This is a genomic window from Streptomyces malaysiensis subsp. malaysiensis, from assembly GCF_040653035.1.
Lineage (GTDB): Bacteria > Actinomycetota > Actinomycetes > Streptomycetales > Streptomycetaceae > Streptomyces > Streptomyces malaysiensis.
In genome coordinates, this window is sequence record NZ_JBEZNG010000047.1 from 1 (window position 1) to 53,429 (window position 53,429).

43 protein-coding genes and 2 pseudogenes are annotated in these 53,429 nt (G+C 71.1%); 26 read left to right on the forward strand and 19 right to left on the reverse strand.

Annotation, left to right across the window (positions count from 1 at the left end):
- Positions 1-266 (reverse strand): response regulator (locus tag AB0E24_RS43795; RefSeq protein ID WP_359385469.1); only part of this gene is annotated, 266 nt, incomplete at its 3' end.
- A gap of 167 nt (positions 267-433) precedes the next feature.
- Between AB0E24_RS43795 and AB0E24_RS43800 the strand changes: the two genes are divergently transcribed.
- The 3 genes and pseudogenes from AB0E24_RS43800 to AB0E24_RS43810 form a co-directional block, all read left to right on the forward strand.
- Positions 434-1,741 carry a sensor histidine kinase gene (locus AB0E24_RS43800; protein WP_250850821.1) on the forward strand — a complete coding sequence of 436 codons (1,308 nt, stop codon included), beginning with the start codon at positions 434-436 and terminating at the stop codon, positions 1,739-1,741.
- A 345-nt stretch (positions 1,742-2,086) separates the two neighbouring features.
- The gene (locus AB0E24_RS43805; RefSeq protein ID WP_359385472.1) at positions 2,087-3,451 is read left to right on the forward strand and encodes an aspartate aminotransferase family protein; all 1,365 of its coding nucleotides are present in this window, start codon (positions 2,087-2,089) and stop codon (positions 3,449-3,451) included.
- Positions 3,452-3,464: 13 nt separating this feature from the next.
- A pseudogene (locus AB0E24_RS43810) lies at positions 3,465-4,202 on the forward strand (aspartate kinase); the annotation flags it as partial.
- A gap of 110 nt (positions 4,203-4,312) precedes the next feature.
- Here AB0E24_RS43810 and AB0E24_RS43815 read toward each other — a convergent pair.
- Positions 4,313-5,017, reverse strand: a complete 705-nt coding sequence (locus AB0E24_RS43815) for a TetR/AcrR family transcriptional regulator (RefSeq protein ID WP_173963143.1) — start codon at positions 5,015-5,017, stop codon at positions 4,313-4,315.
- A gap of 88 nt (positions 5,018-5,105) precedes the next feature.
- Between AB0E24_RS43815 and AB0E24_RS43820 the strand changes: the two genes are divergently transcribed.
- From AB0E24_RS43820 to AB0E24_RS43835, 4 genes are all read left to right on the forward strand, one after another.
- On the forward strand, positions 5,106-6,602 hold the full coding sequence (locus tag AB0E24_RS43820) for an FAD-dependent monooxygenase (protein WP_359385474.1): 1,497 nt from the start codon (positions 5,106-5,108) through the stop codon (positions 6,600-6,602).
- A gap of 157 nt (positions 6,603-6,759) precedes the next feature.
- Positions 6,760-7,140, forward strand: coding sequence for a hydroxyphenylacetyl-CoA thioesterase PaaI (gene paaI / locus AB0E24_RS43825; protein WP_069871766.1), 381 nt, complete (start codon positions 6,760-6,762; stop codon positions 7,138-7,140).
- Positions 7,141-7,329: 189 nt separating this feature from the next.
- Positions 7,330-8,745 carry an amidase gene (locus AB0E24_RS43830; protein ID WP_359385476.1) on the forward strand — a complete coding sequence of 472 codons (1,416 nt, stop codon included), beginning with the start codon at positions 7,330-7,332 and terminating at the stop codon, positions 8,743-8,745.
- A gap of 136 nt (positions 8,746-8,881) precedes the next feature.
- Positions 8,882-9,367, forward strand: coding sequence for an aminotransferase class I/II-fold pyridoxal phosphate-dependent enzyme (locus AB0E24_RS43835; protein WP_359385527.1), 486 nt, complete (start codon positions 8,882-8,884; stop codon positions 9,365-9,367).
- 90 nt (positions 9,368-9,457) lie between these two features.
- Here the strand turns inward: AB0E24_RS43835 and AB0E24_RS43840 are convergent.
- Both AB0E24_RS43840 and AB0E24_RS43845 read right to left on the reverse strand, forming a co-directional pair.
- Positions 9,458-9,604: pseudogene (locus AB0E24_RS43840) on the reverse strand (CGNR zinc finger domain-containing protein); the annotation flags it as partial.
- A gap of 168 nt (positions 9,605-9,772) precedes the next feature.
- Positions 9,773-10,918: a Glu/Leu/Phe/Val family dehydrogenase gene (locus AB0E24_RS43845; RefSeq protein WP_351382192.1), complete on the reverse strand. Its 1,146-nt coding sequence runs from the start codon at positions 10,916-10,918 to the stop codon at positions 9,773-9,775.
- A 236-nt stretch (positions 10,919-11,154) separates the two neighbouring features.
- Here AB0E24_RS43845 and AB0E24_RS43850 point away from each other — a divergent pair, with 236 nt between their 5' ends.
- On the forward strand, positions 11,155-12,078 hold the full coding sequence (locus tag AB0E24_RS43850) for a LysR family transcriptional regulator (protein ID WP_359385479.1): 924 nt from the start codon (positions 11,155-11,157) through the stop codon (positions 12,076-12,078).
- A 92-nt stretch (positions 12,079-12,170) separates the two neighbouring features.
- Here AB0E24_RS43850 and AB0E24_RS43855 read toward each other — a convergent pair whose 3' ends face one another.
- Entirely contained in the window at positions 12,171-13,580 is a 1,410-nt protein-coding gene (locus AB0E24_RS43855; RefSeq protein ID WP_359385529.1) for an amino acid permease, read from the reverse strand.
- 263 nt (positions 13,581-13,843) lie between these two features.
- Entirely contained in the window at positions 13,844-14,851 is a 1,008-nt protein-coding gene (locus tag AB0E24_RS43860; protein WP_359385481.1) for a LysR family transcriptional regulator, read from the reverse strand.
- A 173-nt stretch (positions 14,852-15,024) separates the two neighbouring features.
- On the opposite strand from AB0E24_RS43860, the gene AB0E24_RS43865 reads away from it, so the two are divergent.
- From AB0E24_RS43865 to amaB, 3 genes are read left to right on the forward strand one after another with little or no spacing between them, the layout of a single operon-like run.
- Positions 15,025-16,197, forward strand: a complete 1,173-nt coding sequence (locus tag AB0E24_RS43865; protein ID WP_359385483.1) for an NAD(P)/FAD-dependent oxidoreductase — start codon at positions 15,025-15,027, stop codon at positions 16,195-16,197.
- Between the two features lie 29 nt (positions 16,198-16,226).
- Complete coding sequence (gene hglS / locus AB0E24_RS43870; protein ID WP_359385485.1) at positions 16,227-17,624, forward strand: 2-oxoadipate dioxygenase/decarboxylase; 1,398 nt, start codon at positions 16,227-16,229, stop codon at positions 17,622-17,624.
- A gap of 30 nt (positions 17,625-17,654) precedes the next feature.
- On the forward strand, positions 17,655-19,184 hold the full coding sequence (gene amaB, locus AB0E24_RS43875) for an L-piperidine-6-carboxylate dehydrogenase (RefSeq protein WP_359385487.1): 1,530 nt from the start codon (positions 17,655-17,657) through the stop codon (positions 19,182-19,184).
- A 178-nt stretch (positions 19,185-19,362) separates the two neighbouring features.
- On the opposite strand, the gene AB0E24_RS43880 is transcribed toward amaB, so the two are convergent.
- Positions 19,363-19,800 (reverse strand): hypothetical protein, encoded by a 438-nt coding sequence (locus AB0E24_RS43880; protein WP_141729475.1) that lies wholly within the window; start codon positions 19,798-19,800, stop codon positions 19,363-19,365.
- Positions 19,801-20,203: 403 nt separating this feature from the next.
- Here AB0E24_RS43880 and AB0E24_RS43885 point away from each other — a divergent pair, with 403 nt between their 5' ends.
- The 4 genes from AB0E24_RS43885 (at position 20,204) to AB0E24_RS43900 (ending at position 23,301) form a co-directional block, all read left to right on the forward strand.
- Positions 20,204-20,911, forward strand: coding sequence for a peptidoglycan-binding protein (locus tag AB0E24_RS43885; protein WP_435865392.1), 708 nt, complete (start codon positions 20,204-20,206; stop codon positions 20,909-20,911).
- The gene (locus AB0E24_RS43890; protein ID WP_359385489.1) at positions 20,908-21,813 is read left to right on the forward strand and encodes a helix-turn-helix domain-containing protein; all 906 of its coding nucleotides are present in this window, start codon (positions 20,908-20,910) and stop codon (positions 21,811-21,813) included. Before AB0E24_RS43885 ends, AB0E24_RS43890 begins: the two co-directional genes overlap by 4 nt.
- A gap of 333 nt (positions 21,814-22,146) precedes the next feature.
- Positions 22,147-22,764: an MPN domain-containing protein gene (locus AB0E24_RS43895; RefSeq protein ID WP_069871738.1), complete on the forward strand. Its 618-nt coding sequence runs from the start codon at positions 22,147-22,149 to the stop codon at positions 22,762-22,764.
- Positions 22,765-22,890: 126 nt separating this feature from the next.
- Positions 22,891-23,301: a VOC family protein gene (locus AB0E24_RS43900; RefSeq protein ID WP_232564926.1), complete on the forward strand. Its 411-nt coding sequence runs from the start codon at positions 22,891-22,893 to the stop codon at positions 23,299-23,301.
- 89 nt (positions 23,302-23,390) lie between these two features.
- On the opposite strand, the gene AB0E24_RS43905 is transcribed toward AB0E24_RS43900, so the two are convergent.
- A complete protein-coding gene (locus AB0E24_RS43905; protein ID WP_359385492.1) occupies positions 23,391-26,135 on the reverse strand; it encodes an ABC transporter substrate-binding protein in 2,745 nt (914 codons plus the stop codon).
- Positions 26,136-26,516: 381 nt separating this feature from the next.
- Here AB0E24_RS43905 and AB0E24_RS43910 point away from each other — a divergent pair, with 381 nt between their 5' ends.
- Positions 26,517-28,058, forward strand: a complete 1,542-nt coding sequence (locus AB0E24_RS43910; protein ID WP_359385494.1) for an FAD-binding oxidoreductase — start codon at positions 26,517-26,519, stop codon at positions 28,056-28,058.
- A 20-nt stretch (positions 28,059-28,078) separates the two neighbouring features.
- Positions 28,079-28,459, forward strand: coding sequence for a hypothetical protein (locus AB0E24_RS43915; RefSeq protein ID WP_359385496.1), 381 nt, complete (start codon positions 28,079-28,081; stop codon positions 28,457-28,459).
- A 27-nt stretch (positions 28,460-28,486) separates the two neighbouring features.
- Here the strand turns inward: AB0E24_RS43915 and AB0E24_RS43920 are convergent, their stop codons facing one another.
- A complete protein-coding gene (locus AB0E24_RS43920; RefSeq protein ID WP_100805083.1) occupies positions 28,487-29,413 on the reverse strand; it encodes a VOC family protein in 927 nt (308 codons plus the stop codon).
- A gap of 27 nt (positions 29,414-29,440) precedes the next feature.
- A complete protein-coding gene (locus AB0E24_RS43925; RefSeq protein WP_359385499.1) occupies positions 29,441-30,283 on the reverse strand; it encodes a fumarylacetoacetate hydrolase family protein in 843 nt (280 codons plus the stop codon).
- Between the two features lie 236 nt (positions 30,284-30,519).
- Here AB0E24_RS43925 and AB0E24_RS43930 point away from each other — a divergent pair, with 236 nt between their 5' ends.
- The gene (locus AB0E24_RS43930; RefSeq protein WP_359385501.1) at positions 30,520-31,374 is read left to right on the forward strand and encodes a FadR/GntR family transcriptional regulator; all 855 of its coding nucleotides are present in this window, start codon (positions 30,520-30,522) and stop codon (positions 31,372-31,374) included.
- A 47-nt stretch (positions 31,375-31,421) separates the two neighbouring features.
- Here AB0E24_RS43930 and AB0E24_RS43935 read toward each other — a convergent pair whose 3' ends face one another.
- From AB0E24_RS43935 to AB0E24_RS43945, 3 genes are read right to left on the reverse strand one after another with little or no spacing between them, the layout of a single operon-like run.
- Positions 31,422-32,291, reverse strand: coding sequence for an ABC transporter permease (locus AB0E24_RS43935; RefSeq protein WP_359385503.1), 870 nt, complete (start codon positions 32,289-32,291; stop codon positions 31,422-31,424).
- Positions 32,251-33,105, reverse strand: coding sequence for an ABC transporter ATP-binding protein (locus tag AB0E24_RS43940; protein ID WP_359385505.1), 855 nt, complete (start codon positions 33,103-33,105; stop codon positions 32,251-32,253). Before AB0E24_RS43940 ends, AB0E24_RS43935 begins: the two co-directional genes overlap by 41 nt.
- Positions 33,102-33,557 (reverse strand): MarR family winged helix-turn-helix transcriptional regulator, encoded by a 456-nt coding sequence (locus AB0E24_RS43945; protein ID WP_283881804.1) that lies wholly within the window; start codon positions 33,555-33,557, stop codon positions 33,102-33,104. Before AB0E24_RS43945 ends, AB0E24_RS43940 begins: the two co-directional genes overlap by 4 nt.
- 225 nt (positions 33,558-33,782) lie before the next feature.
- Here AB0E24_RS43945 and AB0E24_RS43950 point away from each other — a divergent pair, with 225 nt between their 5' ends.
- The 6 genes from AB0E24_RS43950 (at position 33,783) to AB0E24_RS43975 (ending at position 39,922) form a co-directional block, all read left to right on the forward strand.
- A complete protein-coding gene (locus AB0E24_RS43950) occupies positions 33,783-34,514 on the forward strand; it encodes a GntR family transcriptional regulator (RefSeq protein WP_069871718.1) in 732 nt (243 codons plus the stop codon).
- Between the two features lie 166 nt (positions 34,515-34,680).
- Positions 34,681-35,763, forward strand: a complete 1,083-nt coding sequence (locus AB0E24_RS43955; RefSeq protein WP_359385508.1) for an ABC transporter substrate-binding protein — start codon at positions 34,681-34,683, stop codon at positions 35,761-35,763.
- Entirely contained in the window at positions 35,760-36,974 is a 1,215-nt protein-coding gene (locus AB0E24_RS43960; protein ID WP_359385510.1) for an ABC transporter ATP-binding protein, read from the forward strand. The genes AB0E24_RS43955 and AB0E24_RS43960 overlap by 4 nt, the downstream gene beginning before the upstream one ends.
- Positions 36,935-37,858 carry an ABC transporter permease gene (locus AB0E24_RS43965; RefSeq protein WP_359385512.1) on the forward strand — a complete coding sequence of 308 codons (924 nt, stop codon included), beginning with the start codon at positions 36,935-36,937 and terminating at the stop codon, positions 37,856-37,858. The genes AB0E24_RS43960 and AB0E24_RS43965 overlap by 40 nt, the downstream gene beginning before the upstream one ends.
- Positions 37,855-38,742 (forward strand): ABC transporter permease, encoded by an 888-nt coding sequence (locus AB0E24_RS43970; RefSeq protein WP_359385514.1) that lies wholly within the window; start codon positions 37,855-37,857, stop codon positions 38,740-38,742. Before AB0E24_RS43965 ends, AB0E24_RS43970 begins: the two co-directional genes overlap by 4 nt.
- 22 nt (positions 38,743-38,764) lie before the next feature.
- Positions 38,765-39,922, forward strand: coding sequence for an NAD(P)/FAD-dependent oxidoreductase (locus AB0E24_RS43975; protein WP_359385516.1), 1,158 nt, complete (start codon positions 38,765-38,767; stop codon positions 39,920-39,922).
- Positions 39,923-40,164: 242 nt separating this feature from the next.
- On the opposite strand, the gene AB0E24_RS43980 is transcribed toward AB0E24_RS43975, so the two are convergent.
- The 4 genes from AB0E24_RS43980 to AB0E24_RS43995 form a co-directional block, all read right to left on the reverse strand.
- The gene (locus AB0E24_RS43980) at positions 40,165-41,379 is read right to left on the reverse strand and encodes an SGNH/GDSL hydrolase family protein (protein ID WP_100805087.1); all 1,215 of its coding nucleotides are present in this window, start codon (positions 41,377-41,379) and stop codon (positions 40,165-40,167) included.
- Positions 41,376-43,823, reverse strand: coding sequence for a glycosyl hydrolase family 95 catalytic domain-containing protein (locus AB0E24_RS43985; RefSeq protein WP_359385518.1), 2,448 nt, complete (start codon positions 43,821-43,823; stop codon positions 41,376-41,378). Before AB0E24_RS43985 ends, AB0E24_RS43980 begins: the two co-directional genes overlap by 4 nt.
- Before the next feature lie 59 nt (positions 43,824-43,882).
- Entirely contained in the window at positions 43,883-45,703 is a 1,821-nt protein-coding gene (locus AB0E24_RS43990) for an alpha-galactosidase D (RefSeq protein WP_359385519.1), read from the reverse strand.
- Positions 45,704-46,022: 319 nt separating this feature from the next.
- Complete coding sequence (locus AB0E24_RS43995; RefSeq protein WP_100805089.1) at positions 46,023-47,234, reverse strand: ROK family transcriptional regulator; 1,212 nt, start codon at positions 47,232-47,234, stop codon at positions 46,023-46,025.
- Between the two features lie 269 nt (positions 47,235-47,503).
- Between AB0E24_RS43995 and AB0E24_RS44000 the strand changes: the two genes are divergently transcribed.
- Positions 47,504-49,639 carry an alpha-galactosidase gene (locus tag AB0E24_RS44000; RefSeq protein ID WP_359385522.1) on the forward strand — a complete coding sequence of 712 codons (2,136 nt, stop codon included), beginning with the start codon at positions 47,504-47,506 and terminating at the stop codon, positions 49,637-49,639.
- 54 nt (positions 49,640-49,693) lie between these two features.
- Here AB0E24_RS44000 and AB0E24_RS44005 read toward each other — a convergent pair whose 3' ends face one another.
- Entirely contained in the window at positions 49,694-50,560 is an 867-nt protein-coding gene (locus AB0E24_RS44005; RefSeq protein WP_232636964.1) for a LysR family transcriptional regulator, read from the reverse strand.
- 257 nt (positions 50,561-50,817) lie between these two features.
- Between AB0E24_RS44005 and menE the strand changes: the two genes are divergently transcribed.
- Positions 50,818-51,975: an o-succinylbenzoate--CoA ligase gene (menE, locus tag AB0E24_RS44010; RefSeq protein WP_232636963.1), complete on the forward strand. Its 1,158-nt coding sequence runs from the start codon at positions 50,818-50,820 to the stop codon at positions 51,973-51,975.
- Positions 51,976-52,164: 189 nt separating this feature from the next.
- Here menE and menC read toward each other — a convergent pair whose 3' ends face one another.
- Positions 52,165-53,277: an o-succinylbenzoate synthase gene (gene menC / locus AB0E24_RS44015; RefSeq protein ID WP_359385525.1), complete on the reverse strand. Its 1,113-nt coding sequence runs from the start codon at positions 53,275-53,277 to the stop codon at positions 52,165-52,167.
- Positions 53,278-53,429: the final 152 nt, after the last annotated feature.

The window sequence follows — 53,429 nt, forward strand, 5'->3', positions numbered from 1 at the left end:
GCGGTCAGGATCAGGATGAGGACGTCGGGATACTCATCACGCAGCTGCCGCGCCACATCGATACCGTCCACATCGGGAAGACCCAGATCCAGCAGGACGACGTCGATGGGGAGCCGGGCCGCCTCGGCCAGACCGGAACCGCCGGTGCGGGTCCAGGCCACGGCGTAGCCATGCGACCGCAGCCCCGCCTCCACATGCCGCCCGATCACCTCGTCGTCCTCGATGAACAGAACGGACACCACGTCCTTGGCCCCTGTCACCCGCATGCTCCGAAGCGTAGAGCGGGGCCCGCCCGGTGGCGCGCGGACGGGCCGCCGTCGGAGTCGGCCGTGCCTCCGTCAGCGGGACGGCGAGCCCGACGGCGCCCCGGAACGGCGGCGAGGGCGCGCGCCGGAGCCGGACGCCGGGACGTGCCCGTGTTCATGATGGGCGTATGAGACAGCGCGTGATGCGGGTGGCCGTGGTGGCGGTGCTGGTGGCACTCGTCCTGCTGGCCACGCCGCTGGCGCTCGGGATCCAGACGTCCTTCTTCGCGGACGAGCGGGATGAGCTGGAGCGCACGGCTCTGGCGGCCGCGGTCCACGTACCCCCGTTCGTGGTGGGCGGCCATGTGGAACTGCCCCCTCATGAGCGGGGCATCGACGTCGGGGTGTACGACCTGTCGGGTCGGCTGCGCAACGGCAGCGGCCCCAGGACGGCGGACGCGGTCGCCCGGGCGGCCCGGAAGGGGCTCGTCGTCCGGGGACGCGGCGACCACCGGCTCGTGGTCGCCGTGCCCCTGTCCACCAGGGAGCAGGTGATCGGCACGGTCCGTGCCTCGTCCAGCACCGCGGAGGTGTGGCGCCGTATCGTCCTGGCCTGGCTGGGTCTGGCCGGTATCGCCCTGGTGGCGCTGACCACGGCCGTCGCGGTGGCACGCCGCCAGGCGCGCACGCTCAGCGCGCCCCTGGAGGCGCTGTCGGCGAAGGCCGGAGCGGTGGCGGACGGGGATCTGACCGCGCGTGCCGAGGGCAGTGCGATCGCGGAGATCGACCGGGTGGCGCGCACCCAGAACACCATGGTCGAGCATCTGACCAGATGGCTCGAGCACGAGCGCCACTTCAGCTCCAACGCCTCCCATCAGTTGCGCACCGCGCTGGCCGGTCTTCAGCTGGGTCTGGAGGCGGCCGCCACCGGCCCCGACGCGGAGCAGCGAGCGGCCGTGACGGAGGCCCTGGATCAGGTCAGGCATCTTCAGCGGACCGTGGACGAGGTGCTCCGGCTCGCCAGGGCGACGCCACGCCCCGGTGTGCCCACGACCGCCCGGCCCGTCACCGAGGTGGTCGAGGGCGTGGAGCGCCGCTGGCACGGCACGTTCGCCACCGGGGGCCGGCGTCTGGGCGTGGCCGTGGAGCCCGGCGCCCGGGGGCTGTCCATCCCCGACCGGGCCGCCGAGCAGATCCTGGACGTGCTGCTGGACAACGCCCTGCGGCACGGCCGCGGCACGGTGCGGGTCACGGTGCGCGAGACGGGAGGGGCGGCGGCCGCCGTGGACGTGTCCGACGAGGGCTCGCTGAAGCTCGGCGGGCGGGCCGTCTTCGAGCGGGGCGCGACCACCTCGCGGGGTGGCAGCGGCATCGGTCTGACACTGGCGCGGGAGCTGGCCGAGGCGGCCGGTGGCAGGCTCACCCTCGCCCGGTCGGAGCCCACCACCTTCACCCTGCTGCTGCCGGCCACGGAGCCACCGCCGTCAGACGGGTGAGTGCCACGGGTGGCGTCCCGACGGGCGATGTCCTATGGGCGATGTCCCTCAGGTGTGACCTCCCATGGGTGCGGCGGGGCCGACCGCCCGCGACACGTTTTGCCGTCGTCTAACCCCCGTCGCGGCGGACCTTAACCGCCCCCTTCCTAGCGTGGAAAACGTCAGGGGCCGCCTGGACGGAAAGCGTCATGGACCGGCGAACCGCCGTGGCCGCCAGGGGCCCTGAGGGTGAGGGACCGGCCAACGGCCGCCCGCTCCCGGTCCGGGTCCTGGTGGCGCACCGGTCGGCGAACCGGCCGCCGACCGCGCCCGCCGACCCTCGGCACAACCGTGTGGAGGCTTCTCATGATCACGTCCCTCCGGCCCGCTCCGCGGATGGCACCCCATGTCAGCGGCGATCTGCCCGGCCCCCGCTCCGCCGCTCTCCTCGCCCACCAGGAGCGGTGGGAGTCCGGCGCCCGGACCTACCCGCGCCATCTGCCCATCGCCCTGGCCGAGGGCTCGGGCAGCTTTGTCCGGGATGTCGATGGAAATGTCTTCATCGACTTCCTCGCCGGGGCCGGGGTGCTGTCCCTGGGCCACAACCATCCGGAGCTGGTGCGGGCCGTTGAGCGGCAGCTCGGCTCGCTGACCCACGGTCTGGACTTTCCCACGCCCGCCAAAGACGCCTTCGCCGAGGCACAGCTGTCGATGCTGTCGCCCGAGCGGCGGAACCACACCCGGCTGCACTTCTGCGGGCCCACCGGGGCCAACGCCGTCGAGGCCGCCGTCAAACTCTGCAAGATCGCGACCGGCCGGGGAGACATCATCTCCTTCCAGGGCGCCTTCCACGGCAGTACCCACGCGACCATGGCGCTCAGCGGGCTGGTGTCCCAGAAGGCACCCGTGCGCGACGGCATGCCCGGAGTGCACTTCTTCCCCTACACCGCCGACGGCCGGGCCCCGGACGACCGCTCCATGAGCGGCGCCGACCTGCTGGAGCAGGCACTGCGGGACAGCAATGGCGGCATTACACCGCCCGCCGCGGTGATCATGGAGATGGTGCAGGGCGAGGGCGGAAACAACGTCGCCCGCGCCGACTTCGTCCGCAAGGTGCGCCAGGTGACCCGTTCGCTGGGCATCCCCCTGATCGTCGACGAGGTCCAGACCGGCTGCGGACGCACCGGCACCTGGTTCGCGTACGAAAGCTACGGCATCGAGCCCGATGTCATCGTGGCGTCCAAGGCCCTGAGCGGCATCGGTCTGCCGGTCGCCCTCATCCTGTACGACACCGCGCTGGACACCTGGGCGCCCGGTGCGCACATCGGGACGTTCCGCGGCAATCAACTGGCCTTCGCCGCCGGAGTGGAGGCGATCCGTGTCATCCGGCGCGACGACATCCTCGGCAACGTCCGCCGGCGGGGCGCGCAGCTCGCGGACCGGCTCGGCCGGCTGACCCATGTCCCATGGGTCCGTGAGGTACGCGGCCGCGGGCTGATGTGGGGCATCGAACTGGCGGACCCCCGCAACGGCCGTCCCGCGTCCTCGGTCGCGGCCGCCGTGCAGCGCCACGCGCTGCGCCACGGCCTGATCGTCGAACGCGGTGGGCGCGACGACGCCGTGATACGCCTCCTGCCCCCGCTGAACGTCACCGCCGAGGTCATGGACATGGCCTGCTCGATCCTGACGGCCGCCGTCCTCTCCTGCACCACCCGGGCCACCGTTCCCTGAGAGGGGTGCTCCCATGGCCCTGATCGTCCAGAAGTACGGTGGGTCCTCGGTGCGGACCACCGACCGGATCAGGCGCATCGCCGAACGCGTCGTGACCACCTACGAGGCCGGGCACGATGTCGTGGTGGTGGTGTCCGCGATGGGTGACACCACCGACCGGCTCCTCGGCCTGGCGCGGGAGATGGATCCGTTGCCCTCACCGCATGAGCTGGATCTGCTGCTGACCACCGGTGAGCGGGTCTCCAACGCGCTGACCGCGATGGCGATCCATGCGCTGGGCGCCCCGGCCCGCTCCTTCACGGGCCCGCAGGCCGGGGTGATCACGACCTCCCTGCACGGCGAGGCGCGGATCATCGATGTCCGGCCGTGGCGCGTACGGGAGGCGCTGGACCACGGCACCATCGCACTGGTCGCCGGGTTCCAGGGCCTGAGCCGGGACACCGAGGAGATCACCACGCTGGGCCGGGGCGGCTCCGACACCACGGCGATCGCGCTGGCCGCGGCGCTGAAGGCCGACGTCTGCGAGATCCGCACCGATGTGAACGGGGTCTACACCGCCGATCCCAGGGCCGTGCCCGACGCCAGGCTGCTGCGCCACCTGACCTATGCGCAGATGCGGAAGCTGGCCGCGAGCGGTGCCAGGGTGCTGGCCCTGAGCAGTGTGGACTACGCCTCCCGCCACGGGGTGACCGTCCATGTGCGGTCCTCCTACGACGACCGCCCCGGCACCGTGGTGTCCGACTCGGTGGAGAAGCGGGTGGAGTACATCGTGCCCGGCCGTGGCACTCCGAGCCGGTCCCCCTTGCTGCCCGCCCTGGGCGCCGCCCTGTCCGGCGCCGCCCTCGCGCTGCTGGCCGGGGCTCAGCCGTCGCTTCCCGCCGACGGCGCGGCGGGCGCGTCGCGCCCGGACTCCGGCCGGTAGCTGCCGGAGGGCGGGACCGGCTGCCGCAATCCGTTCTCCAGCAGCGCGAACGCATGTTCCGTGTCGGCCACCGCACCCGCATAGCGCTCGTCGGCCGACTCTCCGTACGCCAGGCGTCCGGCGTTGTCCTGTGCCAGCGCCCAGTGGACCGCGACGATCTGGACGGCGGCGAGCCGCGCGGTGAGTTCCGGAGTGTCCGCCGTCTCCCGCAACGCCTGGGCGAGCGCGCGCTCGGCACCGGTCTTGAACCGCTCCATCCGGGCCACCAGCGAAGGCGTGTCGAGGATCATGCGGGTGAGCCTGAGCACCGCGGGCAGGTCGTTGAGCCCGGTGATCGGGTCCCGCTCGCGCAGCCCCTTGAGGAAGTGCTCGCGCAGTGCGGTCAGCGGGTCGGTGTGGGGTGGGCGGGCCCGTACGACACGGGCGGTTTCGGTCTCGTGGTCGGCGAGGCGATGCACCACGAGGTCTTCCTTGGCCGGGAAGTAGGCGAAGAGCGTCCGTTTGGACACTTCGGCCGCCTCGGCCACCTGGGCCACCGAGACCTGACTGAAGCCGTGTTCGAGGAAGAGCCTGATCGCCGCGTCGGAGATCGCCGCGTGGGTCCGCTGCTTCTTTCGTTCCCGTAGCCCTGGCTTGCCGTCCACGGCGCCCACCGTAGCAGAAAACTGCCCTGAGAGGATTTCTGCACCTGGTATACATTTGCCTCGAGGCGAGAGATGAGAAGGAGTGCCGATGTTGACGGAGAGCACGACCGAGGTCGTCATCGCGGGCGCCGGCCCGACCGGACTGACGCTGGCGTACGAACTGGCTCTGGCCGGGGTCGAGACCCTGGTCCTGGAGAAGCTGCCCCAGCGCATCGAGCAGGTGAAGGGCGGCGGGATCCAGCCCCGCACCGCTGAGCTGCTGGAGTTGCGCGGGCTGCTGGAGCCGCTGCTGCGGCGGGCCGTGTCGCGTGATGCGGTGGGTGGCCATTTCGCGGCCCTGCCCGTGCCCTTGGACTGCTCCCCCTGGGGGACCAGGCACCCTTTCCCGCTCGCGATCCCCCAATGGGAGATCGAGGCGGTGCTCGAAGAGCGGGCGGTCGCCGCCGGCGCGCGGGTCCTGCGCGAGACCGCCGTCTCGGGGGTCGAGCCGGACCGCGACGGTGTGGTCGTGACGGCGGGCGGGCTGCGCGTGCGGGCGGGCTATCTGGTGGCGTGCGACGGCGGCCACAGCACGGTGCGGAAACTGCTCGGCCTGCCGTTTCCCGGTCGGCCGGGGACGCATCAGGCGGTGCTGGCCGACATCCGTCTGTCCGCCGTCTCACCGCTGGTGCCGCGGCAGATGGGGCATATGAGCACCCTGACCCGCCATGTGGGCGGTTACTGGTCCATGCTGGTCCCCCTCGGCGGCGACCGGTACCGGATCACCTTCGGACACGCGGACCAGACGGACCTGGACCGCGATACCCCCGTCACCCACGAGGAGATCGCCATCGCGCTGCGGGCCGTGTACGGCGAGGAGACCACCCTCGGCGCCGTGGACAACTCCTCGCGGTTCGGCGACGCCACCCGGCAGCTGGAGCACTACCGCGCGGGCCGTGTCCTGTTCGCGGGCGACGCCGCACATATCCACCCGCCGCTGGGCGGCCAGGGTCTCAACCTCGGCATACAGGACGCGTTCAACCTCGGCTGGAAACTGGCCGCGACCGTCCAGGGCCGGGCGCCGAGCGGCCTCCTGGACAGCTACCACACCGAACGGCATCCGGTCGCGGCCCAGGTCCTGCACCACACCTCGGCGCAGCGCGTCCTGGCGGATCCGAACCCGAGCGAGGACGTGGCCGCGCTGCGCGAGATCGTCATCGACCTGCTGCGCCTGCCCGACGCCAACCGCCATATCGCGGGACTGATGTCCGGGCTCTCGCTGCGCTACCCGCTGTCCGGCGACCATCCGCTCACCGGACAGCGCGTGCCGGACGCCGACCTGGTCACCGAAGCCGGTGCCACCCGGCTGTCGGCATTGTTCGGCTCGGGCCACGCCGTTCTGCTCGATCTGGCCGGAACCGTCCCGGCCGACCTCCGGCTCCCGCCACGAGTCGACCTCGTCCGCGCCACGAGCCCGGCCGATCTGGGCGCCGCCGCCCTGCTCATCCGCCCCGACGGCTATGTCTCCTGGGCCACCGACGGCTCCGCGGACCACGGCGATACCCTGCTCGCCACGATCGCCGGCGACCTTGCGACGATGCCCTGAACCGGGTGCGGGGTCACGGCGGAGTCCAGGGACCGCATGCGCATCGACGCCGCGCCGGTCCGATATCGCCCGCCGCCACCGTGCGGCGGGCCGCGACACATCCGAGGTGGTCCTACTGAGCAGCGAATCGGCCCCGGAGGCCGCCCCCGCCCATGCGATGTTCGCCGCCGACGCGGCATCCCGTGCCATGGGCATGGAGCTCCTGGAAGCGGGGGACGGCTCGGCCGTTGTCCGGATGACCGTGACAGCGGCCATGGTCAACGGCCACGGCATCGCCCACGGCGGATTCGTCTTCACGCTCGCCGACACGGCGTTCGCCTGCGCATGCAACAGCCACGGCCCGGTCACCGTCGCCGCGGGCGCCGACATCGCGTTCGTCGCGCCCGCCAGGGACGGCGACGTACTGACGGCATCCGCCCGCGAACGCGCCCGCTTCGGCCGCAGCGGCATCTACGACGTGACGGTCCTGCGCGGTGAGACCGTCATCGCCGAATTCCGCGGCCGCAGCCGTGTCATACGGAACGCCCCGGAGGAATGACCCGGGGCGGGGTCGAGCGGGGTACGCGGCCCCCGGACCGAGTCGGCTCGTGCGGTGTCACCGGTGGCGCCGCACGAGCCGACCGGTGGCGCCGCACGAGCCGACTCGCCATCTCTCGGCGTCCGCCTGCCGAGTGGCACCGCGGCCCCTCGCCACTAAGGTCATCTTCAAGCGGCATACGGAGGGCGGATGAAGGTCGACAGGTCCTTCTACCGGGACGCGACCGAGCTGGCCGAGCTGATCGGGACACGGCAGATGTCGTCGGTCGAGGTGGTGCGGGCGCATCTGGACCGGATCGACGAGGTCGACCCACGGCTCAACGCGGTGGTGACGGTGCTCGCCGAGCAGGCGCTCGCCGCGGCACGCGCCGCTGATGAGTCGGTCGCGGCCGGTGCCCCGCTCGGGCCTCTGCACGGTGTGCCCTTCACGGTCAAGGACGCGCTGGACGTCGCGGGCGTCGTGACCACACGTGGCTCCACTCTGTTCCGCGATCATGTCGCGACGGCGGACGCGACCGCGGTGGCGCGGCTTCGGGCGGCCGGTGCCATTCCGCTGGCCAAGACGAACCTGCCCGAGTTCTCCTACTGGACCGAAACCGACAACCTCCTCGTCGGCCGGTGCGACAACCCCTGGGATGACGAGCGAACACCCGGCGGTTCCAGCGGCGGTGAGTCGGCCGCGATCGCCGCCGGGATGTCACCGCTGGGGCTGGGCAGCGATGTCGCCATCTCGGTGCGGGGCCCGGCGCATGACACGGGGATCGTCGCCCTGAAGGCGACCCGGGGCAGAATCCCGATCACCGGACACTGGCCCGAAGTTCCCCGTCGTTACTGGCATGTCGGTCCGATGGCGCGCAGTGTGCGGGACATCGCGACCGCGTTGTGCGTTCTTTCCGGACCCGATGGCGCGGATGGTGAGGTGCGGCACGCACCGCCCCACACCGACCCCCCGAAGGAGATGGCCGGGCTGCGTGTCGGCCGGCTGATCGAGCCCGGATTCGGTCCGGTGGACGCTGAAGTGGCGGCCACGGTCTCGGCCGCGGCCGACGCACTGCGCGACATCGGCTGCACCGTCGAACCGGCTCCCCTGGAAACGCTGGAGACGATCGACGGGACCGAGCTGAGCGCCACTCTGTTCACCGCGGAGACGGTGCCGTACTTCCGGCGTGCGGCCGCCGGCCGCGAGGCCGAGTTGCACACCGTCATCCAGCGCACGCTCACCGCTCGGGAGGTGGCGCTGGACGACTACATCGCCGCGCAACAGCGGGTCGAGAAGCTCAGTTCGCTGTTCGCCGAGTACTTCGAGCGCTATGACGCGCTGCTGTGCCCCGTATGCCCCGTACCGGCCCAGCCCCATGCGCGGCCGACGTTCCGTGTCGGGGACAAGACGGTACCGGCGCGCGGCATCATGCGCGCCACCGTGCCGTTCAACCTCACCGGTCTGCCCGCGCTGTCGTTGCCGTTCGGGGCGAGCAGCGACAACCTGCCGATCGGCGTCCAGCTCATCTCCCGCTGGTTCGACGAGACGACCGTCCTGCGTCTGGGCGCGGCACTGGAGTCGGTCAGCCCCGTCCGCCACCGCTCCCCCGACCTCGCCCGCCGCTGACCCGTCACACAACGTCCGGGCCGCGACCTTACGCCACGACCGCCGGTATCGGGGGCGACGGCTCGTGGGTACCGCCGACGCGATGAGTACGTCCAGGCGCTGATCCGGCGGCTCCGCCGCGCGCCGCACGGTCACGCTGACATCCGCCACCAAGGCGTTCAACCTCGCGGCCATCCGCTGCGCGCTCACCCACTACGGCCCGGACCGGCTGCTCGCACTGCGCGATGCGCAACCACCGGATCTGTACGGCGCCGTATCGCCGCTCGGCGTCGTCGCCACCGAGGCCGCCTGGCGAGATGGCGACGCCTGGCAGCGCGATCTGCTCTCCGTGCTGGACCGTAACCGCCGACGGGTCCACCAGGTGCTGAGCACACGGCTCCCGCAGGTGCGTCATCACATCCCGGAGGCCACCTATCTGGCCTGGTTCGACACACGGCCGCTGGGCCTCACCGAACCACCCGTGGAGAGGGTGCTGAAGGAGGGCAACGTCCTGCTCGACGGTGGCAGTCCCTTCGGCCCGGATGCCGATGGCTTTCTGCGGCTGAACTTCGCCACGTCCCACGACGTCCTCGAAGACATCCTGGCGGGGCTCGTCCAAGCACTGCGGCCGGAGCGGATCTAGCGGTCCGCGCCCGCGGCCGGACGGATCGCCCGAGCGCGCGGAGCGATCGGCTGATGTATCGCCCCGGCCCGGGAGCCGTGGCGGGGGGCTTCAGGCCCCGGTTTCCAGCACGGCCTCCCGCTTCTTCCGCTTCCGGTAGCTGGCGGCCTTGTGCTTGTTTCCGCACTCCGCCATCCCGCACCACCGCCGGGCCCCGGAGCGCGAGAGGTCCACGAAGAGACGGGTGCAATCGGGGTTCGCGCACTCCTTGGTCTTGGCGAACTGGGCCGTCGACGAGCGACTTCATGGCGGGCTTCCCTTTTCTCACCAGGGAGGATAGGAATCATCGCTTTCAAGTCCAACTCGCTGTTCCTGCCTTCGTCACCTGATGGACAGGTAACCGACACCAGGGACACATAAAGGCGCTCAGGGACCGATACGGCCCTTGCTGCGCATGGCCGCGCGGACGCGTTCCTCCGCGAGGCCGCGGCCGGCGATATGCGGGGTGGTGGCGCGACGCCGGGCCTCCTGGAGGACGGTGACGGTGTTTGTGCGCAGGCGCTCGGAGATCGTCTCGAAGATGGTGGAGGTCTCCGGCCGGAATCCGGAGTGGCGGGCGTCCATGGCGAACGCGGCGGCGACGACGCCGCCCGCGTTGGCCACGAAGTCGGGCACGACGGAGATGCCGAGTTCCGCGAGGATGGACTGTGCCCGAGGTGAGGTGGGCAGATTGGCGCCTTCCACCACCAGCTTGGCCTTGATCCGGCGGGCGGTTGTGTCGTCGATGACGTCCTGCACGGCCGCCGGAACCAGGATGTCGCAGTCGACGGTGAGTTCCTGGCCGGCTGGTATGACGACGCCCTGGTGGTGGCGGGTGACGAAGTCGTCACCGTGCTCTTCGCGTGCGGCCTGGAGGGCGGACACGTCCAGTCCGGCGGGGTCGTGGAGGGCTCCCCTGGCGGTGGATACGGCGACGACGGTGGCGCCGAGTTCGGCGAACCGCCCGGCGGCGGCGCGGCCGACGGCTCCGAATCCCTGGATGGCGACCCTGGATCCGCCGAGGGACAGCTGAAGGTGCTGAGCGGCCGCGTCGGTGGCCTCGGCGACTCCGTAGCCGGTGACGCCGAGTTCGTCGTAGGCCACTCCCCCGAGGTGGCCCGGAGTGCCGACGGCCGCGCCGCGATCGCCGAGCTCGTCCTGGACGATCGCCGCGTCGTGCTCGGTGAGCCCCATGTCGAGACCCATGACGTACTCCCGGGGCACCTCGTTGGACAGGGCCCGGGCGAAGGCGCGCAGAATCGCTTCCTTGTCGGGGGCGGCCGGGTCCGCGACGATGCCCGCTTTCGCGCCGCCGTAGAAGAGGTCGACACCCGCCCACTTCCACGTCATGACGCGGGCCAGCCGGGCCACTTCACCGACCGAGACGGTCGGGCTCATCCGGGTGCCGCCCTTGCCCATGCCACGGGCGGTGTTGTCGATGACCAGGACGCCCTTCATACCGGTACGCCGGTGGGAGACGACGACGATCTTCTCGGGCCCCCAGTCGTCGACGAGGGACAGTGCGTCGGTCACGGTGTGGGCTCCTTGTCCGCTGATGGGGAGGGCCGGTGGGCCGGGTCCACCGCGTCGAGGTGTTCCGGGCCCCGCGCCGTCACCCCGGTCGCTCCTCGGTCGTCTTCGACCTCGCCACTGCAACGATCCGCGGCCCCCGGCCCGCCCCACAAGACCCAGCAGCACAAGAGTGTTGACCGTGGAGAGACAGCGATGCTTATGCTCGGCCAGTGGTGGCGTCCGGCGGGAGGAACACGTTGCTCAAACCGCGGCATCTGCTCACGCTGAGAACGGTTGTGCGCACCGGCTCGTTCGTCGTCGCGGCCCGCGAGCTCGGTTACACCGCCTCCGCGATCTCCCAGCAGATCTCAGCCCTGGAGAAGGAGACGGGGCTGGTGCTGTTCGAGCGGGAGGCGCACGGCGTCCGGGCGACCGCCGCGGCCCACCGGCTGGTCGACCTCAGTGTCCCGGCGCTGGCGGCCATGGACGACCTCGACCATGAGGTGCACCAGCTCGCCACCGGTGCCACGCCCCGGCTGCGGCTGGGCAGTTTCCCCACCGCCGGTGTCCGGCTCGTACCACCGGCGCTGTCGGCCCTGACATCGGCCCACCCGCGGGCGCAGGTCCAACTCGAGGAGGGTGAGCCGGAGGAGCTCGTCGCCGCGCTGGGCGACGGTGAGCTGGACGTGGCGCTGGTGTACGAGTACGGGCTCAGCCCCCGGCCGTGGCCGGACGGCCTGATCCGCCATCAGCTCGTACGCGAGGACCTCGTACTGCTCAGGGCTCGCGGAAGCGGTCCGAGCCCGCAGCTGGCCGGGCTCTCCCGGGCCCGCTGGATCACCAGCAGGGAGGGTACGGCCGGTGCGCGCTCGCTCGCCCGGCTGTGCGCGGCGGCGGGTTTCGAGGCCGCGGTCGCGTTTCGCAGCAACAACTACGACGTCGTACGGGAGTTGGTGTCCGCGGGTCTTGGCGTGGCCATCGTGCCGGGACTCGGCCACTCGCCCGACGACGCGGTGGAGGCGACTCGGCTGACGCAGCGCTCGGCGTTCCGCCGGGTGCTGGCCGTGCACCGTCATGAGAACAGCAACCCGCTGCTCGGCACGGTGATCCGGGCCCTGCGCGGCGCGGTGCCCGCGGAGGATCCGTATGTGCACGCGGCACGGGACGAACAGGCGGAGTAGGTCCAAGGGCGGGAATGGCTACGCCGATGGCCACCTCGGTGGCCCGCCCCGGTGCCCCTGACCGGACCGAGCCACCATCTCGGCACGACCGGCTAACGCCCGGGCGCCTGCCCGATGTGCGGCCCGGGGTCCTCGGTGTCGGCCAGGGCGTCCAGGGCGTCGAGGTCCACGGACCCTCCGGGCATCACCTGGCGGGTGCGCCGGTAGCCGTAGGCGGCGTAGATGACCAGCCCGACCACGAGCCACGCCCCTAGGCGCACCCAGGTCTCCCACTGGAGGAACGACATCAGCCAGCCGGAGAAGACCATGCCCAGGACGGGCACCACCGGCATCCCGGGGCATCGGAACGCCCGCTTGAGGTGCGGCTTCCGGTAGCGCAGGATCAGCACGGAGGCGCAGACCACCATGAAGGCCAGCAGGACTCCGATGTTGGTCAGTTCCGCCACCGAGTTGATGGGCAGCACCCCGGCGAGCACGGCGGAGACGATGCCGATGATCCATGTGGCGCGGTGCGGAACCCTGCGCCTGGGGTGGATGGCGCCGAACCACGCCGGCATGAGTCCGTCCCGGCTGAGCGCGTACCACAGGCGCGAGGCGCCCATCATGAAGGAGAACGTCACGGTGACGATGCCGATGACCGCTCCGACCGCGATGACGTTGGCCAGCCCGTTCAGCCCCACGCTGGCGAATGCGCTGGAGATGCCGCTGTTGGGGTTGAGCTCGGTGTAGTGCTGCATGCCGGTGAGCACGATGCACACCAGCACATACAGGGCCATGGAGATGCCCAGCGAGAGCATCATGGCCTTGGGCAGCTTCTCGCGGGCCTCCACCGACTCCTCGGCGGCGGTGCTCAGCGCGTCGTAGCCGAAGACGGCGAAGAAGACGGTGGCGGCACCGGTGAAGGCCCCGCCGACTCCAAAGGGCGCGAACGGCGAGAGGTTGCCGGTGTCGACCTTGGCGAAGCCGACCGCGATCACCACCAGAACGATGGCGATCTTGACGATCGTCAGCACGGTCTCGACGCGGGCGGAGGTGCGGGTGCCCCGGGTCAGCAGCCAGGCGACGGCCAGGCAGATCGCCACGGCCAGCAGGTCGATCCGGTGGCCGGCGCCGGTGCCGGGAGCGCCCAGCGCCCAGGTGGGCAGCTGGATGCCGACGGCGTCCAGGAGGAAGCCGAGGTAGCCGGACATGCCGATCGCGACGACGGCCACGATGGCGGTGTACTCCAGGAGGAGGTCCCACCCCACGATCCAGCCCACGACCTCCCCGAGGACCGCGGCGCAGTAGGTGTAGGAGGAGCCGGCTTTCGGCACCATGCCGGCGAACTCCGCGTACGCGAAGGCCGCGCACAGCGACGCCGCTCCGGCGACCAGGAACGAGATCAGTACCGCGGGCCCGGCGACGTCCTTGGCGACGGCCGCTGCCAGGCTGAAGATACCGGCGCCGATGATCGCACCGACGCCAATCATCGTCAGTTGTGTCAGCCCGAGGGTGCGCACCATGCGCTCGCCGACGGGCTGCTCGGAGGGGAGTGTTCTCCTGAAGATCCCCTGGGGTCCTCTTCCCAGAAGGTCGGGAAGCCCGGGTTTGGGGGTCTGATGTGGGGACATCGCTGGCTCCCTGGGGCAGGCGAGCGGCGGCACAACGGGCCGCCGGCGTGGTGTCGGTCACCGCTGGCCTGAAACCATCACCCAGGGCGTACCGCGCCCGAAAGCCTCAGCAGCGCGACAACTTGCGCTCCTGAGACCGAAGAAATCTGGCCCTCTCAACGGGTGGCGAGCTTGTCCGTACCGTGGTGTTCGCGCCTGGGCGGTCGCCTGCCCGTGGAGGTTCGCAGGACGTCGACCAGGGCGGCCACGGTCGGCCGGTGTTCGGCGAAGGAGCGGAACACCACCACGATGTGGCGCTCCATCGTCTCGCGCAGTTCCAGGACATCGAGGCGGGAGGGGCGCAGCCGGAGCATCAGATCCGTCACCACGCTGACCCCGACGCCTGCCTCGACCAGGGCCAGGGTGGCTGCCGTGTCCGTCACTTCGTGCGCGACCTGCGGTTCGAAACCGGCTCGACGGCAGGCGGTGAGGACGGCGCGGCCGTAGTAGCTGCGGACCGACGGCAGGATCCAGCCCAGTTCCCTGGTGTCGGCGAGCGAGACCTTCCGCGGGCCGGCCCGGCCGGACATATCAGACGCACCGGATGGGCGGGATGTGCGGGATGTATCGGCCCGACCGGGCATCGCCCCGGTGGGGACCGCGAGCGAGAAGCGTTCCCTGGACAGCTCCATCACCCGCAGGGACGGATCCCTCGGGATGGGCACGTCCGGGTAGTCCAGGCCCAGTGCCAGGTCCACCGTGCCACCGGCGACCGCGTCGTACACCTCGTCCACGTCCATGTCCCGGCTGCGCACGGCCACGCCCGGATGTCTCTCGCGCACCTGGCGCAGGGCCGGGGGCAGGAGCTCGGCGGCGGCCGTGGCGAAGAGTCCGACCCGCAGCGTGCCGGAGAGCTCGTTCCGGGTGCGCTCCAGCGCTTCCACGGCCTCGGCCTCCGTGGTGAGGATGCGCTCGGCGTGCAGGGCCAGTGTCGCCCCGGCGTCGGTGAGTTCCACCCGGCGTCCCACCCGCCGCAGCAGTCGCATGCCGGTGGCCTTCTCCAGCGCGGTGATCTGCTGTGAGACCCCGCCGGGGGTGTATCCCAGGGCGTCCGCGACCGCGGTGATGGTGCCGCGTCTGGTCAGCTCCACCAGTGAGCGCAGCTGTGCACTCGTCCAGTCCATATAGGGATCCTAAAAGATCAGGAGCATAAAGCCTTGATGGACGTCAACGGTCGGTTTGCTGCACGATGACGCGGAGATAGCTGATCGGCATCGCTCTGTCCTGACAGCCCCGCCGCCCCCGGAAACGGACCCGTCCTCGTCCGGTGGGGCGGCCCCTGGAAGGGAGTGGTCTGTTGTCCTCCTCCGCCTTCCCCACCGTTCCGGCCTCGGCCGATGTCGTGATCATCGGCGGCGGTGTGATGGGTGTGAGCATCGCCTTCCACCTCGCCGAGGCCGGGGTGACGAACATCGTCGTCGTCGAGCGCGGCGACCTCGGCCGCGGCAGTTCGGGCAAGCCGATCGGCGGCGTACGCGCCCAGTTCTCCGATCCGCTCAACATCGAGCTGGGCAGCCGCAGTCTGCGTGCCTTCGAGGAGTTCCCGCACCGGCCCGGCGCCGATATCCGGTTCGACACCGTCGGCTATCTCTTCCTGCTCGACAGCGAACGGCAGGCGAGCGACTTCGCGGCCGGTGTCGGGCTCCAGAACAGCCTGGACGTGCCGAGCCGCATGATCGGCCCCGAAGACGCCCAGCGGCTGTGTCCCTATCTCAGCACCGACGGTCTCGTGGCCGCCGCGTACTCCCCGGCCGACGGGCACGCCCGCCCCGGGCTGGTGGTCCAGGGGTACGCGGCGGCCGCGGCCCGGGCGGGGGTCACCATCGCCACCCGTACCGCGGTCCGCGGTATGGACACGGCCGGGGACCGTGTCGTCGGTGTGCACACCAGCCACGGGCGCATCGCGTGCTCCGCCGTGATCTGCGCGGCGGGGGCCTGGTCGGCGCGGATCGGCGACATGGTAGGCGTCCACCTCCCGGTCCGGCCGGTGAAGCGGCAATTGGCGTTCACCGCGCCGCTCGCGCCGCCCGCCCCGCGCATCCCGTTCACCATCGACTTCTCCTCGACCGCCTACTTCCACAACAGCGACGACGGGCTGCTGCTCGGGCTGGCCGACCCCGGCCAGGCGGAGGGCTTCGACACCTCCTGGACCCCGGAGTGGCTGGAGCTGTTCCGCACCGTCGCCCGCCACCGCGCCCCGGCTTTGGCCGATATGGAGACCGCCGGTGGCTGGGCGGGCCTGTACGAGGTCACACCGGACCACAACGCGCTGATCGGCCGCTCGGGTGAGCTGCCCAACTTCCTGTACGCCGCCGGGTTCTCCGGTCATGGCTTCCTCCAGGCGCCCGCGGTCGGGGAGGTCGTACGCGATCTGTACCTGGAGCGTGAGCCGTTCACCGATGTCTCCCCGCTCAGCGCCGACCGGTTCCACCGGGGCGCCGAGATCCGCCCCGAAGCCCATGTGGTGTGAACCGTGGATCCCGATCGAAAGGCCCAGCTATGTCAAGGATCAGTCAGTGGGAGCTGAGGGCCGCCTTCGCGGCGCGGCTGTCGGAGATGTACGGACGGGAGGTGCCCGCCTACACCACGCTCGTGGACGTCTCACGCGAGGTCAACGAGGACGTGCTGCGCGCACGGGGAGCCTCCGCCGAACGCCTCGGGTCCATCAGCCGGGTGACCGCCGAGCGCCATGGGGCCATCCGCGTCGGCACCCCGCGCGAACTGCGCCACGTCGCCCGCGTCTTCGCGGCCCTCGGTATGCACCCGGTCGGCTTCTACGATCTGCGGGAGGCCGCGGCCAGCGCCATCCCCGTGATCTCCACCGCCTTCCGGCCGGTCGACCGCGAGGAGCTGGCGCGCAACCCCTTCCGGGTGTTCACCTCCCTCCTCACCCCGGCCGACCCCCGCTTCTTCGACGCCGACCTGCGCTCGCGCCTGGAAGCCTTCCTCGCGGACCGCGAGCTCTTTCCGCCCGAGCTGCTCACGCTGGCCGACCGCGCCGCCGCCGAGCGGGAGCTGCCCCAGCAGGAGGCCGAGCGGTTCCTGCACCTCGCCGTGCGGGCGTTCGAACTGTCCGCGGAGCCGGTCGACAAGGCGTGGTACGAGACACTGGAGCGGATCTCCGCCGTCGCCGCGGACGTCGGCGGGGTGCGCAGCACCCATATCAACCACCTCACCCCGCGCGTCCTCGACATCGACGAGCTGTACCGGCGCATGACCGACCGCGGTATCGAGATGATCGACACCATCCAGGGCCCACCGGCCTGGCAGGGCCCCGACGTCCTGCTGCGCCAGACCTCCTTCCGGGCCCTGGCCGAATCCCGTGCGATGCGCACCCCGGACGGCAGCGTCGTCAGCGGCGCGCTGAGGGTCCGGTTCGGTGAGGTCGAAGCGCGTGGCATCGCCCTCACCCGCGAGGGCCGCGCCCTCTACGACGAACTCCTCGGCCACATCGACGAGCGGACGGCCGAGAACCCCTCGCAACCCCGCGGTGAGATCGCGCGCGCGGTGTGGGAGCGCCATATGCCCGGCAGCGAACACGCACTCGCCGCCAAGGGCCTGGCCCACTTCACCTACCACCTCCGCCCGGACCGGCCCCGCGACGGCAGGCGGCCTCCCGCCGGGGTGGGCGAACTGCTGCGGCAGGGCTGGGTGCGCGCCGAGCCCATCGTCTACGAGGACTTCCTGCCCCGCTCCGCCGCCGGCATCTTCCAGTCCAACCTCAGCGGCCGGGGCATCCGCCACCACGACCAGCAGGGCACCGCCTACGACGCCGACTGGCTCTCCGGCGCCATCGGACGCGACGTCCTGGACCCCTTCGCCCTCTACGAACGGCAGCAGCACGAGTCCCTCGCACCTGTCGCCCGGGAGCTGGGCCTCACCGGCGCCCTCAGCTGACCCATCGCCCCCTCACCCCGGAGGACCGCCATGACCAGCACCGCACTGCCCACGACGGACGACCTGCGCGCCCGCGCCCGCGCCGCCCTCGGGAACATCGGCGTCGACGTGGCCGAGGGCGGCGGCTTCCCCGCCCGTACGCCCCTCACCGGCGAGCACCTCTTCGGGCTGACGGCCGCCACCGAAGCCGACACCGAAGACGCCGTCGCGGCCTCCCGTGCGGCCTTCCTCATCTGGCGCACCACGCCCGCGCCGCGCCGCGGTGAACTCGTGCGCCGCCTCGGTGAGCTGCTGCGCGAGCACAAGGGCGACCTGGCCGACCTCGTCACCATCGAAGCGGGCAAGATCCGCTCCGAGGCGCTCGGCGAGATCCAGGAGATGATCGACATCTGCGACTTCGCGGTGGGCCTGTCCCGGCAGCTGTACGGCCGCACGATCGCCTCCGAACGCCCCGGCCACCGGCTGGCCGAGACCTGGCACCCCCTCGGCGTGGTCGCGGTGATCTCCGCCTTCAACTTCCCCGCCGCCGTGTGGTCGTGGAACACCGCCGTCGCCCTCGTCTGCGGCGACACCGTGATCTGGAAGCCGTCCGAACGCACCCCGCTGATCTCCCTGGCCTGCGACCATCTGCTCGCCCGGGCCGCCGAGGAGGTCGGCGCGCCCCGCGATGTGCACCGTCTCCTGCTCGGCGACCGCACGGTCGGTGAGCGGCTCGTCGACGACCGGCGTATCGCCCTCGTCAGCGCGACCGGCTCCACCCGGATGGGCCGCGAGGTCGGCCCCCGCGTCGCGGCCCGCTTCGGCCGCAGCCTGCTGGAACTCGGCGGGAACAACGCGGCGATCGTCACCCCGTCCGCCGATCTGGACCTCGCCGTCCAGGGCATCGTCTTCGCCGCGGCCGGCACCGCGGGCCAGCGCTGTACGACGCTGCGCCGCCTGATCGTCCACCGCGATATCGCCGACACCCTCATCGAGCGGCTCACCGCCGCCTACGAGAGGCTCCCCATCGGCAATCCGTTCGACGACACCACACTGGTCGGCCCGCTCATCTCCACCACGGCCCTCGACACCATGCACAGCGCGCTCGCCCGCGTACGGGCGCAGGGCGGCAAGATCCTGGCCGGTGGAAACCGGCGTCTTGCCGAGGCCGCGCCCGCGGCGGCCTACACCGAACCGGTCCTCGTCCACGTCGGCGAACAGACCGACGTCGTACGGGAGGAGACCTTCGCGCCGATCCTGTACGTCCTCGCCTACGACACCCTCGACGAGGCGATCGCGCTGCACAACGACGTGCCCCAGGGCCTGTCGTCCAGCATCTTCACCCGCGACCAGCGGGAAGCCGAGGTCTTCCTGTCCGCCGCGGGCTCCGACTGCGGTATCGCCAACGTCAACATCGGCACCTCGGGAGCCGAAATCGGCGGTGCCTTCGGCGGCGAGAAGGACACCGGCGGCGGCCGGGAGTCGGGCTCCGACGCCTGGAAGTCGTATATGCGCTCGGCCACCAACACCATCAACTACTCCACCGAACTCCCCCTCGCCCAGGGCGTCAGCTTCCTCTGATCGCGCCCTTCGCACGGGAGCGCGGGGCATTCGCATGGTCGCGGGGAACATTCGCATGGTCGCCGGGCATTCGCACGGGCGCGCGGGGCAGCGGCCCGTCCTCTCCCCCTCGGAGGACGGGACGCTGCCCGTGGTGTCGCGTCCCGCTCAGCCCCGGCTCAGCGGGCTCGGGCCCGGTTCACCAGATCTCGTGCCAGCCGGAGCCGCACTTGTCGAGGTACCAGTGGCCCGAGCCCCCCGAGTGCCCGATGCACTCCTGAACCTTGATGCTGCGGACGGACGAGGCGAAGTTGTATCCGCCCGCCGAGCCGATCGACTTGGAGCTCCCGGTCACGTCGTACTCGTACCGGCTGCCGCCGTCGGCGTACTTCGCGGAGATCTGGAGGATCGCGTACTTGCCGTCCGTCTTGGTGTCCTTCAGGGTGCCGGTGAGCTGCACCCGGCCGTCTCCCCGCGTGTAGACCTTCCCCGAGGCGTGGGCGCCGGCGACGTCGGAGGCGTAGCCCTTGGCCGTCCAGCCGCTCTGCGCGGAGGCGGAGGCGGGAGCGGCGGCAGCGAGGCCGCCGCCCAGAACGGCGGCCGCGGCCACCAGGGCCATGCGCTGACGAGCGTTCATGGTTGGTTCCTTCCCCGTTGTGGTGAGGGCGGCGCGGGGTGGACCGCGCCGCCCGACTTGCGATACCGAGACTGCGGGCCCGCCCCGGTCAGCCGCCAGAACCCGCGGCACATTGCGGAGTTCGCGGGACGTCCCACGCGCTGAGCTGCGCGGACGCCACCCCTGGGGACGCCCTACCGGGACGCGGCGGGCCGGACCGGCGGCGGCCGGCTGAGCGAAAGGGCGCCGCGAGGCCGGTCACGGAGAGCCAAGGGGCCGTAAAGCGGCGTACCAGAGCGCGCGGGAGGCGGATAATTCGGGCCCTCGGGACTCAATGCGTATGGGGTGGAACATGTCGCGTTGGAGGCCATTACCGGATTCGCTCGATGATCGGGTTCGGCAGCTGGTCGTGCAGTTACGCCGGTTGAAGGACCGCAGCGGGCTCGGTCTGTCGTCGCTGGAGTCCAAGACCGGCTACAGCCGCTCCTCCTGGGAGCGCTATCTCAACGGGAAGGCGCTGCCGCCCCGGCAGGCGGTGGAGGAGCTGGCGCGGGTGGGCGGCGTCGAGCCGACACGCCTCCTGGTGCTCCACGAGGTGGCCGAGGCCGCGTGGCGGGAGAGAGGCGGGACGGCGGACGTGCCCGCGCCGAGCGAGTCCGTGCCGGGCGGCGAGCCCTCGACAGCGAGCGCGCCGAGGTCGAGGAGCCTGCTGATCGGCATCTGCGCGGCCGTGGCCCTCGGCGCGCTGCTCGTCGGACTGCTGATCGCGGCACCCTGGAAGGACGGAGGGGGTGGTGGGAAGGGCGCGGCCGAGACGCGGCACGGCGCGGCCGGGTCCTCCCATGGCACCTTCGTCTACCGGCCGGGGAAGACCTATCCCTGCCCCGTCAAGCGGGAGAACGGACGCGCGTACGCGGGCTACAGCACCACCCGCACCGCCATCCTCTCCCAGCCGGGATGGGACGTCGTGGAGGCCCAGTGCCTCCTGCGGCACCTGGGGTTCGACCCGGGTGGCGCCGACGGCGTCTACGGGGAGAACACCACGCGGGCCGTCAAGCGGCTACAGAAGAAGGCGGGGCTGCCGACCGATGGCATCGTCGGCCCGCATACCTGGCAGGTGCTGCGCGGATGAAGGACACCGCACCACCAACCGCCGCCGCTCCGGCCTGCAACCGGCTGGCCGCGGGGCTGCGCGAGCTCAGGGCGCGTACGGGCCTGAGCATGGCGGCACTGGCCGAGCGCACCGCGTACAGCAAGTCCTCCTGGGAGCGCTATCTCAACGGCAAGCAACTGGCCCCGCGCCAAGCCGTCGAAGTGCTGTGCGCGATGGCCGGTGAGCCGCCCGGACGTCTGATGGCGCTGTGGGAGCTGGCCGACGGGGAGTGGAGCGGCCGAGCGGACAGCGCGCCGGACCCCGTGGTCGCAGCCGCACCAACGGTGGCGCGACCGGACGACGGCGGACCGGGCGATGGCCGGTCGGTGCGTTCGGCCGAGCCGGGTCAAGCGCGGCGCGGTCACGTCGGCTTGGGCGGATGGGCCGGGCCGCGCGGATGGGCCGTCGTCGCCGCGGCCGTCTGCGTGGTCGCGGTCACGGCAGCGGTGTGGGTGGCAGCCCTGCCGAACACGGGCTCCAACGGCTCCACGGCGCGCGTCCCGTCCACCGCGCCACCACCCCCCGGCTGCCGTGGGCAGGGCTGTGTCGGCAAGGATCCGGGGCTGATGGGCTGTGGCATGCCCTCCCGGGTCCGAGCGCTCGGTCCACCGCTGCGCACCTCGACGGGCGCACGGCTGGAGTTCAGGTACAGCGCGGCATGCGCCGCCGCATGGGCGCGGATATGGCATTCGCACATCGGAAACGTCATCAAGGTGTCGTCCGGCGGCGGCACGTGGCGACGGGCCGAGGTCACCGACACCTACGACACACAGGAGTACGTCTTCACACCCATGGTCGACGGCACGGACCGCACAAAGCTACGGGTGTGCTTCGAACCGGGAGGTGGCGGAACCCGGGAGTGCTTCACCCCGGGAGGGTGAGGCCCAGCGAGTGGTTCATGAGACTCATCGGCGGTCCCGCCAGGTGAGAGATGCCGAGCCGCTCGGCGAAACCGCCGGTGGGGGCGGCGAGGTGGCGACGCCGCCCACGAGCGGCTCGACGCCGCGATCCGGCGCTGGATCGGCGCAAGCTCCCTGCCGCTTTGACCGCGAACGCGCGGCGGTCGGCACCCGCCAGGACCAGACCCCCGGAGGCGGAGACGAAGGCGGGAGTGAAGGGAGCGATGCCGTTTGAGAGTTCAAGAATGCCGGGATACAGTACGACGGCTCCGCTCCCCCACCGCATTCGACATCCACATCAAGAGGTGGTTTGGCATGCGCGCGTCGCATTTAGGTGAATGTTGTACGGTCCTGATAGAGGACCAGGCGCTCGATGAATTTCTCGAGGTGGCCGTCGGTGAGTATCAGCGCATCACCCCCGAATCGCCGGTGCCGTGTTTCGCCCTCCTCGTCGGTACGGCGGACCAGGCGACATTGACCGTCGAACGCGTCGCGTTCGGCCGCAATGCCCGTACCACCGACCCGGCCGCGCGCCGTGAGTTCACCGAGTCGATCGTGCCGCTCTTCGGCCCGGCTTACGAGAACGAGACACGTGGCTGGTGGATCGACTCCCATGATCTGCTGAGGGCCTCGCGCGAGGCCGAGGCCGATGGTCTGGAAATCCTGGGGTCCGTACACATGCACCCCGACTGGCATCGCATAGGCCCGCTGGAGGAGCGGAAACTCATCCTCAGCGAGCGCCCCACGCCGATGGATCAGCACATCTTCGGGAACACCGGCTGGCCCATCAATCTCATCTGCTACCTCGAACGCCGTGGCGATGTCATGTATCACGCCCTCGCCGCCTGGGCGCCGCCGCCGTCCGAGAGCCCCCACCAGCCGTGCACCGAACTGCCGCTGCGGATACGGACCAACGCGGTGGTGGCGGTATAAGACCGCCGACCGCGACCGACGACGAACGGATACGGCCACGGCCAACGCCGAGTCAACCGTTCGCCGCCTCCCACCGCGCCAAGCCAGCCCCCACCCACGCCCTCGCCGTCATGGAAGGAAATGCCCATGTCTGACGCGTCCACCCCGGACAGGCCGAAACTCCGCCACTTGGCCATCGTCGCCCGCGACCCCGAGAAACTGGCCGAGTTCTACAGCGAGATCTTCGGCATGGAGCTCTTCCACCGGGACCCCGATGGCAGCTGTTTCCTCTCCGACGGATACCTCAGCCTCGCCCTGATCAAGCACCAGCTCAACGGCGACACCCCCTTGGGCATGAACCACTTCGGATTCCACGTCGCCGACACTTCCGAGATATCCGCCGCCCTGGTCGCCTCCGGCGCCGACGAACCCGCCGAGCGCTTCACCAACCGCCCCTTCGCCGAGTACCGGGCCATGGACCCGGAAGGCAACTGGTTCGACCTCTCCGCCCACGGCTTCGGCGGCCCCCGCCCCGCCACCGAAGCGGACGAGAAGTAGACGAGACGTAGACGAGACGTAACGGCCCCCCGGGGGCCTGGGTGCCTCACGTGCGCTCGGTTGGCTCGTGGGTACGTTGCCGGGTCGTCCTACGCGGTGCAGGGCTCGCCGTGTGCCGCGTAGGTCCGCCCCTGGCGGTAGGCGCCGCACGCGACCACGGCGACCGGTCCCTCGGCGGTCTGGCGTAACAGCACCAGGGTCTTGTCGGCGGGCGGCTGGTTGACGCCCTGGTGGTAGGAGACATAGCCGGTCGCCCCGTCGAAACGGATGCTGTCGCTGCCGAGCGCGGTGAGTACGGCGCCCGGTGCGGCGTGTTCGTCCCGGTAGGCCAGATCGGTGGCCAGGGAGAGTACGTGCAGGGCGTCGTACGCGACGGCGGCGTGGCCGTCCTGTCGCCATGGGTCGGTGCCCCTGGTGGTGGTGCGCACGAACCGGTCGTAGGCGTCGGCGAAGTCCCTGGTCTTGGTGCCGGCCCGGGGGTCCGTGTCCGGCAGGCGGTGGCCGGAGAAGTACAGGCGCAGCCAGTGCTTGTCGTTGAATGCGCCGGTCTGCGCCACGTTGGTCAGGTCGTTGCCGCCCAGCACGGTGACATCACGGTCGCCACAGGTCCCCTTGTGGTCAAGGGCGTTGATGAACGCGGTGAACTCACGGGCCCGCGCGCTCCAGTACACGAGGGAGCCGGGAGACTCGCGCAGCCGTCTGCACACCTCGTCCGCGAGGTTCTCCGCGCTGTCGAACCTGAGATCGTCGGCGCCCGCGCCGGAGAAGTCTCCGTCCTGCGCGTAGTCCAGCACATCGATCTCGCCTTCGAAGCTGTCCCTGAACCGTCCCGCGAGACCTCGGCTGTAGAGGTCCGCCGGGGTCTGGATGACGATGGCGTGATCGGCGGGCGCGCAGCCGCCCGCCGGGCCGGGCCGCGGCACGATGGGGAAGGTCCTGGCGAAGTCCGCTTCGATACCGGCCTCGGTCTTGTTGAGCGGGGTGAAGGGCCAATAGGTCCGGTAGTCGCCGTTGTGGATCATCTCGTCGGCGGTCGCGGTGGTCCCCACGGCGGGGATCCGCGCCTTGCCCAGCACCCCCAGCGCGGCCGCGGTCTCCTTCCTGCTCTGCTCGAACCCGAGCACACCGACGATCTGCCGCTCCCCCGTCCGCTTGCCGCTCCGCACCTCGGCCACCAGTTTCCTGGCGGACCGCTCGGCGTCGTGGAACGCCTTGCCGGTCGTGCGGATCTCCACCCTCAGCGGCACCAGCGCCTCGTCGGAGCCCGCGTCGTCGTTCAGCTTGCGCTGCCACAGGGCGACACCGCGCAGTTCGGGGATGGTGCCGTCGTAGAGCGTGTCCGTCTCGTCGACCGGTTTCTCCGAGCTGAACCACACCACGGTGCGGACGGTTCTGCCCTGCGCGGCGTACTGCTCGGCCCGCGCGTTCTGGCGGGTGATTTCGCCGACCGTCGCGTCGTACCACTCCGCGGGCCGCACCCGCACCGGCTCGGTCCGGGCCGCCGCGACGGTGTCCTCCCCTCCGACGCAGGACTCGCGCCCGGATCCGAGGGGGAAGGCCAGCGGGGCCAGGACGAGCGCGGCCACGATGCCCCAGGCCGTAAGGTGCACGGCCCGCCATGGGAGCTTGAACCGCCTCGGGTCCACCCGTGCGATGTCCTGCCCCGGCCGCCCGAAGGGCTCCTCGTCCAGCGGCACCAGCACCGGCTGCCCATCACCGGCGCGCAGCGCGTCCGCCGCTTGTCCGAGGGTGCCGGCCACCGGGTTGCCGAGCGCCGCCAGCAGCGTGTCCGAGGGCCGTCCGACCGCGATCAGCACCGGAAGGTGCGAGGCGGCCGTACGACCGGCGGCGTGGCACGCGCTCAGGAACCGCTCGACCGCCTCCGCCCGACGCGTGTCCTCCGGGATGCGCACGAGCAGCACCGGAGCGGCGGTCCGGCGCCGGCGCCGGGGCAGCAGACGGCCCGCCGGTGGCACGGCGAGGTCCGCCAACAGGGCCTGGACCAGGAGAAGTTCAAGGGCTTGCAGCGCGGCTCGGTGGCTGGGGTGACCGGTGTCCAGGGCGAGCCCGGCGCGCTGCGCGTCGAGCACGGTCGCCAGGATCTCGAACAGATCCGCGCTGCCCCGCGCCTCGTCCAGTTCCGCGCCGAGCCAGCGCGCCCCGCGCCGTAACGAGAGCCACGCCGGCCGAATCAGCTGATGGGTCATCCGTCGCGTCCACCACCAGCGCGGAAGGGAGTCCGTGAGCGGCTGCCACACGGCGCTCAGGACGAAGCCGATCGCCCCGCCGACCGCTCCGTCACCCGCCGCGGCCGTACCGCTGACCTTGTGCAGCCAGCAGGGAAGGCCACCGCGCGCCACCCGGCCCGCATAGGCGGCCCTGCGCAGAACATCGGCATCGGAGGCGGCGAGGGGATCCCGCAGCGCCCTCAGGATCACGTCCCGCACCAGCGCGGAGTGCGGGAGACGGTCGGGAGTCATATGGCGTGGCAGGTTGTACGCGAGGTCCTCGCGCGCCGCCATGGCGATGAGCGGCGTCGCCGCCGTGACCGACTCCGTGGACAGGACACCGTAGGGCACCAGCTTCCCGCCGTCGGTGAGCGGGCGCTCCAGCGCGTCGATCACCCGGCGGACCCGCTCCCGGTACTCGAGCCCGGTACCCGGCACACGCAGCAGGATCATGGACGACGTGGCCGACAGCCGCCGCCGGTCGGCGAAGGGCGGAGCCACCTTCCGCCGGTACTCGTGGCGGAGCCTGCCCGCCTCCCGGTCATCGGGGAACCCCTGGAACCCTTCGGGCTCGCGGCGCGCGGGCGTATTGGGCGCGGCAGGCATCATCACGACCTTTCGTCGGGCCCCGAACCGCACACCGAAATGCCGGTCCGGGCGAGGCAGGGAAGCGGCGTGTCAGCCGGCGCTCCTGCCCGGGGACTTCCGGCACCGACCCGTTCTACCCGCCACCCGTGGGACCCCTCCCCGCGGCCGGGCGCGGTCCCGTGCGCCGTAGCGGGCTGGGGCATTCAGCGGTAGGTCGGCATCCTTTCGGGTTGCGGGGCCCGTGGACGGAACTCGTTTCGCAGCCGTGCCGAGCATGGGTCGATTGACTTGGCGCGGGGAGGCGATCGCGCCTCCGGAGCGTCTCGTGTGAGGGCAGCCACGTTGATCAACAGGCGGAATGTACTGCGGGCAGGCACGGTGGGGGTTTTGGGAGCGGAGGTGGTGGGCTCGCAGTCGCCGCCCGCCGCTGCCGCGCCATCCACCGAGACGGCGGAGCGGGTCAGTCGGCGGGACTGGGAGCTGCTGGCCCGGGCGCTGTCGCCGCGTTCCACGCTCTACCGGCCGGGAGATTCCGGCTATCCGCCGCTGGCGCTGCCGTTCAACCATCGGTACGCCGGGATCCGCCCCGCCGGAATCGTGGCGTGTGGTACCGCCGGGGATGTCCGTACGTCGGTCCGCTGGGCCCGCTCGGTGGGGCTGCCCGCCGTGCCTCGCTCCGGGCTGGGCCACAACTACGCCGGGTACTCCGCCACCACCGGTCTGCTGCTCAACATGGCCCGTTTGAATGGCATCGACTCCACCCCGCTGCCGGGTGCCCGCTCCCGGACCCGGACGTACGGGCGGATGAGGGTCGTCCACGACGCGGGGACCGTGACCGTGGGGGCCGGTGTCACCAACGGCGATCTGCATCCGATGCTGGAGGACCGCGGCATGTTCGTGCCGACCGGCCGCTGCCCCACGGTCGGGGTGGCCGGGCTGGTGCTCGGTGGCGGTATCGGCTTCAGCGACAAGATGTTCGGCCTGACCTGCGACCGGCTGGTCTCGACGACCGTGGTACTCGCCGACGGCAGTGTGGTGGAGGCCAGTGAGGACGCGCACCCCGATCTGTTCTGGGGCTGCCGCGGCGGGGCGGGGAACAACTTCGGTGTCAACACCTCCTTTACGTTCCAGTACGAGCTGTTCCAGGGCGATGTGGGCGTCTACGAGTTGCGCTGGAGCCTGGACTCGGCACTGCCGGTGATGGCCGCCGCGCAGCGGATCGCCGTGAACACGCTGGACGACAAGCGGTTCCATCTCCGCGTCGGCATGGGGACCCATGGGCTCACCAGGGACGAGATCCGCGCCAACGCGGGCGTCAATGCCATCGGCCAGTTCTACGGCCACCTCGATGAGCTGCGCGACATCCTGGCTCCGCTGCTCGCCATCGGTACGGCCGAGGAGCGGGCCCGCAACAAGGCGTCCGTCCGCGAGGTCACTCCGGGGGAGGCGAGTGTGCTGCTGAGCGCCACCACACCGGTGCAGCAGTTCGGCGCCAAGTCGGCGGTACTGACGGCCCGGAGGCTGCTGACCGATGAGCAGGTGGCCGCGGCCGCCGAGCAACTGCTGGAGTGGCCCGGCAGCGACAACGAGGACGGAGCCGGGTTCGCCATGTTCGCCCTCGGTGGCGAGATCAACCAAGTGCCGCCGGACGCGACGGCGTTCGTGCACCGGAACGGAGTGTTCATCCTCGCCGCCGAGACCTCCTGGGCGGACTACGATCCGCCGAGCGTCGGCACGGCGAATCTCGACTGGCTCCGTGAGTTCTACTTCGCCATTTTCGGTGGTACGCCTCCCCCGCAGTCGTATCAGAATTTCCCGGATCCGACCCTGAAGGACTGGCGGCGGGCGTACTACGGTGCGAACTACGACCGGCTGGTCCGGGTGAATCAGAAGTACGACCCCACCAACTTCTTCAGCTATCCACAGGCGATCGGCACCTGACGTTCTCGGTCCGCCGCCGCATGCCCTCAGGCATCGGTGTGGCGCCGTGGCGGGGGAAGACGAGGACGCGGCTCCCGCCCCTGGTGCACGATGTCGCCGAGGGGAAGCACCAGGAGTCCTGGTTCGCCCTGATCACCGCGTTGCGCAATGTGGGGCTCGGGGTCGGCGCTCTGGGCGCGAGCCTCGCCGTCGCGATCGGCGGAACGAACGGATACACCGCGATCGTCGCCGTCAACGCCGTGTCGTTCGCCGTCGCCGCGGTCCTGACACGGCTCGGCTCCCCGGGCGGCGATCATGCCGTGACTCGGCGCCGCGTCAATCGGCCCGGCCGCACCGAACCCGACGGAAGTCGTGCCGCTCCACCCGCCCCGGCCCCCAGGCCCATGACGCGGCGGGATTGAGGGAGCCGGGGACGGCGGTCCGGTGGGTCAGCCCGTCGGGCTGTGGGTGCCGGTCATCAAGGCGGCGAGATCGTCGGGGGCGAGGAAGGACGGCGGGGGCGGCGGTCCCCAGTTGAACAGGCCCTTGGCGCCCTCCAGGACTTCCGGCGTCCACAGTTGGTCGTCGACGATGCAGTCCATGTCGGAGTAGTACTCGCTGAAGTTGCCCGCCGGGTCCTTGAGGTACCAGAAGAAGTTCGATCCGGCGTGGTGACGGCCCAGGCCCCAGATATGGCGTTCGGGGTGGTCCTCCAGCATGGCGGCGGCGCCGCGGCCGACCTCGTCGATGTCGTCGACCTGCCACGAGGTGTGGTGCAGGAAGGTGACCGGGGCGGCCAGCACCAGGATGTTGTGGTGGTCGGTGGAGCAGCGCAGGAAGGCGCCCTGATCCTTGATGTGGTCCGACACCTTGAAGCCCAGCCCGTCCCGGAAGAAGGCCGTCGTCGCGTCGAAGTCCGTGGTGCCGATGACCGCGTGACCCAGCTTGCGGGGCCGCACCGGGCCGTCACGCAGCACACCGGGGGCACGGGCATCGGTGCGGTCGCTGCGCCCCGGGCCGTTGTAGACGGTGGCCGGCACCGGACCCTGAACCAGGCGGGGGGCCACCTCCAGTACGGCGCGGACCGCGGTGGCCTTGTCGTACGCGGTCAGGGTCATGTCCTCGGTGCGGGGTTCGGCGCCCAGGCGGTGCAGCCGGGACGCGGCAGCGGCAAGGTCGTCGGGGCTGTCGGCGCCGATGCGCACCTCGACCAGACGGCGGGTCGGGGCGTGCACGATGCGCAGCTGACGGCCCACGTCCCGGGTGGAGAACCAGCCGTCCTCGTCAGGCGTGAGGCCGAAGTCGGCGTAGTAGGTGGCCGTCTCGGCGACGTTGGGAACCCCCATGGTGATGGAGGTCAGCCGGTGCAGTGCCATGAGGACTCCTTCGTCCGTCGGAACCGCTCAGGCCACGAAGGTCTGACGCAGCTCGCCGATGCCTTCGATGGTGCTCACCAGTTCATCGCCCGCCGCCAGCCAGCGCTGGGGGTTGCGGCCGAGCCCCACACCGGCCGGTGTGCCGGTGAAGATCACATCACCGGGCAGCAGCGGCAGGACCGCCGAGAGCCCGGCGATCAGGGCGGGGACGGAGAAGATCAGGTCCCGGGTGCGGCCCTTCTGCACTTCCTCACCGTTGATGGCACAGCGCAGTTCGAGGTCGTCGGGGTTGTCGAACTCATCGGGGGTGACCAGCCACGGCCCGATCGGCGCGAAGCCGGGGAAGGACTTGCCCAGGCTGAACTGCGGGGCCGGTCCGGCCAGTTGCACCACCCGCTCGGAGATGTCCTGCCCGACCGCGAGGCCCGCCACATGCCGCCATGCGTCGGTCTCGGACACGGCCTCGGCGCGTCGGCCGATGACCACGACCAGCTCCACCTCCCAGTCGGTGTGCCCGCCCTCGGGCAGCTTCACATCGGTGACCGGCCCGGTGATGGAGGTGGCGAACTTGGTGAAGACCGGCGGCAGCCCCTCGGGCGCGGCGAACCCGGACTCGGAGGCATGACCGCGGTAGTTCAGGCCGATGGCCAGCGTCTGCCGCGGCGCGGGGGCGGGCGAGCCGAGGTTCGCGGGCTCGAAGCCGTCTCCGGTGGGCAGGTCCGCGGTCTTCGCCCAGGTGTGGAACTCCTCCCAGCGCTCGTACACGGCCTGCGGATCGGCGGCGAAACGGCCGCCGCTGGCCTCCTCGACGTCCACGGCCCGGCCGTCGACGATCAAGGTCAGCCGACCGGAGAGATTGGCGATGCGCACGGTGTGGCTCCCGAAGGGTCGGTGGGAGCGGGCGCGGCGATGAACCGGCATCAGGCCGTATCACCGGTCCGTTCCCGCTGGTGACGGTGCTTCCCCGGCCAGGAGCGGCCGGAACTTGCCCATCCACCAGCAATTCATCATGATGATTATCCCGATGCTGCGCCCGGTCGCGGCGGGCCGTCAAGAGCGCGCCCTGAAACAATCATGATGAATATGACGAGGAGGAGGGAGCCGTCGTGACTGCCACGTCCGACCCCGGAGAGGTCGCCCACGGGGCACCGGCCGAGCCCGGCGCCGACGGCGTCACCGACCCGGGCCGAAGCGTTCGCGCCATCGGTGGCACGACCGCGTCTCGCCGTGGCCGCCGCGCCGACGGCGCACCCCGGGCGACGGCCTCGGGACGCGCCGAACAAGCGGCGGAACGCATCGCCGCGCTGGTCGGCAGCGTCCGTCCCGGATCCCGGCTGGGCACCAAGGAAGAGCTGCGCACCCTGTGCGAAGTGTCCGTGGGCACCTTCAACGAGGCTCTGCGCCTCCTCCAGTCACGCGGTCTGGTCACCGTCAGACCCGGCCCCGGCGGCGGGCTGTTCAGCGCCGAGCAGACACCGATGGTCCGCCTCGGCAACTCCTTCCTCGCCCTGGACACGCAGGAGGCGGACGTGGCCAACGCGGTACGCATCCGCGACGCCCTCGACCCGCTGCTCATCGAGGACGCGCTGTGGCACGCCTCGCCAGCCGATATCTCCGGACTGCGGGAGCACATCGCCGCCATGGCGGAGGCCGTCGACGACGCCGATCTCGTGGCCTTCGTCCACGCCAACTGGCGGCTGCACGCCGCCATCGCCGCCATCAGCCCGAACGCCCTGCTCAGCTCGCTGTACAGCAATCTCCTCGACCTCATCGAGGGGCATACGCTGTCCGTGCTGCCCGCCGGTGAGGGACCGCTCGGCGAGTACATCGCACACCGGCACGCCCTGCACCGTGACCTCGTGGACGCCCTCGACCGCCGCGACCGCGACGCGGCACTGCGCCTGATCCACGAGCACAACACCAGCCTCGCCACGGCCGACGACACCGCGCCCGTGCGCTGACGAGCGGTGGCGTGGGCCGCGGCGAGCGGATCGGCTCATCGGCCGGGTCAGCGCGCCAGCCGCCCCAGCAGCGAGGAGGCCGCCGTGATACCGGCCGCGGCGGCCAGCGTCAGCACGGCGTAGTCGAGTGCGAGATGGTCCGGGGTGCCCAGCAGCAGTCCGCGCAACGCGTCCACCTGGTAGCTCAGTGGATTGGCCTTGCTGACGGCCTGGAGCCAGCCGGGCATGAGCGCCACCGGATACAGCGCATTGGAGCCGAAGAACAGCGGCATGGTGATGGCCTGCCCGATGCCCATCAGCCGGTCGCGGGTCAGCACGATCCCCGCGATCGTCATCGACAGGCAGGCGAAGAAGGCCGAGCCCAGGATCACCGCGACGGCCACCCCGAGGAGCCGCAGTGGATTCCAGGTGAGCGCCACCCCGAGCACCGCCGCGATGGCGATCACCACGACCGCCTGGATCAGCGCCTTCACCCCGGAGGCGAATGCCTTACCGGTGATCAGGGCGGCTCGCGGCGTCGGGGTGACCAGCAGTTTGGTGAGGATCCCGGCGTCCCGCTCCCAGATGATCTGGATCCCGTAGAAGATGGCGATGAACATCGCGGACTGGGCGATGATGCCGGGCGCGAGATAGTCGATATACGGTGTGCCGCCGGTCGGTATCGCCTTGAGCCGGGTGAAGGTCTCGCCGAAGATCAGCAGCCATAGGGCGGGCTGGACGGCCCGGGTGTACAGCTCGGTGCGGTCGTGCCGCAGCTTCTGGAGCTCGACCGCGCACATCGCGGCGACCCGCGCGGGCAGCACCTGCCAGCCGGTGCGGGCGCGCGGCGGCGTCAGCAGCGGATCGGGCCGGCCGTCCGGTGCGAGCCCGGTGGCCTCAACCGACCCGGGACGCGGTGCGACGGGTGCTTCGGACATCGCGGAAATCTCCTCCCTGCTCGTCGAGACCGCTCCCCGCGACATCCCGGAAGACGTCCTCCAGGGTCGGCTTGGGACCGGCCTCGCCCTCCGCCCGACGGCGGTCGGCCAGCTCGGAGCGGAGCTCATGGGGCGTTCCGAGGGCGTGGATCCGGCCGCGGTGCATCAGTGCGACCCGGTCGCAGTACTGGTCGGCCTCGTCCATGTAGTGGGTGGTGACCAGCACGGTCATTCCGGTGGCCACCCGAACCGCGTTGATGTGCTCCCACACGCTGGTCCGGGCGATCGGGTCCAGGCCGATCGTCGGCTCGTCCAGCATCAGCAGCCGGGGCGCGCTGACCAGCGCCTGGGCCAGTTCGAGACGGCGGACCATACCGCCGGAGTACGTCTTGGCGAGCCGGTCGGCCGCCGCGGTGAGATCGACCGCCTCCAGCACCCGCGCCACGCGGTCGGCCCGCTCCCGGCGGGTGACGTCGAAGACCCGGGCGAACAGCTCCACGTTCTCCCGGCCGGTGAGCCCGGCGTCGGCGGACAGCTGCTGCGGTACGTAGCCCAGCAGCCGCCGGACACCCATCCGCTCCTTCGCCGCGTCGTGCCCGAACACCCGCACCATACCGGCGGGGACCGGCAGCAGTGTGGTGATGCAGCGGATCGCGGTGGTCTTGCCCGCTCCGTTGGGGCCGAGCAGCCCGAAGACCTCACCCGCCCGGACCGACAGCTCCAGGTCGTCGACGGCCTTGGTCTCCCCGAACGTGTACCGCAGGCCATCGCAGACGAGTGCGACGTCAGCGGTGCTTTCCGGGACCTCGGTCATATCCCTTCCACCTCCTCGTGAAGGTTCTCGGCCAGTTTGCGCAGCGCCGGAACGGCCGCGGCCAGCGCGGCCCGGTCGCTCTCGGACAGCCGCGCCACCTGCTCACGGACCAGCGCGCCACGCCGCGCCTGCCACGCCCGCATCCGGGCCTCGGCGGCGGGGGTGACCGTCAGGCGCGCGGAGCGCCGGTCCTCCGGGTCGGTTTCGCGGTACAGAAAGCCCGCCTTCACCAGCTGGTTGACCAGGGTGGAGACCGAGTTGCCCGCGAGGTAGAGCTCCCTGGCCGCGGCCGACACCCGGATCCCGGGATGCGCCATGACCAGCCGCAACAGCTCCACCTGGGCACCGCGCAACCGCGGCTCCGGCATCCCGGCCCGCAGCCGCCGCCGGATCAGCCGCTGGACGCCGCCGAGGACGTCGGCGAACGAGTCGGGGAACTCCTCCGTGACCATGCCGCCAGTTTACCTCTTAGTGAGAGGTAATTTTCCAGGGGTGCGGCGGAGCCGGGGGCGGGATGCCGAGACCGACGTAGCTCATGCCGCCCTCGATGAAGACGGCGGTGGAGCCGCACGACGAGGACGTTTCCCACCGCGTCCCGCGAGAAGGATGCGTTACGGCCACGAGTCATATCCATCCAACGTATTGACATATCAATTGGCTGAGATCACTCTCTTCGCATGGCCGAACGTGACCTCCCGCTGTACGAGCGGATCCGCAGGGAGCTGGAGGGCAACATCCGGGACGGCCGGTGGCAGCCCGGGACCCGGGTGCCCACCGAGGCCGAACTCGGCGAACGGTTCGGTGTCTCGCGGATCACCGTGCAGCGCGCGCTGCGCGAGCTCGCGGACGCCGGGCTGGTCGTCCGGTACCGCAGGCACGGCACGTTCGTCGCGCAGACCGCCGATGAGGAGAACCTGCTGCGCTCCGCGGGCGTGCTGACCAGCGGGCCCGAGACCCATGGCGACCACCGAGTGATCAGCGCGAAGGTCCTGCCCGCGGGCGGCGCGGCCCTGCGGCTGCCCGGCCTGGACGACAACGACGCCGTCGTGCAGCTCGACCGCCACAAGCTGAGCTCGGACGGCAGCCGCGTGACCAGCACGGAGCTCGCCGTGCTGCCCTTCCGATTCGCCCCCGACCTGCTTGACCAGGATCTGGTCACCATCACGAGCCATATGTACCTCCGCGACCGCGGAGTGCCCCTGCGACGCTCACGGCTCTATGTGGAGCCGTACGCCCTGGACGAGGAGCACGCCGAGCTCTTCGGCCTGAAACCGGGTACCGCGGTCTTCCGCTGGCTGCGTGTCACCTGGGCGGAGAACGACGAGGTGGTCGAACACCTCGAGATCATCCTGCCGACCGACACATCCCGCTTCTATGTGGAGACCTCGCTCCCCGGCCCGGTCCGCTGACCCCGTCGCCTCCCTGATCCGTTTCCCCGCTCACCGGGTTTTCCTCAACTCGTCTCCCCCTCGCGCACACGCGAGGCCATGGACGGACCCCACATCGCTTTCCCCTCCCTCCCGCCTCCTCCGGTCGCGGGAACGGCACTTCCATCTCTCTTCGCAGGAGGTAGCAATGCCTTCCCCCCGATCAGCCCTGCCCGCCCTGTGTGCCGTGTCCAGTGCGCTCACGCTCACCGTCGCCGTCACCGGCTGCGGCGCTCCCAGTCCCTCCGCCGGTGGTGGTGGCAAAGGGGGCACCCTGGTGGTGGCCGGCTACGGCGGCTCGTTCGAGACGGCGTTCCGCGACTCGGTGCTGCCCGCGTTCGAGAAGACCTGCGGCTGCAAGGTCACCTATATCCCCGGCTCCTCCACCGACTCCGTCGCCAAGATCAAGGCGCAGCGCGCCAATCCGCAGATCGATGTCGCGCTGGTCGACGACGGCCCCCAGGCACAGGCGCAGGAGGCCGGGTTGCTCACCTCGATCGACACCAAGGTGGTGCCGGTGGACGATGTGGTGAAGATCGCCCGGATGGAGAACGACTCGGGGGTGGGGTTCGGGCTGACGGCCACGGGCATCGCCTACAACCCCGAGTGGTTCGAGCAGCACGGCATCCCCAAGCCCACCACCTGGGCGGACCTGGCCGACCCCAAGCTGAAGGACAAGGTGGTCCTCCCGTCGATCACCAACACCTATGGGGTGGGGCTGCTGGTCGGCGCGGCCAAGGCGAACGGGGGCTCGGAACGGGACGTCGGCCCCGGGCTCACGGCGGTCAAGAAGATCGCCGCGAACGCGGCCACCTTCGACACCACCGCCGATGTGTCCAACTACTTCCTCCAGGGCCAGGCCGCCGCCTCGGTGTGGGGGGTGTCGCGGACCTCGACACTGGCGGAGAAGGACTTCCCGATCGAGTTCGTCTACCCGAAGGACGGGGCGATCGGCCTGGTGACCACGGCGAACGTGGTCAAGAAGGCACCGCATGAGGAGCTGGCCCAGAAGTTCGTGGCCCATCTGCTGGAGCCGTCCGTGCAGCGGGCGCTGGCCAAGGCGACCTACGACGGCTCGGTGGTCCAGGGCGTCAAGGAGGACCCCGCGCTGAAGGGCAAGGTGGTCAGCGCCGACAAGGTGGACTCCCTGCTGAAGCTGGACTGGAAGACGATCAACAAGAACCGTTCCGCCTGGACCGACAAGTGGAACAAGCAGGTGGAGAGCAAGTGACCGCGGGGACGGAAACCGTGGACACGGCGGGCGCGCCGACCGGGCCGGACACCGCCGCACGGGCGGGGAGCACACGTGGCCGGCTGGTCCTCGAGGGCATCCACAAGGCCCTCGGCGGCAAGGCGGTCGTACGCGGGATCGACCTGACGATGGAGCCCGGGGAGTTTCTCACCCTGCTGGGCCCATCGGGATGCGGCAAGAGCACCACGCTGAACATGGTGGCGGGGCATCTGCTGCCCGACTCCGGTGTGGTGGAGGTGGACGGCCGCGACATCACCCGACTCCCCGCGAACCGGCGCGCCATGGGCATGGTCTTCCAGTCCTACGCGCTGTTCCCGCATATGACGGTGGCGGAGAACATCGCGTTCGGCCTGCGGATGCGCAAGGTCGGGGCGGCCCGGCGCAGGCGCAGGGCGGCCGAGGCCCTGGAGCTGGTGGGGCTCGACGGCATGGGTGAACGGTATCCGCGCCAGCTCTCCGGCGGGCAGCGCCAGCGCACGGCCCTGGCCAGGGCGCTGATCGTGGAGCCCGATCTGCTGTTGCTCGACGAGCCGTTCTCCAACCTCGACGCCCAGCTCAGAGTGCGCCTGCGCGAGGAGGTGGCCGCCCTCCAGCGCCGGGTGGGCACCACCACGATTCTGGTCACCCACGACCAGGACGAGGCGCTCGCGGTGTCGGACCGGATCGCGGTGATGGCCGAGGGGACGATCCATCAGCTGGACGCCCCCGAGACCGTGTATCTGCGTCCGGCCACGGACTTCGTGGCGCAGTTCGTCGGCGAGGTCAATGTGCTCGACGGGATCGCGGCGGGGGCGTCCGGTGCGGGTCACCGCTGCCGGATCGGTGACACACATCTCGTCACGGGGACGCCGGTGGGCACCGCGCCGGGCGATGGCGAGGCGGTACGGCTCTATGTGCGGCCGGAGGCCGTGCGCGTGCTGGCCGTACCCGAGGAGGGCCGCCCGGAGCGGCCGCCCCCGGACACGGACACCTCGGCCGCCGGGGCATCCGTCGATACGGCAACGCGGCCTGGGCTTCCCGGGACCGTCGAGGCCACCCGCTTTCTCGGCACCCGCGTCCGCTGTGTCGTGGCCACCGCCGCGGGACGTGTCGAGGCCACGCTGCCGTTCGGTTCCGAGGTGCCCACGCTGGGCGAGGAGGTGATCTGCGCATGGCAGCCACAGCACGCGTCGCTGACGGCCCGGCCCTGAGGCCCGACGGCTCGGCGCCGACGCCGGGGGTTTCCCCTCCGGTCAGGGGGCGCGGCCCGTGGCGTACCGGTCTGCTGCTGGCCTCCCCCGCCATCGCCGTGCTCGCCCTGCTCTTCATCGCACCGCTGTTCATGCTGGTGTACAACAGCTTCCGCACCCAGGCGGGCGATCCCACACTGCACAACTACACACGGTTCCTCGGTGACTCCTTCTACCGGGACGTGCTGTGGCACACCCTGTGGATCGGCGTGCTGACCACCCTCGGCTGCCTCGTCGTGGGCTACCCGTTCGCCGTGTATCTGCGCGGGCGCTCGCCCCGGGCGCGCAACTACCTCTCCCTGGTGCTGCTGTCGCCGCTGCTCATCTCCATGGTGACCAGGGCGTATGGATGGCTGGTGCTGCTCGGGCCGAAGGGGCCGGTCACGGACGGGTTCCACGCCGTGGGCCTGGACGCGCCGAAGATGCTGTACAACGACACCGCGGTCGTCATCGGCATGGTGCATGTGATGCTCGCGTATATGGTGCTGCCGTTGATGGGCAGTCTGGACCGGATCGACCCGGCCCTCACGCCCGCGGCCAAGGGGCTGGGGGCGAGCGGCTGGACGTGTTTCTGGCGGATCACCGTCCCGCTGTCGCTGCCGGGGATGCTCGCCGGTTCGCTGATCGTGTTCAGTCTGACCGTTTCCAGCTTCGTCACCCCGGCGATCCTGGGCGGGCCCACGGTGAAGCTGATGCCGTACTTCGTCTACACCGAGGCGACAACCAATCTGAACTGGCCGTACGCGGCGGCGATCGGCTTCGTCCTGATCGTGGTGACGACGATTCTGACGGCCGTGTACGCCCGGCTGCTGCGCGGACGTGGCGGCAAGGAGGTGTTCGCGTGAACACGGCGACGAGCAGCACGACAAGCGAGGTGGCGGACGAGGCCGTGGGCAGGCCCGGCAGGCCGATCGCCACGGGTGTGGGCGAGCGTGCGAGGCGGCTGCTCGGAGCGGCGTTCGCCGGCCTCGTGGGCCTGTTCCTGCTGGCGCCCGTGCTGGTGACCATCGCCTCGTCGCTCACCACGACCAGCTATGTCACCTTCCCGCCCGAGGGGCTGACCCTGCACTGGTACGCGGAGCTGCTGAACCGCCCCGAGTTCCTGGACTCGTTCCTGCTCAGCATCGGCGTGGCGGCGGGAGCGGCCGTGGTGTCCACGGCGCTCGGGCTGGCCGCGGGGCTGGCCATCCACCGTTACCCGTTCCCGGGGAAGTCGGTGCTGGACAGGTTGTTCTCGAGCGCGTTCGCCGTGCCGACGATCGTGCTCGGCATCGGGCTGCTCCAGTGGTACGCCCAGCTCGGCATGGCCTCCAGCCCGCTCACCCTGCTGCTGGCGCATCTGGTGCTGACCGTTCCGTACACCGTGCGGCTGGTCCTGGCCGGGCTCGCCGGGCTCGACCGGTCGGCGGAGCTGGCCGCCGCCGGTCTGGGCGCGCGGGCGCCACAGGTGTTCTGGCATGTGACGCTGCCCGCCGTGCGCGGGCCGCTGATCGCGGGGGCGTTCTTCGCCCTGATCACGTCCTTCGACGATCTGACGATCGCGCTGTTCGTGGTGACCACGGACATGCAGACCCTGCCGGTGCGGATCTTCAACTACCTCCAGTACAACTACGACCCGACCGTGACCGCCGTCGGCACCGTGATGGTGCTCTTCGCCGCGGTGGCCGTCGTCATCATCGAGCGCGTCGTCGGCGTCGCTCATCTCTTCGGGGCCGACCCCGAGAACTGACCCCGTGCCAAGGAGGATTCCCGTGCGAGTTGTGGTCATCGGAGCCGGAGTGGTGGGCGCGGCCGTGGCGGCGGAACTGGCCGCTCGTGGCGCCCGGGTCACCGTGCTCGAGGCGGCGCACCCCGGAGCGGGCACCACCGCGAACTCATTCGCCTGGATCAACAGCGCCAACAAGGAGCCGGAGCCGTACTTCGCGCTCAACCACGCCGGTATCCGCGCACACTACGAGCTCGCCGAGGACGGCGCGCCGTGGTTCTTCCCCACCGGAAACCTGGAGTGGGCGGTGACGGACCGGCACAAGGAGGTGCTGGCCGGCCGGGTGGCACGGCTGAAGGCCCGGGACTACCCGGTGGAGTGGATCACCGCGGAGCAGGCCCGGGAGCTGGAGCCGGACCTCGCGGCGGCGCCGTCGCACGCCGTGTTCGCCTTCTTCCCCGATGAGGCGTACACCCTGCCCGTGCTGCTGCTGTCCCGGCTGCTGGGCCGGGCCAGGGACCGGGGAGCGACGGTGGTCGCGGGCGCCAGGGTGACCGCGATCGAACCCGGCCCGGCGGGAGCCACCGTGGTGTGCGCCGACGGCGGCCGCCACCCGGCGGACGCGGTGGTGAGCTGCGCGGGCCGGTGGACACAGGGAGTGGCCGCACTGGCCGGTGCGCATGTCCCCATGGTGGACCCGGATCTCGCGGGCTCGGCGACGGTCGGCTTCCTGGCCACCACCGCCCCCGCGCCCGCGCGGCTGTCCCGCGTCCTGACCGGCCCGCGGCTCAACGTACGCCCCGACGGCGGCGGTCGTCTGCTGCTCCAGGCCCTGGACCTGGACGCGTCCGCGGACCCCGCCGAGCCGTACGCCCCCGACGGCGAGATCGCCGCCGACATGCTGGCCCGCCTGCCCGAGGTGCTGAACGCCACCGAGGGCACCGTCGTGGAGAAGGTCCGGGTCGGCCGGCGCGCCATGCCGGGCGACGGCTTCACGGTGGCCGGCTTCCCCGCCGCCGACGTGCCGTTCTACGTGGTGGCGACCCACAGCGGCATCACCCTGGCCCCCCTGCTCGGCCGCCTGGTCGCGGAGGAGCTCCACGGCGACGAGTCACCGCTGCTGACGGACTTCCGGCCCACTCGCTTCACCTCGGGCGAGGTCCTGCCCCCGCCGCCTCCGGCACGCCGCCCCGGCGAGCAGTAGGACGGGCCCGGCCGCCCTTCGCCGTATCGCGTGGCGGACCAGACCCCGGTCGGCAAGGTCATCTGGTGCGAGCAGGCACTTCCGGACGGCTGCGCGGAAGACACCGGACCGGACCCGCTGAGCCGCGCTGATCGCCGACTTCCTCGACCGCGTCCCGGGGGTCTGATCGACACCCTGGCCCCGCGCCACCCGACCGCCGGGCGCGGCGCCGGGCCCTGCGGTCGGTGCGGAAGCGCGTCGGTTCAGCCGGTGGAGCGCGGACCACCGGCACAGTCGAGTGCCGTGAGGTCGATGGCGTCGGCCAGGACCTGCATCCCCTTGTCGTTGGGGTGCAGATGGTCGCCGTTGTCGAGGAACGGCAGGATGCGCTCGGGGTCGTAGGGGCTGCGCAGCGCCCGGTCGAAGTCGGTGACCGCGTCGAACTCGCCGCTGTCCCGGACGAAGGCGTTGACGTCCTGGCGCACCCGCTCGGCGGCCACGTCCCATTCGCTCCAGCCCTTGAAGGGACCGACGGTGGCGCCGACCACGCACTTACCGGCCGCATGCGCCCGCTCGATGATCCGGCGATAGCCGGCGATCATGTCATCGGCGGTGACACCGGTGTGCGCCTTGATGTCGTTGACCCCTTCGAAGAGGAACACGGTCCGCACGCCCGGGAGCGACAGGACGTCACGGTCGAGCCGGTTCAGGGCGCTCTGCCCGGCGCCGTCGGCCAGGACCTTGTTGCCGGAGATCCCCTCGTTCGCCACTCCCTTGACGCCGGTGGCCGCCCGTTGCAGCCGGCGCGCGAGGTAGTCGGGCCAGCGGCGGTTGAGGTCGGTGGTGGACTGCCAGCCGTCGGTGATGGAGTCGCCGAGCGCGGCCACCGCACCGGTCGCGGCGGACGTACGGACGGTGGCGGCGTCGAGGTAGAACCACGACCCCGTGGTGGCCGTCCAGTGCGCGGCGCTCTCCTCCCCCGTGTGATCGCCCTGGGTGGTGTACGAGGTCTGCATCGCCATCCCGTGGCCCGTGGCCGGACCGGCCGCGTCGGGGGTGTGCAGGCTGACGACCAGGTTGGTCGCGGCGGGCAGGCTGCCGGGCAGGGCGTCGCTGAACACGGCCTCGCCCGCCGGGATGGTCACACCGTGCCCGCCGCCGAAGGTCAACCGGCGGTTGCTGCCCCGCGTCAGCTCGGCACCCGACTTCTGCACGCCGACGTAGACGCTGTCGAGGGTCAGCGGCCGGTCGCCGAAGGCGTTGGAGAGGCGGATACGCAGATCGCCGCCGCCGACACTGGTGTGCACCACCATCCGGTAGCCGCGGTCGGGCGCCCCCTCCCCCAGGCGGTCCGCGCTCGCCGCCCAGGTGACGACGTCGTGTCGGCCTGCCGCGGCCTCGGCGGGGGTGGCGTACAGCGCGGCGGCCGCGAGCAGTACGGCGGACAGACCACCGATGGCGGCACCGCGGACCGTCATCGGGCGAACCCCTTCAGGGTGATGGACTCACCGGGCTCCAGACGGACCGTTCGGGAGCCGCCGCCGTGCGCCACCGTGGTGGTGCGGCCGCCGACGCTGCGGATCCGCACCGACGTCGGCACCCCGTCCTTCCAGCGCAGATCGACCACGAAGCCGCCCCGGGCGGCCAATCCGGTGACCGAGCCGGCCGCGGCCCAGGCGCCGGGCAGGGCCGGGAGCAGTTCCATATGGCCGGGGCGTGAGTACAGCAGCATCTCGCTCATGGCGGCCGGGGTGCCGAAGTTGGCATCGATCTGGAAGATGCCGCGACCCTTCTCGACCTCGTAGATGTCGAAGAGGTTGAACGCGGTGCCGTTGGTGCCGCCGGTGGAGGGGCGGAGGTTGTTGGCCACGAGCTGGTACGCCTTGTCGGCGTTCTTCAGCCGCGCCCAGCACAGGGCGCGCCAGGCGTTGGCCCAGCCGAAGCTGTTCATGCCGCGCGCGGTGAGCAGGGCGGTGGCCCCGTCCACGATCTCCGGAGGGGTGGAGCCATCGGGGCGGATGCGGTCACCGGGGAACAGGCCGATCAGGACGGACAGATGGCGGTGGGTGGTCTCCCCGAGGTTGTCGGGGGACATCCACTCCTGGAGCCAGCCGGTCTTCGGGCTCACCTCCGGCAGGTACAGCTTCTTCCGCAGCGAGGTGATCGTGTCCGCGTAAGCGGTGTCCCGCTTCAGCTCGGCGGCCGCGGCGGCGAAGTTGCCGAACAGCGCCCACACCAGCTCCTGTGAGTAGGTGTTGCCCTTGGCGTCCTGCGGACCGTGTTCGGGCGACCAGTCGCTGTCGTCGATCAGCACCTCGGTGGAGGTGCCGGGGAGGGTGGTGGTGATCAGCCGCGCCTCCCAGAACTCACAGGCGCCCTTGAGCAGTGGGTAGATCTTCGCCAGATACGCCCGCGACTGGGTGTACTCGTAGTGCTCGTACAGGCTGTTGCTCAGCCAGGCATTGCCCGCCGGATGCCACCACCAGCCGCTTCCGCCATGGATGTTGGTGGAGAAGGCGACGGCCCAGCCGCCGACCTTTCCGGTGGAGTTGCGGTAGCGGTTGCGCGGATCGTTGAAGAGGTCGTGGGTGAGCCCGGTCCAGGACGGGAGCTGGGCGAGGCAGTAGTCGGCGAAGGCATCGAAGCACTCCGACAGGCCCGCCCGGTCGGCCATCCAGTAGTTCATCTGGATGTTGATGTCGGTGTGGTAGTCGCCCATCCAGTCCGGGTCGTTGCCGTCCAGCCACAGGCCCTGGAGGTTCAGCGGAAGGCTGTCCCGCGAGCCGGAGATCATCAGATAGCGGCTGTACTGGAGGTAGGCCGTCTCCAGTTCGGGGTCGGGCGCGCCGTCGCGGGCGCGGGCCTTGAGGCGCTCCCAGGTGTCCAGGGAGCGCTGGGCGTCCGAGGAGGTGCCGAGCGAGAGGGTGAACCGCTCGTACAGCCGTCGGTAGTCGGCGATATGGGTGCGGCGCAGGGTGTCCGTCGAGTGCGCGGCGGCGGCGAGCACCTTCGTACGGGCCAGCTTCTCGGGGTCGAGGGCGGGGTCGCGGTACCCGCGGTCGGCGTCGGGCGCGTAGTTGGTGCCGCCGCTGACCACCACCGTGAGGTCCTTGCAGCCGGAGAAGTCGATACGGGTGCCGTTGACGCGGACCCGGCCACCGCTGCCGTACGCCTTCACCGCCGCGCCGTACCGGAGGCCGTTGGGGAAGGACGCGGCGAACGACTCGGCGTGCGAGGGCTTCTCGCCGTGGGTGCCGTCGAGGGTGATGGTGCCGGTGTAGTGGCCGCCGCCGCTCTGTGTGAAGTGCAGGACGATCGCGTCGTCGGGGTGGCTGGCGAAGATCTGGCGCCGGTAGGTCACACCGGAGCGGACATAGGAACTGGTGACCAGCCCCTGTGCGAGGTCGAGGGCGCGGCGGTAGCCGTTGACGCCGGACAGGTCGTGGTCGGGGATGTCCACGGTGAGCCGGGCGAGCAGGGTGAAGGAGCCGAAGTCGTCTCGGCCGTAGGGGAATTGGCCGTCGGCGTCGAGGGTTTCGTTGAGGCCGCCGGTCCACATCGTGACATCGCTGATCAGCAGGAGTTCACGGCCGGGGTCGTTGCTCGCGAGGGCGCCGAGGCGGCCGTTGCCGACCGGCAGGCCCTGCTCGATCAGGGAGCCCTCGTCGCCGGGGGCCTGCCACCACAGCTGGTCGTGCGATGTGCCCGTGAGCGGCGGGGTGTCGGCAGGGCGCCGGGGCGCGGCGGAGGCGGTGAAGGCGGGCAGGGCGCCGAGGGCCACGGTCAGCCCGGCCGTCGCCGCGAGGGACAGCGCGGTTCTTCTGCTGAGGTCGCTGCCGGGGTTGCTGCCGGGGCTGTTGCCGGGGCTGTTGCCGGGGTCTCTGCTGGGGTCTTTGCCGGGGTCGGTCGGGCGGGGGTTCATGGCGGCTCCAGGCGTCTGAGATCCGAAGGGGGCCCGGCCGGGGCCGGGCCCCCGGGTGTTCAGGAGGACTTCGGTACGTCGATCCGGTCGATGTCCGGCGCGTAGTCGGAACCGCTGTCGAACGTGATGGTGTTGGAGCCGGCCTTGAGCGTCACCGGTACATGGACGCTGTTGACGGTGGACCAGTCGCCCGTCGAGGGGAACTTGTGGCGCGTGGCGCCACCGCCGTTGGCCGAGATGTCGGCGGAGCGGGCGTCACCGCTGATGTAGGCGACCTTGATCTGGTAGGTGCCGGCCTTGTCGACGACGACGTTGTTGATGGTCAGCTTGCCACCGGTGTAGAGGTTGCCGACCTTGTGGCCGTCGGAGCAGGCCGTGCAGTCGGCGACCGAGGCGTTGCCTTCCAGGGTGTTCGCCGATGCCTCGGCCTCGATACCGGTCCAGGTGAGCGCGTCGCCGCGCGGGGTGACCGTGAAGAGGCGGGATCCATGGGCGGGCAGGGCCTCGGTGATCTTGTTCTTGTGGCTGCCGAGGTTCTCGTGGTTCCACAGGTCCCGGACCGTGGCCTTGCCGGTGAAGCCGAGCGTCGACCAGTCGGCGGTCACCGAGGCGGGCTTGTCGGCGAGGTTGAACAGGGCGACGGTGTAGGTGCCGTCGGGGTTCTTCGCGGCCCACACCTGCTGGGGGTCGGACGGTGTGACCGGCTGCGCGGGCGGGGTGTCGCCCTGGTCGACGGCGAGGACCTCGCGGTTGGTCAGCAGGGAAAGACCGTAGGAGTCCAGCTTGGTCAGGTCGTCACCGGTGTAGAGCGGGGACTTGGCGATCGCCCACAGCGTGGCGTAGCTCTGCCGCTCGGCCTTGGTCAGGCCGTCCATCTCACCGTTGCCCACGTCGAGGGAGTCGAGGTCGTTCCAGCCGCCGGGGCCCGCGTGCCGGGTCCAGGCGGGGGTGTCGTCCCAGCGGTCGTCGACGGAGTTCTCCCAGCTGACGAGCGTGTTGCAGTAGCACTCGACGTCGGTGTCGACGCGCCAGCCGTTGGAGTGCTTCTTCCAGTCCTCGGCGTGGCCGATGTCCAGGGACCAGGACAGCTCCAGGTGGATCGGGCGGCCGGTGGCGGAGATCGCCTTCTGCCAGGCGGCCACGTCGGCGACGTTGTCGTAGTTGTCGCCGCTCTTGAAGGAGCCGGGGCCCACGCCGTCCAGCTTGAGGAAGTCATAGCCCCAGTCGGCGAACAGCCGGGCCTGGGAGTCGATGTACTTCTGTGCGCAGGGATTCGAGAAGTCGATCTTGTACGCGCTGTCCCAGCCGTTGGTGGTGCGCAGGTCGTCGTAGACGATATCGGCGGTGGTGCAGCCCTCGGCGTTCCAGATCGGCACCTTGCCGCCGCCGTACCCCTCCTTCTCCAGGCCGACGGGGAGATAGATACCGGCCTTGAGGCCCTTGGCGTGGATATGGTCGGCGACCGACTTCATACCGCTGGGGAAGCGCACCGGATCGGCCTTCTGCCGGCCGTACTCGTCGAACTCGGGCGTCCACGCGTAGTCGCGCCACCAGCCGGCGTCGATGTTGATGTACTCGTAGCCGTACTTCTTCAGCTTGGCGGCCATGGCGTCGGTCTGTTTCAGGACGTTGGCCTCGGTGAGGTAGCTGTAGTCGCCGTTCGGGTTGAGGCCCGGGTACTTCGACGACTGCATGCTCCAACTGCTCCAGCCCATATAGGGCTTGGCGGCGGCGGTGACCGAGGCGACCGAAGTGGCGCTGCCGTCGTCGGGCTGTGCCCGCGCCGCCGGGGCGGCCGTCGCGAAGGCCGCGGCGAGGGCCAGGACGACGAGGGATCTCAGACCGCGTACGGGCATGAGGGGAGACGAGGATGACCGCATGGGTCCTACCTCCAGGAGGTGTGGTGCGGGGGATGGCGGGGAGACGCGGCGCGGTTCGGGGTGACGGCGGCGAGGGCTCGGCTCGTGCCCGTACCGAGGTGAACACGCCGAGGAACGGGGGCCGGCGTGCGAAGTACACCAGCGGCGTGGGGGGGGCTCACGGTCATTCGGCGAACGACGGCACGAGTGAGGCGGGCGCGGGCGGCCGGACGAGGACAACAGGGTGATCAGCGGCAGGCGATGACGACGGCGAGGGAGAGGCGGTCGCCGCGTCCGCGACCGGAGTGGGAGAGGGTCGCGGAGGGCACGGTGTTCCTGTTCAGGCGGGCTGTGTCAGGGCGGCTCCTCGTAGGTGCTGGTTCGCGTCGGACCTGATGAAGGACTGGATGGCGGTGGCCGCGGCGCCACGGGCCCACTCGTCGAAGGGCAGCGGCCGGGTCTGTACATCGCATCGCGCCGCGGAGCCGAAGGCCGCCGTGGCGAACGCGTCGCGGATATGGTCGGCGAACAGGTCGTAGGCGGCCAGGCCCTCGCCGGAGATGATCACGCGTTCGGGGCCGAGCAGATTGGCCACGGTGGCGATACCGCGGCCGATGGCATCACCGGCCCGTGCGTAGACCTCCCGGGCTCCGGCGACACCGTCGTGGGCCAGTCCGGCGGCCTCCACCGCGTCGGCCACCTGGACCCCGGTGGCCGCGCGGACCTGACGGACGATGGCGTCGTCGCTCGCGATGGCCTCCACACAGCCACGGTTGCCGCAGTGGCAGCGCGGGCCCGCCGGGTCGACGGCCACGTGCCCGATCTCGCCCGCCACGCCATGGGCCCCTGCCACCACCTTGCCGTGGACAACGAGACCGCAGCCGATGCCCGCCCCGACCGTCACAAGGGCGAAGCCGGAAAGGCCCACGCCCGCCCCGAACCACTGCTCGGCCACGGTCAGCGCGCGTACGTCGTTGTCGACGGTCACCGGCAACCCGGTGGTCATGGCGGCGAGTTCGGCGAGCGGCACATCACGCCACTCCAGGAAGGGCGAGTAGCGCACGACGCCCTCGGCGCGGTCCACATCGCCGGAGACGGCCATGCCCAGTCCCGCGACACGTACGCCGAGGCCGTCCGCTTCGATGAGCAACTCCCGTACGAGCTCCGCGGCCGACCCCAGCACCGCCTTGGGGTCCCGGGCGGCGAGGGGCACGTACCGGGCGACCAGGATCCGGCAGCACAGGTCGGTGAGCACACCGATGATCTTGTCGCCGGTCACCTTGACCCCGATGAACAGCGCACGGCCGCCGTCCACCCGGACCAGGTTCGCGGGCCGCCCGAGCGCCGGGCGCGCGTCCTCGTCCACATCCTCCACCAGATAGCCGGCCTCGATCAGGGGACGGACCGCCTTGGTGACGGCCGCGGCCGACAGCCCCGCCCGCCGGGCCACCTCCGAGCGGGTGAGAGGGCCCTGGGACAGGACCGTGGTGAAGATCTGCGAGGCGGCCGACGTATGCGCCGGGAACGACTCGGCAGCGGAGGGCGAGGACATGGCCGGGAACCTAGGCCCCTTATTTTCCGCTGTCAATGAAAGAAACAAGAATCACCTGAGGATTGCCTGTGAGTCCTGATCCCGCTTCCAAAGCCAGCCACACACGGGGTGTTGACATGTGATCGAAGGTCTCGTTGGCTTGCCGGGCGACTTCCTCCCACTCACGGACGTCACTCACCGAACTCACTCACGTAAGTCACTCACCGAGCGCCCCGCATCCGTGGGGCGGCACCCGCCGCTCCCCCGCCGTCTCCCGAACGTGAGGCCCGATGCCGACGATCTACCATGCCCCGGACAGCGGGGTCTGGCTGCTGACCACTCCCCACACCTCGTACGCCCTGCGCATCGACGACACGGGCGCCCCCTGCCATCTCGCATGGGGGCCACGGCTGACACCGGCGGAGGCGGAGGAGCTGGTCGTGCCCGCCGGGGAGGCGGCGAGCAGCTTCGAGGGACGGCCCGCGGTGGGCGAGGAACTGCCGGTCGACGGCGGCACGCGGTACGGCACGCCCTCCCTCCAGATCCGCTACGAGGACGGCTCCCGCGGCTTCGAGTGGCAGCCGACCGGGCACCGCGTCATCGCACCGTCCGACGGTGTGAGCGAACTCCATCTGGAGTTCCGCGACCGCCTCTACCCCCTGCGCGTCTCCCTCCGCTACCGGGTGCGGGACGACACGGATGTCATCGAGCGCTGGACGGTGCTGCGCAACGACGGCGACCAGCGACTCGGACTGGTCCGGGCCGACTCGGCGGCCTGGTCGCTGCCGCCGCTGGCCGACTACCGGCTCAGCCATGTCACCGGCCAGTGGTCCGCGGAGAGTCAGCTGCGCCGCGAACACCTGCCGCACGGGGAGACGGTGCTGACCAGCCGGCGCGGAATCCCCAGTCATCACGCCGCCCCCTGGGTGATGGTGGACGCGGGTGACGCGGCCGAGGAGCACGGCAGGGTGTTCGGCGCGGCCCTCGCCTGGAGCGGGAGTTGGCGCATCACCGTCCAGCGCACCCCGGACGGACGCGCGGGTTTCACCGGTGGCGTCGGCCACGAGGGCACCTGCGTGCCACTCACGCCGGGCGAGGAATTCACCACCCCGGTGTTCGCCGGGCTGTGCACGGACGGCGGGTTCGGCGCGGCGAGCCGCGCCTGGCACGCGTACACGCTGAACCACGTCCTGCCGCATGGACGTGAGGTGGCGCCCGTGCTCTACAACTCCTGGGAGGCCACCGGCTTCGACGTGGCCGAGGCGAACCAGAAGGCGCTGGCCGAGCGGGCCGCCGCCCTCGGTGTGGAGCTGTACGTCGTCGACGACGGCTGGTTCGGGGCCCGGCGCGGCGACCACGCGGGGCTCGGCGACTGGACCCCGGCCCGGGAGCGCTTCCCCCAGGGCCTCGGCCCCCTGGCCGACACGGTGCACCGCCTGGGCATGCGCTTCGGCGTCTGGGTGGAGCCGGAGATGGTCAACCCCGACAGCGACCTCTACCGCGAGCACCCCGACTGGGTGCTGCACACTCCCGGCCGGGCCCGCAGCGAACTGCGCAACCAGCTCGTCCTGAACTTCGCGCGCGACGACGTCGCCGACTGGGCCCACGGCTGGCTGACCCGGCTGGTGGCGGATTGCGGCATCGACTTCCTGAAGTGGGACATGAACCGCGCCTTCAGCGAGGCCGGGTGGCCCGGCGCTCCCGACGGCCACGACCGGCTGTGGACACGCTATGTGGCCAATCTGTACGGCGTCCTCGACCGGCTGCGCGCCGACCACCCCGGGCTGCGCATCGAGACGTGCAGCGGCGGTGGCGGACGGATCGATCTCGGCATCCTCACCCGTACCGACCAGGCGTGGGCGTCGGACAACACCGACGCCGTCGACCGCCTGGTCATCCAGCACGGCTTCGGCCAGCTCCACCCGGCGCGCGCGATGTCCGCGTGGGTGACCGACGTACCCAATCAACTCACCTCCCGCACCGTGCCGTTGCGGTTCCGCTTCCATGTGGCGATGTGCGGGCTGCTGGGCATCGGCGGCGATCTGGCCCGCTGGTCCGAGGCGGAACTCGCCGAGGGCGCCGCTCTGGTGGCCGAGTACAAGCGGGTGCGCCACCTCGTCCAGCACGGCGCCCTCTACCGGCTGTCCGGGCCGCACGGCGAACAACCGACCGTGGTGCAGTACGCCGCCGAGGACGGCGCCGAGACCCTGGTCCTGGCCTGGCAGCGCGGCCCCCGCCACGGAGTGCCGCGCCTGCCGGTGCGGCTGCGCGGCCTCACCCCAGGCGCCCGCTACCGCGACACCCGCACCGGTGAGGTGCACCATGCCACCGTGCTCGCCGAGTACGGGTGCCACCCGGACCTCCGGCCCGGCGACTGGGCCAGCACGGCCGTGCACCTGGTCAGGATGGAGCGGGAAGACGCATGACACCGGTCGCGTGCGCAGGCCGCCGGCCGACGGCTCGGCGTGGGACGGACGGTGTCATGGCGTACGGTCGCTCCCGCGGTAGGCGGCGGTCGCGATCTGGACGAACGAGCGGATCAGGGGATTGGTGTCGTCCTCCTTCCACGCCGCCACCACGCGGCTCGGCGGCATGTCGATCAGCGGCACCGCGGTGAGCCCTGCCGGTGACTCATGGCCCATGGGGGTCATGCCGACCGTGCCGTTCCACAGCACGGCCTGCCGGCATTCCTGGACGCCGCGCACCACCGGGCCCTCGCGAGGTTCCCCGCCGTTCCAGTACGACTGCCAGACGGGGTCGGTGCCCGCCGGGAACAGGAACCAGCGGCGGTCCGCCAGGTCGGCGAGGGCCAGGCTGTCGCGGCGGGCCAGCGGATCGTCGGCGCGCAGCAGCGCGCCCACCGGGTCGGCGCGCAACTCGCGCGTGATCAGGCCGGTCTTGTCGAACGGCCCGCGGGTCAGGGCGACATCGACCAGTCCGGCGTGCAGCCCGCAGGTGGGATCGGTCAGATCGGTCTCGCGGATGTGGACCTCGACGTCCGGGTGCCGCCGGGAGTAGGCGGCGGCCAGCCGGGTGGCGCCCGGGTCGGTGCTGTCAGCCAGCATGCCCACGGTGATGGCCGCCGCTCCGGCCGCGGCGGCCACGCGTACGCGCACCCGGTCGGCATGATCGAGCAGCGCACGCGCCTCGTCCAGCAGCACCTCCCCCACCGGAGTGAGCGCGACACCGGCGGACGACCGGCGGAACAGCGCGGCGCCGACGTCGGTTTCCAGTGCCTTGATCGCCCGGCTCAGCGGTGGCTGGCTCATATGCAGCCGGGCGGCGGCCCGACCGAAGTGGAGTTCCTCGGCCACCGCCACGAAGTAGCGCAACGTTCGTAGCTCCATGGTGCGACGATACCCGTACGGTATCGGCATCCCGGCACGGGTCTTGGACAGTCGCCGCGCCCCGCCAGTGCAATCGGTGTCCGCCGACCGGAGGGTGGTGGTCCGGAAGGCCGTGGCAGTTTCCTGACAGGTCGTTCCGCCACATCGGCCCACCGTGCCATCGGGCCCTTAGCGTGGGCCGGAGGGGTGAGCGGTCTCGGGGTGTGAAGGCGATCGCTCGCATGATGACGGATGTCTTTCGCGGAGGAGCCACCGCGATGCTGATCCTGCCTTGCGACGGTTCGGCGAACACGGTCGGCGCGCTGTCCTGTGCGCTGGCCGCGGCGGTCGAGGGGACCGGGGAAACCGTACTGCCCGTGGCGGCCGGTGGGGGCCCGCCCGGTTTCGACATCAGCGGACCCGTGCCGACCGGGACGGCGGTGGTGGTCGGCACCTCAGGCTCCACCAGCGAGCCCAAGGGCGTGCTGCTCTCCGCCCGGGCGCTGCGCGCCTCGGCCGAGGCGACGCACACCAGGCTCGGGGGCCCCGGTCGCTGGTTGCTCACGCTGCCTGCACACCATGTCGCGGGCGTACAGGTCCTGGTCCGCTCCCTGCTGGCCGGGGCGGAGGCAGTGGTCCACGATCTGCGGCAGGGCTTTCGGCCGGAGCGGTTCCGCTCCGCCGGATGCCGTTACACCGCGCTGGTGCCCACGCAGATCCGGCGTCTGCTGGATGCCGGTGGCCCCGGCCTGGCCGCGTTACGGGAGTTCGACGCCGTGCTGCTGGGCGGCGCGGGCGCCCCCGAGCCGTTGCTGGCGCGGGCGCGGGAGGCGGGCGTGAGGGTGGTGACCACCTACGGCATGACCGAGACCGCCGGCGGCTGTGTCTACGACGGAGTGCCGCTGGCCGGGGTGCGGGTGCGGATCGGCCCGCCACCGGAGGGAACGGCCGGGCCCACGGCGGGCGGTCCGATAGCTCTCGGCGGGCCGACCCTGGCATCGGGCTATCTCAACCGGCCGGAGCGGACGGCCCATTCGTTCGAGGACGGCTGGTTCCGCACCGACGACCTCGGGCGCTGGCGGGAGGACGGCCGTCTTCAGGTGCTGGGCCGGGCCGATGACGTGATCGTCACCGGTGGTGTGAAGGTGTCCCCGTCCGTGGTGGAGCGGGTGCTGCGCGAACAGCCCGGAGTCGGGGACGTGTGTGTGGTGGGGGTGGACGACCCGGAGTGGGGGCAGATCGTCGTGGCCGCCATCGCTCCGTGTGAACCGGGCGAGGTGGGGCGGGAGGCGGTCGGCGCGCTGAAGAGCGCGGTCCGGGACCGGCTGGGACGCGCCGCCGCGCCCAAGGACATCCGGATCGTTCGGGCCCTGCCGCTGCGAGGCGTGGGAAAGCCGGACCGGCAGGCCGTACGCCGCCTGTTCAGCGCGGAGTGAGGTACGGGACGGTACGGGGCGTGGGGTCCCGGTCGTCACGTACCGTCCGGTCGTCACCTATGGCCCGCGCCGCGTACGGCCCGCGTCGCCTACGGCCCGCGTCACGTACGGCCCACGTCGCCTGCGGCCCGCGTCACGTACCGCCCACGCCACGTACCGCCCACGCCACGTACCGCCCCGCCGTCCGGCTCAGGCCGTCAGCTGGATGTGCCGCCGGGTGTGGGCCTCGAGGAAGTCCTCCTTCACCTCGTACGGCACGGCCGTGTCCGGAACCTCGATCAGGCCGTCCACCGCCCGCGTTTCCGGAGTGACGATGTCCTCGCCGAAGTACTTGTCGGAGCCGGAGTTGTCGCCGGGCAGTGTGAAACCGGGCAGCGCGGAGAGCGTGACATTGGCCGCCCGGCTGATACCGAAGTCGTGCATACCACCGCACCACACCGGCACCCCGGCCGCCACACAGGCGTCATGGACCCGGACGGCCTCCAGCAGACCGCCCAGGCGAGCCGGTTTGATGTTGACCACACGGCAGCTGCCCAGGGCCAGCGCCTCCCGCGCCCGTCCGGCGGAGGTGAGGCTCTCGTCGAGGCAGAGCGGTGTGGTCAGTTCCTTTTGCAGGGTGGCATGGTCCAGCAGATCGTCCCAGGCCAGCGGCTGCTCGATCATCATCAGCCCGAACCCGTCCAGATCGCGCAGCCGCGGGAGGTCTTCAAGGGCGTAGGCGCAGTTGGCGTCGGCCATCAGCGGCAGCTCCGGGAACCGGTTCCTGATCGCCTCCAGCACTTTCACATCGGCTCCTGGGCCGATCTTGACCTTCACCCGCTGGTACCCCTGCCCGACGTGGTGCGCGATGGTGTCGCACAGCCGGTCGTAGTCGCCGTCCATGCCCAGGCTGACACCGGAGGGGACATGGGTGCGCGCCGCGCCACCGAGCAGAGTGGCCAGCGGTCGGTCCGTGGTGGCGGCCAGCAGGTTCCACGCGGCCATCTCCATGCCGCACCGGGCGAAGTTGTTGGCCTTGACCCGGCCGTAGAGGGCCGTGAACTCCTCGATGGTGTCCCAGGAGCGGCCCATGACCGCCGGAGCGAGGAAGTCGCGGGTCACGGACCACACGGTGTCGGTCGTCTCGCCCAAGTAGTACGGATCGACGGGCACGGGCGCCTCGCCCCACCCCGTGCGGCCGTCGGCGGTGGTGGCGCGAACGACCACATGCAGCAGGGTCCGGGCGCTGTGGGTGCTGGCGGTGAAGCCGTGGGTGAGCCGCAGCTCCACCACGTAGAGGTCGAGCCGGTCGATGCGCGGCACGGAGGTCCCCTTCCCGTCGTCGCGAGATGAAGTCGTCGATTGATGACGTGGCGGTGTCTAGGGCCTGTCGTCAAAGGGGGCGCCCTGCTCCCGACGCCTGGCACGGCCGCTCGCCGCGTTGTCGCGTCACCCGAGTACGCCCAGTACGAGGG

Bases quoted from the DNA above. Each gene is read 5' to 3' on its own strand.
- AB0E24_RS43800 (WP_250850821.1), top strand. From the start codon at position 434: ATGAGACAGCGCGTGATGCGGGTGGCCGTGGTGGCGGTGCTGGTGGCA.
- AB0E24_RS43805 (WP_359385472.1), top strand. From the start codon at position 2,087: ATGATCACGTCCCTCCGGCCCGCTCCGCGGATGGCACCCCATGTCAGC.
- AB0E24_RS43820 (WP_359385474.1), top strand. From the start codon at position 5,106: ATGTTGACGGAGAGCACGACCGAGGTCGTCATCGCGGGCGCCGGCCCG.
- paaI (WP_069871766.1), top strand. From the start codon at position 6,760: ATGTTCGCCGCCGACGCGGCATCCCGTGCCATGGGCATGGAGCTCCTG.
- AB0E24_RS43830 (WP_359385476.1), top strand. From the start codon at position 7,330: ATGAAGGTCGACAGGTCCTTCTACCGGGACGCGACCGAGCTGGCCGAG.
- AB0E24_RS43855 (WP_359385529.1), bottom strand. From the start codon at position 13,580: ATGGTGCGCACCCTCGGGCTGACACAACTGACGATGATTGGCGTCGGT.
- AB0E24_RS43860 (WP_359385481.1), bottom strand. From the start codon at position 14,851: ATGGACTGGACGAGTGCACAGCTGCGCTCACTGGTGGAGCTGACCAGA.
- hglS (WP_359385485.1), top strand. From the start codon at position 16,227: ATGTCAAGGATCAGTCAGTGGGAGCTGAGGGCCGCCTTCGCGGCGCGG.
- amaB (WP_359385487.1), top strand. From the start codon at position 17,655: ATGACCAGCACCGCACTGCCCACGACGGACGACCTGCGCGCCCGCGCC.
- AB0E24_RS43880 (WP_141729475.1), bottom strand. From the start codon at position 19,800: ATGAACGCTCGTCAGCGCATGGCCCTGGTGGCCGCGGCCGCCGTTCTG.
- AB0E24_RS43890 (WP_359385489.1), top strand. From the start codon at position 20,908: ATGAAGGACACCGCACCACCAACCGCCGCCGCTCCGGCCTGCAACCGG.
- AB0E24_RS43895 (WP_069871738.1), top strand. From the start codon at position 22,147: ATGCGCGCGTCGCATTTAGGTGAATGTTGTACGGTCCTGATAGAGGAC.
- AB0E24_RS43900 (WP_232564926.1), top strand. From the start codon at position 22,891: ATGTCTGACGCGTCCACCCCGGACAGGCCGAAACTCCGCCACTTGGCC.
- AB0E24_RS43905 (WP_359385492.1), bottom strand. From the start codon at position 26,135: ATGCCTGCCGCGCCCAATACGCCCGCGCGCCGCGAGCCCGAAGGGTTC.
- AB0E24_RS43915 (WP_359385496.1), top strand. From the start codon at position 28,079: ATGCCCTCAGGCATCGGTGTGGCGCCGTGGCGGGGGAAGACGAGGACG.
- AB0E24_RS43920 (WP_100805083.1), bottom strand. From the start codon at position 29,413: ATGGCACTGCACCGGCTGACCTCCATCACCATGGGGGTTCCCAACGTC.
- AB0E24_RS43935 (WP_359385503.1), bottom strand. From the start codon at position 32,291: ATGTCCGAAGCACCCGTCGCACCGCGTCCCGGGTCGGTTGAGGCCACC.
- AB0E24_RS43940 (WP_359385505.1), bottom strand. From the start codon at position 33,105: ATGACCGAGGTCCCGGAAAGCACCGCTGACGTCGCACTCGTCTGCGAT.
- AB0E24_RS43945 (WP_283881804.1), bottom strand. From the start codon at position 33,557: ATGGTCACGGAGGAGTTCCCCGACTCGTTCGCCGACGTCCTCGGCGGC.
- AB0E24_RS43950 (WP_069871718.1), top strand. From the start codon at position 33,783: ATGGCCGAACGTGACCTCCCGCTGTACGAGCGGATCCGCAGGGAGCTG.
- AB0E24_RS43955 (WP_359385508.1), top strand. From the start codon at position 34,681: ATGCCTTCCCCCCGATCAGCCCTGCCCGCCCTGTGTGCCGTGTCCAGT.
- AB0E24_RS43965 (WP_359385512.1), top strand. From the start codon at position 36,935: ATGGCAGCCACAGCACGCGTCGCTGACGGCCCGGCCCTGAGGCCCGAC.
- AB0E24_RS43980 (WP_100805087.1), bottom strand. From the start codon at position 41,379: ATGACGGTCCGCGGTGCCGCCATCGGTGGTCTGTCCGCCGTACTGCTC.
- AB0E24_RS43985 (WP_359385518.1), bottom strand. From the start codon at position 43,823: ATGAACCCCCGCCCGACCGACCCCGGCAAAGACCCCAGCAGAGACCCC.
- AB0E24_RS43990 (WP_359385519.1), bottom strand. From the start codon at position 45,703: ATGCGGTCATCCTCGTCTCCCCTCATGCCCGTACGCGGTCTGAGATCC.
- AB0E24_RS43995 (WP_100805089.1), bottom strand. From the start codon at position 47,234: ATGTCCTCGCCCTCCGCTGCCGAGTCGTTCCCGGCGCATACGTCGGCC.
- AB0E24_RS44000 (WP_359385522.1), top strand. From the start codon at position 47,504: ATGCCGACGATCTACCATGCCCCGGACAGCGGGGTCTGGCTGCTGACC.
- AB0E24_RS44005 (WP_232636964.1), bottom strand. From the start codon at position 50,560: ATGGAGCTACGAACGTTGCGCTACTTCGTGGCGGTGGCCGAGGAACTC.
- menE (WP_232636963.1), top strand. From the start codon at position 50,818: ATGCTGATCCTGCCTTGCGACGGTTCGGCGAACACGGTCGGCGCGCTG.